General features: G+C 26.5%; 53 protein-coding genes and 1 riboswitch (1 of these 54 cut by a window edge). Of the genes, 47 read left to right on the top strand and 6 right to left on the bottom strand.

All coding sequences use genetic code 11. The features are described 5' to 3' along the window. The 4 genes from OM90_RS12770 to OM90_RS07400 all read left to right on the top strand — a co-directional run. The coding region (locus tag OM90_RS12770) for a hypothetical protein (RefSeq protein WP_160323645.1) at window positions 1–190 on the top strand (190 nt) is incomplete at its 5' end. 432 nt (window positions 191–622) lie between these two features. Further along, window positions 623–1,618 (top strand): glycoside hydrolase family 130 protein, encoded by a 996-nt coding sequence (locus tag OM90_RS07390; RefSeq protein ID WP_058486256.1) that lies wholly within the window; start codon window positions 623–625, stop codon window positions 1,616–1,618. Window positions 1,619–1,676: 58 nt separating this feature from the next. Further along, window positions 1,677–2,855 (top strand): glycosyltransferase family 4 protein, encoded by a 1,179-nt coding sequence (locus tag OM90_RS07395; RefSeq protein ID WP_058486257.1) that lies wholly within the window; start codon window positions 1,677–1,679, stop codon window positions 2,853–2,855. Beyond that, a complete protein-coding gene (locus OM90_RS07400) occupies window positions 2,855–3,865 on the top strand; it encodes a glycoside hydrolase family protein (protein WP_058486258.1) in 1,011 nt (336 codons plus the stop codon). The genes OM90_RS07395 and OM90_RS07400 overlap by 1 nt, the downstream gene beginning before the upstream one ends. 14 nt (window positions 3,866–3,879) lie before the next feature. Here the strand turns inward: OM90_RS07400 and OM90_RS07405 are convergent, their stop codons facing one another. Beyond that, window positions 3,880–5,790 carry an ABC-F family ATP-binding cassette domain-containing protein gene (locus OM90_RS07405; RefSeq protein ID WP_058486259.1) on the bottom strand — a complete coding sequence of 637 codons (1,911 nt, stop codon included), beginning with the start codon at window positions 5,788–5,790 and terminating at the stop codon, window positions 3,880–3,882. 118 nt (window positions 5,791–5,908) lie between these two features. On the opposite strand from OM90_RS07405, the gene OM90_RS07410 reads away from it, so the two are divergent. The 13 genes from OM90_RS07410 to OM90_RS07470 all read left to right on the top strand — a co-directional run bounded on the left by OM90_RS07410 (window position 5,909) and on the right by OM90_RS07470 (window position 17,317). After that, complete coding sequence (locus OM90_RS07410; protein WP_058486260.1) at window positions 5,909–6,619, top strand: redox-sensing transcriptional repressor Rex; 711 nt, start codon at window positions 5,909–5,911, stop codon at window positions 6,617–6,619. Window positions 6,620–6,621: 2 nt separating this feature from the next. Then, window positions 6,622–8,052: a DUF445 family protein gene (locus OM90_RS07415; RefSeq protein WP_058486261.1), complete on the top strand. Its 1,431-nt coding sequence runs from the start codon at window positions 6,622–6,624 to the stop codon at window positions 8,050–8,052. A 170-nt stretch (window positions 8,053–8,222) separates the two neighbouring features. Next, entirely contained in the window at window positions 8,223–9,914 is a 1,692-nt protein-coding gene (locus OM90_RS07420; RefSeq protein WP_058486262.1) for an S-layer homology domain-containing protein, read from the top strand. A 114-nt stretch (window positions 9,915–10,028) separates the two neighbouring features. Beyond that, window positions 10,029–10,655 (top strand): hypothetical protein, encoded by a 627-nt coding sequence (locus tag OM90_RS07425; protein ID WP_058486263.1) that lies wholly within the window; start codon window positions 10,029–10,031, stop codon window positions 10,653–10,655. Then, window positions 10,652–11,044, top strand: coding sequence for a holo-ACP synthase (gene acpS / locus OM90_RS07430; RefSeq protein ID WP_058486264.1), 393 nt, complete (start codon window positions 10,652–10,654; stop codon window positions 11,042–11,044). The genes OM90_RS07425 and acpS overlap by 4 nt, the downstream gene beginning before the upstream one ends. Next, complete coding sequence (locus OM90_RS07435; RefSeq protein ID WP_058486265.1) at window positions 11,031–12,590, top strand: bifunctional ADP-dependent NAD(P)H-hydrate dehydratase/NAD(P)H-hydrate epimerase; 1,560 nt, start codon at window positions 11,031–11,033, stop codon at window positions 12,588–12,590. The genes acpS and OM90_RS07435 overlap by 14 nt, the downstream gene beginning before the upstream one ends. A 12-nt stretch (window positions 12,591–12,602) precedes the next feature. Beyond that, window positions 12,603–13,049, top strand: a complete 447-nt coding sequence (locus OM90_RS07440) for a CBS domain-containing protein (RefSeq protein WP_058486266.1) — start codon at window positions 12,603–12,605, stop codon at window positions 13,047–13,049. Between the two features lie 10 nt (window positions 13,050–13,059). After that, window positions 13,060–13,695, top strand: coding sequence for an outer membrane lipoprotein carrier protein LolA (locus tag OM90_RS07445; protein WP_058486267.1), 636 nt, complete (start codon window positions 13,060–13,062; stop codon window positions 13,693–13,695). Between the two features lie 37 nt (window positions 13,696–13,732). Next, window positions 13,733–14,899, top strand: a complete 1,167-nt coding sequence (gene alr / locus OM90_RS07450) for an alanine racemase (protein ID WP_058486268.1) — start codon at window positions 13,733–13,735, stop codon at window positions 14,897–14,899. Between the two features lie 153 nt (window positions 14,900–15,052). Then, window positions 15,053–15,268, top strand: a complete 216-nt coding sequence (locus OM90_RS07455) for a hypothetical protein (protein ID WP_058486269.1) — start codon at window positions 15,053–15,055, stop codon at window positions 15,266–15,268. Between the two features lies 1 nt (window position 15,269). Then, a complete protein-coding gene (locus tag OM90_RS07460; RefSeq protein ID WP_058486270.1) occupies window positions 15,270–15,611 on the top strand; it encodes a type II toxin-antitoxin system PemK/MazF family toxin in 342 nt (113 codons plus the stop codon). Window positions 15,612–15,750: 139 nt separating this feature from the next. Beyond that, window positions 15,751–16,518: an ABC transporter ATP-binding protein gene (locus OM90_RS07465; RefSeq protein WP_058486271.1), complete on the top strand. Its 768-nt coding sequence runs from the start codon at window positions 15,751–15,753 to the stop codon at window positions 16,516–16,518. Further along, complete coding sequence (locus OM90_RS07470) at window positions 16,511–17,317, top strand: ABC transporter permease (protein ID WP_058486272.1); 807 nt, start codon at window positions 16,511–16,513, stop codon at window positions 17,315–17,317. The genes OM90_RS07465 and OM90_RS07470 overlap by 8 nt, the downstream gene beginning before the upstream one ends. A 5-nt stretch (window positions 17,318–17,322) precedes the next feature. Here OM90_RS07470 and OM90_RS07475 read toward each other — a convergent pair whose 3' ends face one another. Both OM90_RS07475 and OM90_RS07480 read right to left on the bottom strand, forming a co-directional pair. Beyond that, window positions 17,323–18,684, bottom strand: a complete 1,362-nt coding sequence (locus OM90_RS07475; RefSeq protein WP_058486273.1) for an MATE family efflux transporter — start codon at window positions 18,682–18,684, stop codon at window positions 17,323–17,325. 26 nt (window positions 18,685–18,710) lie between these two features. Then, window positions 18,711–19,634, bottom strand: a complete 924-nt coding sequence (locus tag OM90_RS07480) for an AEC family transporter (protein ID WP_058486274.1) — start codon at window positions 19,632–19,634, stop codon at window positions 18,711–18,713. 401 nt (window positions 19,635–20,035) lie between these two features. On the opposite strand from OM90_RS07480, the gene OM90_RS07485 reads away from it, so the two are divergent. The 10 genes from OM90_RS07485 to OM90_RS07530 all read left to right on the top strand — a co-directional run bounded on the left by OM90_RS07485 (window position 20,036) and on the right by OM90_RS07530 (window position 33,770). Continuing rightward, complete coding sequence (locus tag OM90_RS07485; RefSeq protein WP_058486275.1) at window positions 20,036–20,284, top strand: TM1266 family iron-only hydrogenase system putative regulator; 249 nt, start codon at window positions 20,036–20,038, stop codon at window positions 20,282–20,284. 3 nt (window positions 20,285–20,287) lie between these two features. Further along, window positions 20,288–21,346, top strand: coding sequence for a [FeFe] hydrogenase H-cluster radical SAM maturase HydE (gene hydE, locus OM90_RS07490; RefSeq protein WP_058486276.1), 1,059 nt, complete (start codon window positions 20,288–20,290; stop codon window positions 21,344–21,346). Beyond that, the gene (gene hydG / locus OM90_RS07495) at window positions 21,336–22,712 is read left to right on the top strand and encodes a [FeFe] hydrogenase H-cluster radical SAM maturase HydG (protein WP_058486277.1); all 1,377 of its coding nucleotides are present in this window, start codon (window positions 21,336–21,338) and stop codon (window positions 22,710–22,712) included. Before hydE ends, hydG begins: the two co-directional genes overlap by 11 nt. 11 nt (window positions 22,713–22,723) lie before the next feature. After that, window positions 22,724–23,914 (top strand): [FeFe] hydrogenase H-cluster maturation GTPase HydF, encoded by a 1,191-nt coding sequence (gene hydF / locus OM90_RS07500; protein ID WP_058486278.1) that lies wholly within the window; start codon window positions 22,724–22,726, stop codon window positions 23,912–23,914. A 140-nt stretch (window positions 23,915–24,054) separates the two neighbouring features. Beyond that, window positions 24,055–24,414, top strand: a complete 360-nt coding sequence (locus OM90_RS07505; protein ID WP_058486279.1) for a zinc ribbon domain-containing protein — start codon at window positions 24,055–24,057, stop codon at window positions 24,412–24,414. 14 nt (window positions 24,415–24,428) lie between these two features. Next, window positions 24,429–27,008 (top strand): zinc ribbon domain-containing protein, encoded by a 2,580-nt coding sequence (locus OM90_RS07510; RefSeq protein ID WP_058486280.1) that lies wholly within the window; start codon window positions 24,429–24,431, stop codon window positions 27,006–27,008. Then, a complete protein-coding gene (locus OM90_RS07515; RefSeq protein ID WP_058486281.1) occupies window positions 27,001–28,701 on the top strand; it encodes a hypothetical protein in 1,701 nt (566 codons plus the stop codon). Before OM90_RS07510 ends, OM90_RS07515 begins: the two co-directional genes overlap by 8 nt. A gap of 397 nt (window positions 28,702–29,098) precedes the next feature. After that, entirely contained in the window at window positions 29,099–29,461 is a 363-nt protein-coding gene (locus OM90_RS07520; RefSeq protein ID WP_058486282.1) for a zinc ribbon domain-containing protein, read from the top strand. Window positions 29,462–29,476: 15 nt separating this feature from the next. Then, on the top strand, window positions 29,477–32,074 hold the full coding sequence (locus OM90_RS07525) for a zinc ribbon domain-containing protein (protein WP_058486283.1): 2,598 nt from the start codon (window positions 29,477–29,479) through the stop codon (window positions 32,072–32,074). Beyond that, window positions 32,067–33,770, top strand: coding sequence for a hypothetical protein (locus tag OM90_RS07530; RefSeq protein ID WP_058486284.1), 1,704 nt, complete (start codon window positions 32,067–32,069; stop codon window positions 33,768–33,770). Before OM90_RS07525 ends, OM90_RS07530 begins: the two co-directional genes overlap by 8 nt. A gap of 49 nt (window positions 33,771–33,819) precedes the next feature. On the opposite strand, the gene OM90_RS07535 is transcribed toward OM90_RS07530, so the two are convergent. Then, entirely contained in the window at window positions 33,820–34,848 is a 1,029-nt protein-coding gene (locus OM90_RS07535; RefSeq protein ID WP_058486285.1) for a 3-deoxy-7-phosphoheptulonate synthase, read from the bottom strand. A 93-nt stretch (window positions 34,849–34,941) separates the two neighbouring features. Then, window positions 34,942–35,559: a TrkA C-terminal domain-containing protein gene (locus OM90_RS07540; RefSeq protein ID WP_058486286.1), complete on the bottom strand. Its 618-nt coding sequence runs from the start codon at window positions 35,557–35,559 to the stop codon at window positions 34,942–34,944. 522 nt (window positions 35,560–36,081) lie between these two features. On the opposite strand from OM90_RS07540, the gene OM90_RS07545 reads away from it, so the two are divergent. The 20 genes from OM90_RS07545 to OM90_RS07640 all read left to right on the top strand — a co-directional run bounded on the left by OM90_RS07545 (window position 36,082) and on the right by OM90_RS07640 (window position 57,004). Next, complete coding sequence (locus OM90_RS07545) at window positions 36,082–36,831, top strand: basic amino acid ABC transporter substrate-binding protein (protein WP_058486287.1); 750 nt, start codon at window positions 36,082–36,084, stop codon at window positions 36,829–36,831. 74 nt (window positions 36,832–36,905) lie between these two features. Next, entirely contained in the window at window positions 36,906–37,622 is a 717-nt protein-coding gene (locus tag OM90_RS07550) for an amino acid ABC transporter permease (RefSeq protein WP_058486288.1), read from the top strand. Next, the gene (locus OM90_RS07555) at window positions 37,609–38,331 is read left to right on the top strand and encodes an amino acid ABC transporter ATP-binding protein (RefSeq protein ID WP_058486289.1); all 723 of its coding nucleotides are present in this window, start codon (window positions 37,609–37,611) and stop codon (window positions 38,329–38,331) included. Before OM90_RS07550 ends, OM90_RS07555 begins: the two co-directional genes overlap by 14 nt. A gap of 123 nt (window positions 38,332–38,454) precedes the next feature. Next, window positions 38,455–38,991 carry a ribosome hibernation-promoting factor, HPF/YfiA family gene (hpf, locus tag OM90_RS07560; RefSeq protein WP_058486290.1) on the top strand — a complete coding sequence of 179 codons (537 nt, stop codon included), beginning with the start codon at window positions 38,455–38,457 and terminating at the stop codon, window positions 38,989–38,991. Between the two features lie 155 nt (window positions 38,992–39,146). Further along, window positions 39,147–41,723 carry a preprotein translocase subunit SecA gene (secA, locus tag OM90_RS07565; RefSeq protein ID WP_058486291.1) on the top strand — a complete coding sequence of 859 codons (2,577 nt, stop codon included), beginning with the start codon at window positions 39,147–39,149 and terminating at the stop codon, window positions 41,721–41,723. A 24-nt stretch (window positions 41,724–41,747) separates the two neighbouring features. Further along, window positions 41,748–42,861, top strand: a protein-coding gene (gene prfB / locus OM90_RS07570; RefSeq protein WP_144428561.1) for a peptide chain release factor 2 whose coding sequence is annotated in 2 segments (ribosomal slippage) — window positions 41,748–41,822 and window positions 41,824–42,861 — 1,113 coding nt in all. Because the reading frame shifts where the segments join, the coding sequence is not laid out codon by codon here. A 23-nt stretch (window positions 42,862–42,884) separates the two neighbouring features. Continuing rightward, window positions 42,885–43,349, top strand: coding sequence for a chemotaxis protein CheW (locus OM90_RS07575; protein WP_058486293.1), 465 nt, complete (start codon window positions 42,885–42,887; stop codon window positions 43,347–43,349). 154 nt (window positions 43,350–43,503) lie between these two features. Beyond that, window positions 43,504–43,947: an ACT domain-containing protein gene (locus OM90_RS07580; RefSeq protein WP_058486294.1), complete on the top strand. Its 444-nt coding sequence runs from the start codon at window positions 43,504–43,506 to the stop codon at window positions 43,945–43,947. Window positions 43,948–43,952: 5 nt separating this feature from the next. Beyond that, the gene (locus OM90_RS07585) at window positions 43,953–45,191 is read left to right on the top strand and encodes a homoserine dehydrogenase (protein ID WP_058486295.1); all 1,239 of its coding nucleotides are present in this window, start codon (window positions 43,953–43,955) and stop codon (window positions 45,189–45,191) included. A gap of 50 nt (window positions 45,192–45,241) precedes the next feature. Further along, window positions 45,242–46,450, top strand: coding sequence for a cofactor-independent phosphoglycerate mutase (locus tag OM90_RS07590; protein WP_058486296.1), 1,209 nt, complete (start codon window positions 45,242–45,244; stop codon window positions 46,448–46,450). A 16-nt stretch (window positions 46,451–46,466) separates the two neighbouring features. Continuing rightward, window positions 46,467–47,681, top strand: a complete 1,215-nt coding sequence (locus tag OM90_RS07595) for an aspartate kinase (protein WP_058486297.1) — start codon at window positions 46,467–46,469, stop codon at window positions 47,679–47,681. 228 nt (window positions 47,682–47,909) lie between these two features. After that, window positions 47,910–50,054, top strand: a complete 2,145-nt coding sequence (locus tag OM90_RS07600; protein ID WP_058486298.1) for a Tex family protein — start codon at window positions 47,910–47,912, stop codon at window positions 50,052–50,054. Between the two features lie 15 nt (window positions 50,055–50,069). Then, window positions 50,070–50,957, top strand: a complete 888-nt coding sequence (locus tag OM90_RS07605; protein ID WP_058486299.1) for a GNAT family N-acetyltransferase — start codon at window positions 50,070–50,072, stop codon at window positions 50,955–50,957. 114 nt (window positions 50,958–51,071) lie between these two features. Next, a riboswitch (FMN riboswitch) is annotated at window positions 51,072–51,188 on the top strand. A gap of 86 nt (window positions 51,189–51,274) precedes the next feature. Continuing rightward, window positions 51,275–51,889, top strand: a complete 615-nt coding sequence (locus OM90_RS07610) for an ECF transporter S component (protein ID WP_058486300.1) — start codon at window positions 51,275–51,277, stop codon at window positions 51,887–51,889. A 108-nt stretch (window positions 51,890–51,997) separates the two neighbouring features. Continuing rightward, window positions 51,998–52,429: a tRNA (adenosine(37)-N6)-threonylcarbamoyltransferase complex ATPase subunit type 1 TsaE gene (gene tsaE, locus OM90_RS07615; RefSeq protein ID WP_058486301.1), complete on the top strand. Its 432-nt coding sequence runs from the start codon at window positions 51,998–52,000 to the stop codon at window positions 52,427–52,429. 1 nt (window position 52,430) lies between these two features. Next, window positions 52,431–53,141 (top strand): tRNA (adenosine(37)-N6)-threonylcarbamoyltransferase complex dimerization subunit type 1 TsaB, encoded by a 711-nt coding sequence (gene tsaB / locus OM90_RS07620; protein ID WP_058486302.1) that lies wholly within the window; start codon window positions 52,431–52,433, stop codon window positions 53,139–53,141. A gap of 13 nt (window positions 53,142–53,154) precedes the next feature. Beyond that, entirely contained in the window at window positions 53,155–53,595 is a 441-nt protein-coding gene (rimI, locus tag OM90_RS07625) for a ribosomal protein S18-alanine N-acetyltransferase (protein ID WP_058486303.1), read from the top strand. 144 nt (window positions 53,596–53,739) lie between these two features. Beyond that, on the top strand, window positions 53,740–56,157 hold the full coding sequence (locus OM90_RS07630) for an ATP-binding protein (RefSeq protein ID WP_058486304.1): 2,418 nt from the start codon (window positions 53,740–53,742) through the stop codon (window positions 56,155–56,157). A 138-nt stretch (window positions 56,158–56,295) separates the two neighbouring features. Continuing rightward, window positions 56,296–56,523, top strand: coding sequence for a hypothetical protein (locus tag OM90_RS07635; RefSeq protein ID WP_058486305.1), 228 nt, complete (start codon window positions 56,296–56,298; stop codon window positions 56,521–56,523). Between the two features lie 37 nt (window positions 56,524–56,560). Beyond that, on the top strand, window positions 56,561–57,004 hold the full coding sequence (locus tag OM90_RS07640) for a Fur family transcriptional regulator (RefSeq protein ID WP_058486306.1): 444 nt from the start codon (window positions 56,561–56,563) through the stop codon (window positions 57,002–57,004). Here OM90_RS07640 and OM90_RS07645 read toward each other — a convergent pair. Continuing rightward, on the bottom strand, window positions 57,001–57,671 hold the 3' portion of the coding sequence (locus OM90_RS07645; protein ID WP_058486307.1) for a metal ABC transporter permease. Its footprint extends 142 nt past the window's final position; only the last 671 of its 813 coding nucleotides appear in the window; its start codon lies beyond the right edge, outside the window — the gene reads right to left on this strand; its stop codon occupies window positions 57,001–57,003. The genes OM90_RS07640 and OM90_RS07645 overlap by 4 nt on opposite strands.

A 57,671-nucleotide genomic window follows, 5' to 3' on the forward strand; every position in this document is an offset into this window, starting at 1 on the left:
ATATCATGAAGCTAAAATGGAAGAAATGCAAGAAGAAAGAGAAAGTATAAAGGATATGACAGAAGAAGAAAGAAAAGCTTATTTTGAAGAAATAAAAGAAGAAAGAGGTTCTATATTAGAAGAATTAGTAGAAGAAGGAATTATTAGTGAAGAAGAAGCAGAAAAAATTCAAGAGATATTAAAAAAGTAAAAAAATAAATAATTAAAATAAAAGAAAAGCTGTAAATTATCAGCTTTTCTTTTTGTTTTTTAAATAAATTTAAAAATAATTTAAATTTTAAATTATAAAATTAAAAATATTTAAAGCATAAAAGAAGTTTATTAAGCATAAATATTGCAGTAGGTTTTAATATTTAAAGAATAAAAAAATATATTATATTAATTAATAATAAAAGGAATAATTCTTAAAAAACAAGCTAATAATATTAAAGTAAAAAATGAGAAAAATCGTATTAAATAAGAGAAAATAAAAAATATATTTAAAGTTTCCTAATAAATTTAGGAAACTTTTAAATATATTCAAAAGAATGAATATTGACAAAAAAATATATACTTACTAAAATTATATTAAAGTTAACATAATCATGAATCTTTTAATTATCGATAAAAGGAGTGAATAAAATTGGGGAAACATTTTAAAACAAGATTGATAGGAGGGGATAAAAATTCATATAAAGAGTTGTTTAAAAGACATAAGAGTAATCCTATATTAACATCTAAAGATTGGCCTTATCCTGCTAATACAGTATTTAATCCAGCAGCAACAATGTATCAAGATAAAGTTTTACTTTTAGCTAGAGTAGAGGATAGAAGAGGTTTTTCACATTTTACTAAAGCTATAAGTGAGGATGGTATAAATAATTGGAAAATAGATGAATGTCCTACTTTAGAAGCTGATCCTGAGAATTATCCAGAAGAAGCATGGGGAATTGAAGATCCTAGAATTACATGGTTAGAAGAATTAGGGAAGTATGCTGTAGCATATACTGCATATTCAAAAGGAGGACCTTTAGTTTGCATGGCTTTAACTAAAGATTTTGTAGATTTCGAAAGATTAGGTCCGATTATGCCTCCAGAAGATAAAGATGCAGCTTTATTTCCAAGGACAATTAATGGAAAATGGCTACTTATACACAGACCTATTCCTGCTAATAATGATCCAGAAGCCCATATATGGGTATCATCCTCCGATGACCTTAAATATTGGGGACAACATCATACATTAATTAAAGCTAGAAAAGGAGGATGGTGGGATGCAAATAAAGTAGGCTTAAACGCTCCACCTCTTGAAACCCCTGAAGGATGGTTAATTTTATATCATGGAGTAAAACAAACAGCAGGAGGAGCAATTTATAGATTAGGGCTAGTACTTTTAGACCTTGAAGATCCATTTAAAGTGATAAGAAGGAGTGATGAATGGATATTTGGACCAGAAGAGTCTTATGAAAAAGAAGGTGATGTGGATGATGTGGTATTCCCATGTGGATGGGTATTGAATGAAAAAACTGGTGAAATAAAAATGTATTATGGAGGAGCAGATACTTGCATAGCTATGGCAACAGCAGATCTTAAAGAACTGTTGGAATATATAAAAAGATGTCCAGCTGAAGAAAAGTAGATTAAAAAAGTCTGTGATTCATATTTAGCAGACAACTTAGCAAAGGAGGTTTTATGTTATGATTTCTAATAAAAAAAATATTGCTTTTGTAAGCACCTATTTGCCACGGGAATGTGGAATTGCTACATTTACTAAGGACCTTATAGATGAATTAGATAAAGTAAATGTTTTTGATAATCCTAAAATAATAGCTATAAATGATAATAATAATTATAAATACGACAACAGGGTAATTATGGAAATTGATCAATATGATAGAGATAGTTATATTAAGACTGCAAAGGCAATAAACAAATCTGATATTAATCTTGTGGTAATAGAACATGAATATGGAATATTTGGAGGAGAAGCAGGAGAATATATATTAGATTTTGTTGAAAACTTAGAAATACCTTTCGTTATTACTTTGCATACAGTTCTTTCAAGGCCAACCAAAAAACAAAAAGAAGTATTAACTAAGCTCGGTGAAAAAAGTAAAAAAATTATTATTATGGCCAAGAATACAGTTCCTATTTTAGAAAAAGTTTATGGGGTAAATCCTTCTAAAACATATTTTATCCATCATGGAGTTCCTTATAGAATACTTGAACCTAGAGAAAAAATGAAAGAAAAGAAAGGATTTAAAGATAGATATATAATTAGTACTTTTGGGTTAATAAGTCCGGGAAAAGGTTTAGAATATGGAATAGAGGCTATTTCAAAAGTAGTAAAAGAATATGATAATATACTATATCTTATATTAGGTCAGACTCATCCATGTATAAAAAGAAAATCAGGAGAAATATATCGTGAAAAACTTATGAATTTAGTAGATAGACTGGGAATAAAAGAATATGTATGGTTTATTGATAAGTATCTTTCTAAAGATGAAATTATTAATTATCTTAATATATCAGATATATATATGACACCATATCTTGGTAAAGAGCAGGCAGTAAGTGGAACACTAGCTTATGCAATTGGATATGGACGGGTTACTATTTCTACTCCATATATGTATGCTAAAGAAATGTTATCAGATGGTAGAGGATTATTAGCAGAGTTCAAAGATTCTAATTCTCTTGCGAAAAATATAAAATATGTCTTAGATAATCCTGAAATTAAACGAGAAATGGAACGAAAAGCTTCTATTATTGGCAGAAGCATGACCTGGGAAAATGTTTCAAAACAATATACTAAAATTTTTATTGATATTATTGGAGCAACAAAAAATATAAATAATAGTATGGTGATATAATGAAAGATGATTATATATTTATACTGACTGATGATACAGGCATGCTTCAGCATTCAAAATGTGGTATACCTGATCCTACCTATGGATATACTACAGATGATAATGCTAGAGCTTTAATTATGGCAGTTATGCTTTATGAAAGATTTAAAGAAAAAAAATATCTAGATTTAATTTATAGATATTCATCTTTTATATTAAATGCTCAAACGAATTCAGGAAAATTTAGGAACTTTATGAGTTATAGTAGAAAGTGGTTAGAAGAAGAAGGGTCCGAAGATTGTTTTGGAAGATGTCTTTGGGCTTTAGGTTTTTCTTATTCTAATAAATCCACTCCTAAAGGAATCAAATTAAGCTTATCTTATATTCTAAAAAAAGCATTTCCAAATGTTACTTCCTTATGCTATTCTAGGGGAAAAGCTTATTCTATTTTAGGTCTTTCATATATTAATTCTCAAGAAGCAAAAAATATAATTTTTAAATTAGCAACAGATATATGTAATCAGTATGATAAATATAAAGACAATAAATGGAAATGGTTTGAAAATGATATTACATATAGTAATAGCGTACTACCTTGGGCTCTTTTTGTAGCATATAGAATTTTAGAAGAAAACAGATTTCTTCATGTAGCTGAAGAAAGTTTGAAATTTTTAGAAACTATTATTTTTAGATATGGTTTTTTTAAGCCCATAGGTTGTAAAGGTTGGCTTAAAAAAGGAGGAGAACCTGCAGAGTTTGATGAACAACCAGTAGAAGCATGTGAAATGACTTTAACATATCTAGAAGCATACTCAATTACAGGAAATAAAAGATATAAAGATATGGCACAAAAATGTTATGATTGGTATGAAGGAATGAATTCAAAAGGAATAAGACTTGTTGATAGTTTTACGGGAGGATGTTTTGATGGATTAACAGAAGAAGGGGTTAATTTAAATATTGGAGCTGAAAGTGTTATATCTTATTACATATCTTATTTATCAATGTTAAAAATAAATTCCCTAATTTAAATATAATAGGGAATTTATAAATAAGAATTTAATTTATCCCATTCTGCATATAATTTATCTAACTCTTCTTCTAAAGATAGTTTTATTTCGTATACTTCTTGAGATTTTTTAGGGTCACTATAAACTTCTTCTAAACAAAGTTTTTCATCAGCTTTTTTAATTTCATCTTCAATTTGTTGAATTTTATTTTCAATCTTTTCTATTTGAGATTTTATTTTCTTTTGTCTTGCCTGTTCTTCTTTTTTTCTTAGCCAATCTTCTTTTGAAGATTTAGATTTTTCTTTTTTATTTATATTTTGTTCTAAAGTATTAAGTTTTATTTGATTTCTTTTTTCAATATAATAATCATAGTTTCCCATATATTCAGTAATTCCATTAGAATTTAATTCAAGAATTTTATTAGCGGTTTTATTTATAAAATATCTATCATGAGAGATATACAAAACTGTTCCAGTATAATTATTTAAAGCATCTTCTAATACTTCTTTTGATATAATTTCTAGATGATTAGTTGGTTCATCTAAGAGCAAAAAGTTTCCTTCTGAAAGCATAATTTTGGCTAAGGAAACTCTTCCTTTTTCTCCTCCACTTAAAGTAGATATTTTTTTAAAAACATCATCTCCAGTAAATAAAAATGCAGCTAAAATATTTCTAATTTCTCCAAAAGATAGATTTGGATAAGCATCAGATATTTCATCAATAATAGATTTGTCATGAGATATATTTTGATGTTCTTGATCATAATATCCTATTTTTACATTAGTACCCAAAGAAAATGTACCGCTATCATGAGGTATTTGGTTTAATAAAATTTTAAAGAGGGTGGTTTTTCCTACTCCATTAGGCCCTATAAGGGCAACTTTATCTCCTTTTTTTAAGTCAAATGAGATATTTTCAAAAATTTTTTTATCACCAAAGGATTTTGAAATATTTTCCACATGCAAAACATCATAACCACTTTTTATTTTAGGCTCTAAAGTAAGCTTCATAGGAGAAGGTAAAGATTTAGGTTTTTCTATTTTTTCAATTTTTTCTAATGCTTTTTCACGACTTTTAGCTCTTTTTATAGATTTTTCACGGTTAAAAGAACGTAGAGTTTTAATAATTTCTTTTTGACGTTTTATTTCTTTTTCTTGAAGAAGATATTGCTTAATTTGTATTTCACGATTTATTTTTTTATGTTTTGCGTAAAAGGAGTAATTTCCATTATATACAAAAGCGGTATTATTTTCTATTTCTATAACTTTAGAAGAAATCTTATCTAGAAAATATCTATCGTGGGAAATTATCATAATAGTTCCAGAATAATTTTTAAGGAAGTCTTCTAACCATTCTATTGCACTTATATCTAAGTGGTTAGTAGGTTCATCTAAAAGTAAAATAGAAGGATTAGACAAAAGAAGTTTTGCTAATGAAACCCTGGTCTTTTGTCCTCCAGAAAGTTGATTGATAGGTTGATTAAATTGTTTTTGATTAAATCCTAAACCTTTTAAAACTCCATGAATTTGACTTTTAAATCCATATCCATTTTTTTCTTCAAATTCTTGTTGAAGTATAGAGTATTGCTGCATAAGTTTAGAAAGTTCTTTTCCTTTTAAGATACTCATTTGTTTTTCCATAGATCTAAGCTCATTTTCCATTTTTATAAGTGGAGAAAATACTGTAAGCATTTCTTCAAAAATAGTATTATTATTATTTATTTTAGTATCTTGAGATAGATATCCAATAGTGATCTCTTTAGGTTTGAATATTTCTCCACTATCACAAGAAAGTTTTCCTGCTAATATTTTAAAAAGTGTAGATTTTCCAGCACCATTAACTCCTACTACAGCTACTTTTTCCTTTTCTTCTATTTGAAAATTAATATTTTTAAGTATTGTATTAGCTCCAAAAGATTTATTTATATTATTACAAGCTAAAACCATATTACACCTCGTATATTAGTTTAAATTTGGTTTGAAATATACGCTTATGATATCAAAAATCTTAAATAAAATAAAGTATGATTGACATATTTTTTAGATAGATGTTATACTTTAAGCGATGAAATGTAGGGAAAGGAGAGGAGAAGGATTGGAGGAGAATAGAAGAATTTCTATTGCAGTAATAAAACGTTTACCAAGGTATTATAGATATTTAGGGGAGCTTTTAGAAAATGATATAGTTAGGATTTCTTCAAGAGAACTTAGTGAACGTATGGGAGTTACGGCATCACAAATTCGTCAAGATTTAAATAATTTTGGAGGATTTGGACAACAAGGATATGGATATAATGTAGAATATTTATATCAAGAAATAGGTAAAATATTAGGGTTAAATAATACTTATAAGTATATTATAGTAGGAGTTGGTAATTTAGGACAAGCCTTAGCAAATTATACTAAGTTCGAACAAAGAGGATTTATTTTAAAAGGTTTGTTTGATGTTAATCCAAGGTTAATTGGAATGACTATAAGGGGAATAGAAGTAAAAGATATAGATGAAATGGAACAATTTGTAAAAGAAAACAAAATAGATATAGCTTTTTTAACTATGCCGAAATCTAAAGTAAGAAAGGTAGCAGAAGATTTAGCTTCTTGGGGAATAAAGGGGTTGTGGAATTTTTCCCCAGTAGATCTAGATGTTTCTTCAGATGTAGTAGTAGAAGATGTTCATTTATCTGATAGTTTAATGACATTGTCGTACAAAATAAATAGAAAAATGCTTCAAAAAGAATCAGAAGCAAAACGAGGGAAAAAAAATGGATGTGAATAGGAATGAATACAATTCAGTTTTTTATTAGCCCTATTGCAGGAAGTGTAATAGGGTATTTTACTAATTGGCTTGCTATAAAAATGCTTTTTAGACCTTATACAGAAAAAAGAATTTTAGGGATGAAACTTCCATTTACTCCTGGACTAATCCCTAAAGAAAAGAATAAATTAGCTAAAAAAGTAGGAGAAACTATAGGGGCTCATCTTCTTTCAGAAGAAGTACTACTTAAAACTTTAAATGATAGAAAAATTATAAAAAATATAGAAAACATGTTAGATAATATATTTTCAAATTTAAGGAAGAATGATGAAAATCTTAATGATATTTTAACTAAAATATTAGGAAACAATAAAGAAAATCAAATAAATTGTTTAGAAGATAAGATATCAGAATTTATAATAAATAAGATTGATAATAAAGAAGTGTTAGAAGATATTTCTTTATTTGTAATTTCACAAATTAAAATGGCATTAGACAAAAAAATTGAAGATATAAATATAGAAAATATTTTAACTTCTGATTTTATTAAAGATAATTTGATAAAAAATTACCTTTCTAATATAAAAAAAGAAAATTATAATTTATCTCAAGTATTATCACCTAAATTAATTTATGAAATAAAAAAAATAATAAAGGACCAGTTTATAAACTATATTCCTATTATAATAGATTATTTAGAAAAGCCTTTTATAGAAGAAAAGATAAAGAAAATAGTATTAAATATTATAGAAGATAATGTAGGTAAGTTGGCTTTAATGTTTGTAAATGAAGATAAAATATATAAGAAAATTGTAAAATATATAAAAAATTATTTAGAAAATGAGAGACAAGAAATAATAAATTATATATATTATTTTATAGATGATATATTAAAAAAGCCTATAGTTGAATTAACTGATAGCATAGAAAAATTTACAGACAACATTATAACATCAGAAAATATAGAGAATATAAGAAATAAATTTATAGAATATATAAAAAATAAAGACCTAAAGATACTTAATATAATACAAAAATTTAGACCTAGTGCTTTTTATGATATACAAAAATATATAGAAGATTATCTTGAAAAATTAATTAAAAGTAAAGAAGTTTTTAATATTATAAAAAGGTTTATTTCAAAAGAAATAGATTTTCTATTATCTTTACCGATTTCTCAATTAATGAAAGAAGTAGATGTTTCTCTTGAAGAAAATTTAAAAAAAGAATTAATAAAATATTATAAAGATTTTATTGCTAAACAATCTTCAAATATAATAAAAGCGATAGATATTCCTGATATTGTAGAAAAAAGAATTAAAGAATTCGAAATGGACTATACTGAAAAAATAATTTTATCCGTTGTAGATAAAGAATTAAAGGCAATAACTTTATTAGGAGCTGTTTTAGGATTTATAATAGGGTTAGTACCAGTTATTTTTAATTTTCAATAAAAGGTGGTATTATGGTATAAATACTATAGATACCACTTTTTTATTATATTTTGATAGTTTATTTATATTAATTATGATAATTTTATATTTATTAAGAAAACTTAATCCAGATGTAATAATATTTAAATAATTATAAGTTATAATAATAACAAAAAGTACAGGGGGATAAAATGAAGAAAAATATATTAAGATTATTTATAAGTATATTTATATTTGTTTTACTTGGTAGTTATTCAAAAGCAAATCCTAGGGAAGGTTATGGAGAACCTTTAGGGATATATGAGGGAGAAATAGGAATTAAAATTATAAGTTTTTCTCAAAATTGGAGTTCTGAGGAGAAATTAAAAGAAATATACGATGAACTTTTAAGAAATTTTCATGGAGAAGAAATAAGTTATTTATCAACTATATATGTATATCCAGATTCTCCAGATGGAGTAGCAGCTAATTATTATGCAGATTTTGAAATTAATGAGGAAGGAAAATATATTTATAAAAAAGATAGATACATAGAAATTTTTAATGGAGATGAATATAAAGATATATCTGAATTAGCTAGAATTTTATCACATGAATATGGGCATCACTTTACTTTATATTATTTGTTAACGAAGGAAAATAAACATTTTAATCAATGGGAACAAACAAATTATGCAAAGGTAAGAGGATTATTAAATTATAAAGATGTTGAATATTATTCTATTAACGATACAGGATATATTCATAAGTGGGATATAGCAGAAATTGCAGCAGAAGATTATGTTCAACTTTTTGGATCGCCTAATGCTAAAAAGTCTGTGGATTATAAAGATGTAAAAGAAAGAGTTGAAGAAGGTATAAAAGATTATTATTATAATAATATTAGCTTCAATCTACTACCTCAAGAAAATTTATCAATTCCTTTAGCTGCAGATGTTCCAGGACTTTATTTATATTGGCTTGAATTAGCAGGATACACTAGTATCGAACCTAAATTACCTCTAAAACCTAGTATTAATATAAAAAAGACAAAAGAAATTATGCCAGGATATTATCAATATGAAATAACTTGGGATGAAATAGAAGACGGAAATAATTATGAATATACTTTGGTATCTTATCCTGTAGGAGATAATAATTTCCCAAGACCTATAAAAACAGTTGTTACAGGAGAAGAAATGAAAGCGTATATAGGAAGCGCTATTAGCACTAATGATGAAGGCAAAATTAATTTAATATTAGATGATCAATATAAAGGAGAGTATTATTTTAGACTTTTTATTAAAAATTCTAAAGGATTTATATTTTCAACGGATCCGATAAAATTTGAATTTAAAGAAGATAATAATAAGCCGCTTTATATAATGCAGGATGTTTCGCAGGACCATTGGGCAAGAGAGTTTATTACTACTATAATAGATAAGAAAATAGCTCAGGGTTATGAAGATGGGACATTTAGGCCAGAGAATAATATAACAAAAGCTGAATTTATGAAAATGCTTATTAAGTCAATAGATTATACATTAGAAATTAAAGATGATAGTAATTACTGGTTTGAAAGGGAAGGGTATCTAGAAGCTGCTAAAGATATAGGACTTATTATAGAAAATAATTATAATGCAGAATATGATGAACCTATAACAAGGGAAGAAGTAGCATTTATGATAGGAAATATGCTTAAGTATTTAGGTTTTGAAGAAGATGATAGTGAAAATATTAATTTTGAAGATGCTCAACAAATAAAGTATAAAAGTCAACTTAATATGGCTATAAAGTATTCTATTATAAATGGATATCCAGATAATACATATAAACCTTTTAAATATCTTACAAGGGCAGAGGCGACAAAAATTATTTATAAATTAATTAATATATTGGAGTAAACTCCGACTTAGTCGGAGTTTTTATAATTTTAGAATAGAATAAGTATATGGAAAAATTTTTATTTATACGATATAAAAAATAAAGGAATTATACATAAGAGGAGGAAATAATTTATGAGTTTTTCATGGAATAAAAAAAAAGTTTGTATAGATCTACAAATACTTAGGAAAAATAATGTTCCCATTTTAATATTAGATAATGTGTGGCATAATATTTTTCCTCCTGAGAAAAAAACAAAAAAAATATTAAAGTTAGAAGAACGTCTAAATGATTTACTTAAAGAACAAGGTAAATTAAATAATGATTTAAAAGGGTATATAAAGTTAAAAAAAAATTTAATGGATAGGATACTTGAACTTACAACAGAGGCTTTTACAAATGAAAATGAGATGGCTAAAAAAGAAATGGAAAGAAATCAAAAAAATATTTTAGAAATTAATAGAAAAACAGAGGAAATTCAAAAAAGATTAGAGATTATTCCACAAGAAATACAAGAAACAAATGGGACGCTACTGGAAGAAAGTGTTAAAATATGTTATAAAGATATGAAAGAACATCAAGAAATATTAAATGAATTAAATATATGGATAGAAAACACAAGAAATATTTTAAAGAAAAAAATAGCAGAAAAAACAGAGAGAGAAGAAAAAGTAACACAAATTTATTCATATCTTCATGATTTAGTTGGTCCAGATGTTCTTGAATATTTAGATAAAAATTATTGGAGAGAAAAGAAATGATTATAGGTATAGGTACTGATATTATTGAAATTAAAAGAATTGAAGAAGCTATTAAAAAAAATTCAAGATTTATAAAAAAGTGTTTTACTGAAAAAGAAAGAATTTTATTTAAAGAAAAAAAAAATAAAATACAAACTATAGCAGCTACATTTGCAGCTAAAGAGGCAGTTGCTAAAGCATTAGGTACAGGATTTAGAAATTTTGAATTTTATGATATAGAAATATTAAGGGATAAAAAAGGAAAACCATTAGTATTTTTATATAGAAATGCTAAAGAAATATTAAAAAAATTTAAAAGACCACAAGTGCTTGTAAGTATATCTCATTGTAAAGATTATGCTATTGCTTATGCAGTTATAGAAGGGGAGGAGATTCATGAAAGTATGTGATGGAAAAGAAATGAGAGAAATTGATAATATTTCTATTAATAAAATGGGAATACCAGGAATTGTATTAATGGAAAATGCAGTTTTGTCTATTGTAAAAGAAATTAAGGATTATTTAAAAAATATTAATAATCCAAAAGTAGCAATAGTTTGTGGGCAAGGGAATAATGGAGGAGATGGCTTAGGAGTAGCAAGACATCTACATAACTATGGAATAGATGTAGATATTGTTTTTATAGGAAATCCTGATTTATTAAAAAATGATGCAAAAATAAATTTTAAAATTACTGAAAATTTATCAATTAATAAAAGAATTTTAAATTTAAATTCTATTATAGATGATGATATCATAAATATAATAAGAAAAAGTGACTTGATTGTAGATGCTATTTTTGGTACAGGATTAACAAGAAAAATAGAAGGCATTTTAAGTGAATTAATTGACCTTATTAATTTTTATGGGAAATATATTATATCAATTGATATTCCTTCTGGAATTGATTCTAGAACAGGAGAAATTCTAGGAAATGCAATAAAAGCTAATAAAACAGTTACTTTAGCTCTCCCTAAGAGTGGACTTTATTTATATCCAGGAACAGAATTTGTAGGGGAATTAGTTATTGCAGACATAGGAATTCCTAAAGAAGTTATAAATAGTATGAAATTAAAAATGAACATATTAACTGAAAAAGAAGTAGAAGAGATAATACCTAAGCGATTTAAAAGAAGTAATAAAAGCACATATGGTAAAGTGCTAGTTCTTGCTGGAGCTAAAGGAATGACAGGAGCAGCAACTCTAACTTGTAAAGGAGCATTTAGAATAGGAGCAGGTTTAGTTAGTTTAGGAGTTCCTAGAAGCATTAATGATATTTTAGAGGAGAAGTTAACAGAAGTTATAACAATTCCTCTAGAAGAAGAAAAAGGTAAATTATGCGAAAAAAGCTTTGAAGATATAAAATCTCATTTGAAAAAATATAAAGTTATAGCTGTAGGACCTGGGATAGGACAAAGTAAAGAAATTACAAAATTTATAGATTTACTTGTTAAAAATGTAAAAACTCCTATAGTAGTTGATGCAGATGGAATTAATACTATTTCTAAAAAAATAGATATATTAAAAAATTTAAAAGTACCGCTTATATTGACACCTCATCCGGGAGAAATGGCAAGATTAACAGGAAAAACAATAGAAGAAATATTAGCTAATCCAATTAAGATAGTAAAAGAATTTTGTCATAAATGGAATGTAATATTGGTATTAAAAGATTCTAGAGCTATTATAGGGAATCCAGATGGAGAAATATATATTAATACCACAGGAAATCCTGGAATGTCTACAGCTGGCTCAGGAGATGTATTAACCGGTATAATAGCAGGGCTTATTGGTCAAAATGTAGACCCTTATAAAGCAGCTGTATTAGGAACATTTTTACATGGGAAAGCAGGAGATTTAGCAGCTATAAAATTAGGACAGCATGGCATGATGGCAGGAGATATTGTTAATCATATACCAAAAGCAATAAAATTATATTATAAAAATAAATATTAAGGAGGAATAGAAATGACAGCTAAAGATATTATGCAGAGAAATGTTTTATATATAAAAAAAGATATGTTAATAAAGGATATAGCAAAATTATTGTTTGAAAATAAGATAAGTGGAGTACCAGTAGTAGATGATGATAAAAAAGTAATTGGAATAGTTACAGAAAAAGATTTATTAACTAAAGATAAAAATCCTAGATTTCCGTCATATGTTGAATTTTTAGGTAGTATAATATTTTTAGAAGGAGTAAAACGTTATGATGAAGAGTTAAGAAAATTAGCAGCTACAAAAGCAGAAGAAATTATGACAAAGAAAGTTCATACTATAAAAGAAGATACTTCTATAGAAGAAATAGCTAGCATTATGGTAGAAGAGAGAGTAAATAGGGTACCAGTAGTTGATGAAGAAGGTAGATTAATAGGTATTGTAAGTAGAGCTGATATGTTAAAAACCATATTATAGGGGGGATTATGTGAAAAGGTGTTTAGGAGTGTTTCTTTTTTTTATTATTATTGTAATAACTTCATGTGGCAATAAAGATAATTTACAACCTCCGAAAGCACCAATAGAAAAAATTCAAGAAAAATTAACTTCCATGAAAACCTATGAATGCATTGCAGACTTGACATATATTTCTAACAAGGGCAAAAATACATATAAGACAAAGCAGTATTATAAAATAACAGGAGAATATAGAATAGAGATTATATCCCCTGAAAAAATGGCAGGTTTAGTCACTGTTTATGATGGAGAAAAAGTAAAGCAATATAATACTAGGATACTTGGAGAGATTATAAATGAAATTCCAGAATCTAAAAATAGAAATGAAATATTTTTGGGCTCATTTTTAAAAAATTATCTTCAATCAGAAGAAGTAACTTTAGAAGTTTTTAGTGCAGATAATGAAGAATATACAGTTTTAGAAGCAGTTATACCTGAGGGTGGAAAATATCTTTCTACAGAAAAATTATGGGTTTCAAATAAAACTTTAAATCCAGTGAAATTAGTAATATATGATACGGAAGGAAATGAAAGAATTATTGTAGAATATGAAGAATTTAAGTATAATATAGAATTAGAAGATAGTATTTTTCAAATAAGTAATTAATTTAATACGTAGTAATTGTTTTTGGGGAGGACAATAAATGACACAGGAAGACTACCGTGTAATTGCAGAAATTAATTTAGATGCTATTGCACATAATATAAATCAAATTAAAAAACAATTATCTCATAATACAGAAATCATGGCTATTATAAAAGCCGATGCTTATGGACATGGAGCTATAGAAGTATCAAAGGTACTAATAGAAAATGGGGTAGAACGATTAGGAGTAGCTATTTTAGATGAAGGAAAACAGCTGCGAAACAAAGGGATAAATGTACCTATATTGATTTTGGGATATACTTCTCCTAGTAAAGCTGATGAAATAGTATCATTTAATTTAACTCAAACAGTATTTACTTATGAAATGGCAAAAGCTCTTTCTGATTCAGCTAAGGCTCAAAATAAAAATGTAAACATCCACATTAAAATAGATACCGGCATGGGACGAATAGGATTTAAGCCTAATAATGAAAGTATTAATCTAATAAAAGAAATAAATAAATTGCCAAATCTTAATATTGAGGGAATTTTTACTCACTTTTCTTCTGCTGATGAAGCAGATTCTTCATTTACAGAATTACAATTTAATAGATTTACTTCTTTTATCAAAGAACTAGAAAAAGAAAAAATATATATTCCTATTAAACATTGCTCAAATAGTGCAGGATTTATAAGTTATAAAAAAACTCATATGAATTTAATTCGTCCAGGAATCATTTTGTATGGATTATATCCTTCAGATGAAGTGAAAAAAGATATTGTAGATTTAAAACCAGCAATGACATTAAAGGCAAAAGTTATATTTGTAAAAGAAGTAGAGAAAAATTCACCCATTAGTTATAATAGAAAGTTTATAACTAAGAGAAAAACTAAAGTAGCAACTATACCTGTAGGATATGCTGATGGATACTCAAGAAGATTGTCTTCTAAAGGAAGAGTTTTAATAAAGGGGCATTATGCCCCTATTATAGGGAATATATGTATGGATCAATTTATGGTTGATGTAACTCATATTCCTAATGTAAAAATAGGAGATGAAGTTATTTTAATGGGACAACAGGAAGATAAAATAATAACTGCAGAAGAAATTGCTAAAAAAATAGGTACAATAAATTATGAAATAATTTGCGTGGTAGGAAAAAGAATTCCTAGAGTATATAAGAAAAATAAGGAAATAATTAAAGAGATTAATTATATTAATTAAATAGAAATAATAAATGATGCTATTTGGTTGTAAATTTTGTATAAAAAATATTTTATTGGAAAAAATACAAATGATATAAATAAGTATGCAAATGAATTATCTTCCGATAAAATGAGTGAGAATGAAAACTCAGTAAAGAGGGAGTGATTTGCAGTGCCACAGAAAGGTAAAATAGTAGATATTAAAAAAGTTTCAAATATGGATGAACGGATGAAAAAATCAATTAAAAATCATAAAAAACAAATAAGAGATGATATGATTAAAGGATATCAAGAAATGGCAGAAATTAATCTAAAATTATCAGAATTCTGTTTTGAAGCAGAAAGAGAGGTTGAGCAGTTTTTTGAACAAATAGCGGAGTGTGAGTAATGTGGTTGTTAAACGTGGAGATGTATTCTATGCAGATTTAAGTCCTGTTGTCGGATCAGAGCAAGGAGGTGTACGGCCGGTACTTATTGTACAAAATGACATAGGAAACAAATATAGTCCTACAGTTATATGTGCTGCTATTACTTCCCAAATTAATAAAGCCAAGTTACCAACTCATATAGAAATAGACGCAAAGTCTTATGATTTGGTAAAAGATTCAGTAGTTCTATTAGAACAAATTAGGACTATAGATAAAAAAAGGTTGAAAGAGAAGATATGCCATTTAGACCAAGAGCTAATGAGCAAAGTAAACAAAGGTTTAATAATAAGTTTTGGATTATAGTACATAAGAACAAATAAAAATAACTTCCTAAAGTTCAAACTTTAGGAAGTTATTTTTATTTGCTCTCATATTTTGTCACATTAAATCAATTCATTCAATATACTGTTAATAAAATTACTTGCAGTGGGGAGGATAAAAGATGTTAAAAATTGTAGAACTAAATTCTGTAACAAAAAGTTATCATACTCCTTTAGGAGAAACTAAGGCTATAGATAATCTTACTCTTTCTATTAATAAAGGAGAATTTATAAGTATTATAGGCCCTAGTGGATGTGGAAAGTCTACGATTCTTTCTTTAATTGCAGGACTTATTAAGCCGTCTTCAGGAGAAATATTAGTTTTTGGAGAGAAAGTAAAAGGAACTTCTCAAAGAATAGGTTATATGCTTCAAAAAGATCATTTATTTGAATGGCGTACTATTTTAAGAAATGTTTATTTAGGACTTGAGATTCAAAATAAATTAACAAATGAAAATAAATCTTATGCTAAACATCTTTTAGATACTTATGGATTAGGAGAATTTAAAAATCATTTTCCCTCGGAATTATCAGGAGGTATGAGACAAAGAGCAGCCTTGATTAGAACTTTAGCTGTTAAACCAGATATTTTGCTTTTAGACGAACCATTTTCTGCTCTAGATTATCAAACAAGATTATCTGTATCTGATGAAATAGGAAGTATTATTAAAAAAGAAAATAAAACAGCAATATTAGTAAGCCATGACATAGCAGAAGCTATTAGTATGGCAGATAGAGTAGTTGTTTTAACACAGAGGCCGGCTAAAATTAAGTCAATACATCCTATTAATTTATCAATTGAAAATAGAACTCCTCTTAAATCTAGAGAAGCTCCTGAATTTAGAGAATATTTTAATACAATATGGAAGGAGTTGAAAGCTAATGAATAATAACAATATTTCAAAAGAACACTTGGAATATTTAAATAAAATGAAAATAACAAAAACCTATGTTAAAATAACTCAAATAGCTATATTAATAGGGATAATTTTGCTTTGGGAGATAGGGGCAAGATTTAGATGGATTGACCCTTTTATATTTAGTCAACCCACTAAAATTCTAAAAACAGCTTGGGAAATGATTTTAGATGGAAGTTTATTTATTCATACAGGAATTACTCTAGGAGAAACTGTAATAGGGTTTTTAGTTAGTACTATTTTAGGAACGGCAATAGCAGTTTTATTATGGTGGAATAATTTTATTTTAAAAGTAATAGATCCTTATTTAGTTATAATAAATAGCCTTCCTAAGACAGCTTTAGCTCCTATTTTAATTGTATGGATGGGGAATAATATAAAATCTATTCTTTTTACAGCTATATTAATGGCTATAGTAGTTACTACATTAACAGTTTTAAATGGATTTTTGGAAGTAGATAAGGATAAAATAAAATTAATTAAAACTTTTGGAGGAAATAAAAAAGATATATTAAAAAAAGTAATTTTACCTGCTAATGTTCCTACTATAATCAACGCTTTAAAAGTTAATGTGGGATTATCCCTTGTAGGAGTTATAGTAGGAGAGTTTTTAGTAGCTCAAGCTGGCTTAGGATATCTTATAGTATATGGCAGCCAAATATTTAAGTTAGATTGGGTAATGTTAAGTATAGTTATTTTGGGAATATTATCAGCTATTCTTTATAAAGGAGTAGTTATATTAAAAGAAAGATTTTTAAAATGGAGAGAATAGAGTATTTATTCTAAATGATTCACTAAATTGTGAATCCATTTTTTTGAGAATAAACGATATATTCCAAAGATAGCTTTAAAAAATTCCTCAGAAGATACTAAAGCAAATACCCAATAAATAGGCAAATCCCAAACTAATCCTCCAATAAATGCAAAAGGAACGCCTATTAACCATACTCCACCAGCGTCCATAGCTAAAGCATAAGTAGTATCTCCTCCACTTCTGAGAATTCCTACTACTGTAAAGAGATTTAATACTTTAAAGGGCATAATTAATGCAAAGATTATTATTATTTTTATACAAGAAGTATATACTTCTTGCGAAACATTAAATATAGATAAAATAAGAGGAGAGGCTAAAACGACTATTATTCCCATTATTAAAGAAAGGATAGGTCCTAAAATGACAAATTTTTTGGCATATGAAAAAGCTTTCTTATCGTTTCCAGCACCTATTTCATTTCCAAGCATAACGGCACAAGCACTACTCATTCCCATGAAAATTACCATTGAAATCTGTTCTATATTACTAGTTATACTAATTGATACTACTGCCTCTTTACCCATTCTACCATAAGCTATAGAATAGATAGTAGTTCCTAACGCCCATATAAATTCATTTAATATTACAAATATTGTAGTTTTATAAAATGTTTTTATAAATTTAAAAGAAATATTAGTTAATTCATCAAAAGAAGCAGCAAGAGCTGTTTTTTGTTTATATATGATAAATAAAAATAAGCTAACTTCAATGGTTCTTGCAATTATAGTGGCAAATGCCGCTCCTCTAACTCCCATGGGGGGAAAACCTAAATTTCCAAAAATAAAAATCCAATTTAAAAGAGTATTAATACCCAAAGAAATTATACTGATAAACATAGGAATTACAGCCTGTCCTGTACTTCTAATCAAAATAGAATAAGAAAATGTAATAGCAGTAAATATATAACTAAAAGCTACAATTTTAAGATATTCACTTCCTAAATTAATTACCTCCATATCTTTTGCAAATAAATACATTAAATTTTTTGGGAAAAATATAGCTCCAATAGAAAATATGACAGCTACTATACATCCAGATATAATGCATATTCCAAGAACTTTTCTAATTCCTTTTATATCTTTTTTACTCCAAAATTGAGCAGTAAAACTAGAACCACCACTATTAATACCAAAAAGAATGAGAGTAAATAAAAAAAATATTTTATTTGCTTGTGCAACAGCAGCAATTTGAGCTTCGCCTAATTTCCCTATCATAATAGTATCTACCATATTCAAAGAAGAAGAAATAAAGTTTTGCATTGCGATAGGGAGAGCTAAAGTAAACAGACGTTTATAAAAATATTTATCGATTTTTACAGATTTCATAGTATTTACCCTTTCTAAGTTAAGATTTAAGTAATGATTAAAGCTATAAATGGAATAGTTACAATAGAAATAAGTGTAGATATAAATATAGCTTGGGAAGCAATTTCACCATTAGCACCGTATTCTTCAGCTAAGATAGCAGTATTAGCTGCAGCAGGCATAGAAGCAATAATAACAGGAATTCCAAGTAATAAAGGGTGATTAATAAAAGGAGCTAAAATACTCCAAATAATTAAAGGCATAATAATTAATCTAATAAAACTAATAAAATATATTCTCCAATTTGAAAAGGTATCTTTTAATTTACTATGAGTTAGAAGACCTCCTACAACTATCATAGACAAAGGAGTTGTGGTAGAACCTAATAAATCAAGAGTTCCCTTTATTATATATGGAACAGGAATGGAAAAAACAAAAATTATAAATCCAATTATTACAGCAATAATTCCAGGATTGATAAATAATTTCCAATTAAAATTAATTTTAGAGTTAGAATCTTTTTTTAATAACCATATACCAATGGTGAATATTAAAACGTTAAAAGGCAAATTATAAATAGCTGCGTAAAAAAGAGAGTCTTCACCAAATACTGCATTTAATACAGGATATCCCATAAATCCTACATTAGAAAACATAATTATAAACGAAAAAACCCCAATTTCTTCTTTTTTTGAACGAATAATTTTAGGAATAATCAAAGCTATAAAAAAGGATACAAAATAAGTAATAAAAGATATAATTAAAATTTGAAAACTTTCCTTTAAAAGCGAGGGAGTAATTTCTCTAATAAGAGAGCTAATAACTAAAGCAGGTAAAGATAGATTAACTAAAATACTAGTCAATCCTTTTATGGTCTCATCATTAAAAACTTTTAATTTTTTAGCGCAATACCCTGAAATAAGCAATAAAAACAAAATTATAATTTGGCTAAATACATTTTGAAAATTCATAGTATTTCTCCTTTATATATTTAAAATATAACAAAGTCAATGTTATTTATTATATATTAAAAAAATAAAAATAAAAAGATGAAATATATAATAAATAATAAAAATAAAATATAATATATTTATATAATTAATCTAAAAAAAGTTGATCTTTTTTAAATACTTTGATAAAATAATAACAATTCAAATGATAAGAGAGTATTCTTTTATTATTTGAATGATCAGGATAATACCTAACGAAAAAGAGAACAAAAATCTCTGATTCGGAAGGAAATTAGACATAAAGTATAATAAGTCCTATGGACTTTATAAAATCATAATAAGTTCTATGGACTTTATTATAGATCTAACTTTCCTTCGGGAAAGTTTTTTATTTTGTAAAATTTTAAAAAAGGAGGAATTATATGAGAAGAATTGCTGTTATTAGTGCTATTTTAGAAGAACCAGAAAAATGTCAAAAAAAATTTAATGATGTAGTATCTAGTTTTAAGGGAATCATTAGAGGGAGGATGGGAATTCCTTTTGAGGAAGGAATAGGAGTTGTTTGTATTACTGTTATTGGAGAATTAAATGAAATTAATAGTTTAACAGGAAAGCTTGGGAATATTGAGCATGTTCAAGTAAAAACTTCAATATCTAAGAAGGAACTTTAAGCTATGAAAAAATTAATTGATAAGTTATATGAACTTAACAATTTAGATGATAAGGAATTACTTGAACTTCTTAAAGGCATGAATGAAGAAGATATAATTTATTTAAAATCAAAGGCTTTAGAAGTAAGAAAAAAATATTATGGGAATAAAGTATATCTAAGAGGCTTAATAGAGTTTACAAATTATTGTAGTAGGGATTGTATGTATTGTGGAATACAAAGAGGAAATTCTTTAGCTGATAGATATAGATTATCTCTAGAAGAAATTATGAGTGCTTGTAAAATGGGATATGAATTAGGATATAGAACTTTCGTCCTTCAAGGAGGAGAAGATGGATATTATACAGATGATAAAATAGTCAAAATAATTACTTCAATAAAAAATAAATATCCAGAATGTGCTATAACCCTTTCCATAGGGGAAAAACCATATAAATCTTATAAAGAATATTATAAAGCAGGTGCTGATAGATATCTTTTAAGACATGAAACAGCAGATAAAAAACTATATGAAAGTTTACATCCAACAGGGTCTTTTGAAAATAGAATTAAATGTTTGTGGAATTTAAAAGAAATAGGGTATCAAGTAGGAGCTGGATTTATGATAGGACTCCCTAATCAAACCTATGAGCATTATGTAAAAGACCTAAGATTTTTAAAAGAGCTAGAACCTCATATGGTAGGAATAGGGCCATTTATTCCTCATAAGGATACACTCCTTGCTAAGGAAAAGGGTGGAACAGTAGAGATGACTACTGTACTTTTAAGTATAATACGTCTTATGCTTCCTGAAGTATTACTCCCAGCAACCACAGCTTTAGGAACTTTACATCCTACTGGAAGAGAAAAAGGATTAAAAGCAGGAGCTAATGTAGTAATGCCTAATTTATCTCCTATTAGTGTTAGAGAAAAATATGCTTTATATGATGGCAAAATATGTACTGGAGATGAAGCAGCAGAATGTAGAATGTGTATTGAGCGAAGAATTAACAGTGCAGGTTTTAGTGTAGATTTATCAAGAGGAGATAATATTTTATGGAGGGATAGAAGATATGTTTATTGATAGAGAATATATTGAAAATTTATTAGAAGAAGCAAAAAATGCTTCTAAAGAAGAAATTAATAGAGTCCTTGATAAAGCAGAAGCAAGAGAAAAAATTTCTCATAGAGATGTTGCAGTCTTACTTCAAATTGAAGATGAAGACCAAGTTAAAAGAATGTTTAAAATAGCAGGAGAAATAAAAAAAGAAGTATATGGAAATAGAGTAGTTTTATTTGCTCCCTTATATGTTAGTAATTTTTGTGTGAACAATTGTGTATATTGTGGATATAGAAGGGATAATAAGTTTCCCAGAAAAAAATTAACTAGAGAAGAAATTCAAGAAGAAGTAAAAATTTTAGAAAAAATGGGACATAAAAGACTGGCTTTAGAAGCAGGTGAAGATCCTGTTAATTGTGATATAGATTACATATTAGATGCTATTGATACAATATATAAAACAGAAAACAAAAATGGAATAATTAGGAGAATAAATGTAAATATCGCAGCCACTACTGTAGAAAATTATAAAAAACTTAAAAAAGCTCAAATAGGAACTTATGTTTTATTTCAAGAAACTTATCATCAACCTACTTATGAAAAAGTTCATCCTAATAGTATAAAAGGAGATTATGAATATCATCTAACAGCTTTTGATAGAGCTATGGAAGCAGGAATAGATGATGTAGGAGGAGGAGTTTTATTTGGACTTGCTGACCCTAAATTTGAAGTAATGGGACTTATGATACACAATGAACATTTAGAAGAAAAATTTGGAGTAGGATTTCATACTATTTCTTTTCCGAGAATTAAAAAAGCAGAAGGAATTGATTTGAAAAAATTTCCATACTTAGTAGATGACGAAATGTTTAAAAAAATAGTAGCAATAGTTCGTATAGCAGTTCCTACTACTGGAATGATTATGTCTACAAGAGAAACTAAAGAAATGAGAAGAGAATTACTAAACTATGGGATATCACAAATTAGTGCAGGGTCTTCTACAGAAGTTGGAGGATATAAAGAAAAAGAAAAAGGAGAGGAAATTGATCAATTTGAATTATCAGACCATAGAACTCCTATAGAAGTTTTAAAAGACTTAATTGATGATGGTTATATACCAAGTTATTGTACAGCTTGTTATAGAAAAGGAAGAACAGGAGATAGATTTATGAGTCTTGTAAAATCAGGACAAATTCATAATATTTGTACACCTAATGCTCTTATGACTCTTATGGAATTTATATTAGATTATGGAGATAAAGAGCTTTATAAAAAGGGAGAATTATTAATTAAAAGAGAAATTAATAAAATTGAAAGAGAAGATATAAGAAATCTAGTTGCAAATAATATAGAAAGATTAAAAAAAGGAGAGAGAGATTTATATATTTAGGAGGATTGCATATGAATCAAACCCCAAGAGCTAATAGAAAGCATATCACACTATATGGCAACACAAATTCAGGAAAATCTTCATTATTTAATGCAATAATTGGACAAAAAGAATCCATTATATCTTCTATAAAAGGGACGACAACAGATCCAATCATAAGATCTATGGAATTAATCCCATTTGGGCCAGTAACTATTATTGATACAGCAGGATTAGATGATGAAGGAGAACTAGGAAATTTAAGAATTAAAAAAAGTTTAAAAATGCTTCAAAGAACAGATTTAGCTCTATACATAATGGATATTAATAATTTAGATGAAGACTCTTATAAAAAGACAATTAGAGAATTTAAAAAATATAAAGTTCCTCATATTTTAATTATAAATAAAATAGATACAGTTTCTAAAGATATTTTGAAAAATATTAAAGAAAAGTATCCAGAAGCTATTTATACTTCTATTAATGATAATAATAGCATTTTAAATTTAAAGGAAAAATTGATAAATGAATTATCAAAGGAAGATAAGGAAAAACCTATAGTAGGAGATTTAGTACCTTATAATGGAACAGTAATATTAGTTGTTCCTATTGACTCAGAAGCTCCTAAAGGAAGAATTATACTTCCTCAAGTTCAAGTAATTAGAGACTGTTTAGACCATGGAATTAAAAGTTATGTTGTAAGAGATACAGAACTTGAAAATGCTATTTCAGATTTAAAGCATATAGATTTAGTTATAACAGATTCACAAGCATTTAAAAGAGTTAATAAAATAGTTCCAAAAGAAATCAAATTAACTAGTTTTTCTATTTTATTTGCAAGATACAAAGGAGAACTAGACGTATTTTTAGATGGAATAAATATGATAGATAAGTTAAATGAAAATTCTAAGATATTAATAGCTGAAAGTTGTACTCATACTACTTCTCATGAAGATATAGGAAGAGTAAAGATACCTAATATGTTAAATAAATATACAGGTAAAAAACTGAATTTTGAATTTATATCAGGTCATGATTTTCCAGAAGATTTATCTAAATATGATCTAATAATTCACTGTGGAGCTTGTATGATGAATGAAAAAGAAATGAAAACAAGAATTCGACTTTGTAAAGAAAAAAAGGTAAGCATAATAAATTATGGTATAATTTTATCGTATTTAAATGGGATATTAGATAGAACTATGGAGATATTTATAAATTAATAAAATTATAAAAAAAGATAAAAAATTTTAGATGAAAAATTTTTTATCTTTTTTTTTGTAAAAATTAATAAAATTATTGAATTTTTCTGCTTTTATATATTATACTGTTGTTGTCGAAAAATAAAAAAAGGAGAGAAAAAATGTCGAATATATTATCATATGAAGAAAGATTATTGAAGTATTTAGTTTTATTAGGAGAAGAAACACATTATAAAATTCGTACAAAAGAGTTATCTGATCCTAAATTAGAAGAAATATCTAAACAAATATGTAAAATTCAAGGAGAGATAGCAGAAAAAAATAATAATGTTATTATGGAAAAGGGAAAAGGCATATGTCCAAAATGTAATCAGCCTTTAAATGAAGATACTAATTTTTGCAATAGCTGTGGGTTAAATATTAATAAATTCTATGAAGAAGAAGTAAAAAAGTGTCCTGTATGTGGGAAAATTATTGAAGTAAATTCTATATTTTGTAGTATTTGCGGAAGCAAACAATAATAAGGAGGTATATTGTGTATTGCCATAAATGTGGAAAGGAAAATATAGATAATAGTCAATACTGTATTAACTGTGGAAATAAACTTAAAACATATGATATTTCTAATTTAAATATTGAAAAAAATATTATTAATTTCTGTAATAAATGTGGGGCTAAAATTTCTAAGAATTATTGTTCACAATGTGGGAATAGAGGATATGAATATAAAGATATTAAAAAATATAATTCAATAGATATAGAAAAAATTAATAATTTATTTAGAAAAGATAAATTTTCTATAAAAGATATAAAGAAAATTTTTTTAATAGGTAAAAAAACTTTGAAAGATAGTCTTATTGGAGCTGGAGTTGCTTTTGTAGTTGGATTAATTTTATGTCTAATATTAAATTTAATTTTTATAAGAAAGACAGACATATTTTTTGATAACTATGAACAATTTGCTGAGTTAATAGGTAATAAGGATAATTTTTTTATAAATAGTATAAATTTATATTTATTTTCTATGCAAGTTCCTTTTAATTTAATATTTGAGCCAGAAATTGAAGGTATAGAATTTATAACAAAATTCTCTTTTAAAATTTCATATATTATATTACTTATTGTTCCTATAATTTCATTTTTAGTTGGTTCTTATAAAAAATACAAAGATAGTACATCTTCAAGAGAAAACCTAAAATATTACGGTGTTACTTCATTAATTTATAGTGTTTTATTAAATTTAGTTTCTTTAATAAATCATAGCCATACATTAATTGAAGATAACATAAATTTTAAACTGTCTTTTTCTTTTATTAAAGGGATAATAGTAATTTTTATATTATCTTTTATTATTCAATTGTGTTGGAGTATTTTTGTAAAAAAAGAAAGAATTTCAAAAATATTTCCTTATGATAGTATAATAGCTTTTATTACTATTGCAAAATATCAACTTATATATGGTGGATTATTAACTATTATAGTGTATATTTTTGGTGTTTTTGGTGTTTTGGGGAATAACATAGCTGAATCGATGAGAAATTTTAGAACATTATTATATCTTCCTAATATATGGTTGTATTTTACTTTAGGGATATTCGGTAATAATTTTAGAATAAATTTCGGGGATAATGATATAAAAATAGGGATTTTTAGATTAATGCAGGGGAATACAGATAGTTGGTACAGCTTGATAGGGATACAAATTTTAGTAATATTAGGAACAATAAGTATATTATATTTAGGATTCAGAAAGTATAAAAATAAAAAAAATTTAGGAGATTTAACTGTAACAATAATATTACTGTTAATTTGGAACTTTATTTTGTTATTTTTTTCACAAAATTATATATATTTCAAAGGAAATATAGAAGCATTAAATAGTATATTTTCAATAAGTAATATGGGAAAAACAAAAATAGGAATGGAATTAATATTAAAAGCAGGATATTCATCTTTATGGGTTTTAATAAATATAGTTATATGGTGTGCGGTATTTGTGATTTTAAAATATTTTATATTAGATAAAATTAATTTAAAAAGTTGGGAAGAAAAATTGAAAAAAAATCGTTATGTGTATGTAGGAGGATATACTATATTATTTTCTATAATGTTAGTATTAGGATTTAGGTTCAACTTAGTAAATGGAGATAGTGTAATTGTTAAAAATATTATTGCAAATCAAGATTTTATTTTATCTTCACATAATAAAAACAACAATATTTATATAGATATTGAAGAAATAGAAGAAATTTTATTAGGTGAAAAAAATACTTATTTTATTCAAACATATGATAGTATTTATCAATATGAGCCTAATAAAAATAAAATTTCTGAGATTTATGTTTCAGAGGGAGAAATTATTTATACTGATATTTCTGAAGATAATAAAAAACTTGCTATACAAGAAGTAACTTCTGATGGGAATAATGTAGTAATTATTAATGAAAAAGGAGAAGAACTTAATAGAAAAAAATTTAAAGATATGATAAATATTATATGGAATAAAAAAGGAGATAAGCTCTTAATAGAAGGAAAAACAAATCAAATTATGTTTTTAGAAAATGTCGATAATGAGTTTCTTGAAATAGAAGGTAAAAATTTATTGTGGAATAATGATGATACAATTACATTTCTTGATGGTAATAAAATATATATTTATAATTATAAAACTAAGACTAAAAAAGATACAGGGAAAGAAGCTGATATGTTATTAGATGGTCTATCTAAAGTAATAGCAGTATCTTCCAAAGAAAAAACAGAAATAGATGATGAATTTTCATATGAAATTAATAGTTTAGATGGAGAAATTTCAGATACAGTAGATGCTGATATATTTGCATATTTTATAGATGATAACGATAGAAAATGCATTATAAAATATAAATTAGAAACATATGAAAGTATTTTAGAAATTTATAACAAAGATGAGAAAATAAATATGGAAAATGAGTACATAAAAATTCATGATATGTCTAATGATGGATTAATTATATTAAGCAAGGGATATGAACATAATGTGTTGTTATATAACATTAATACAGGAGAATGGGAAGATATTACTATGAATTTAATATATACTCTAGATAGTATGAAAGAAGGTAATGAAAATGAATAAAATAAAAAATATTATTTTATTTATTATTTTGTTAGGAATTATTTTTATAATATCTGGCTGTGGAGCAAAGGTCGATTCTATTATCACTATAGATGAAAACGGTAAAGGAACAAGAGTTATTACAGCATTTATAGATGTCATGTATTTTGAATATATAGATGGAGGAATAGAAGCATTAGATGAAGTTTTAAGTTCTGCAAAACCAGATGTATTAGATATGGATAAATATATAGATGAAAGTGGAGTTTATTATATTTTTACATATAGTTTTAATAATATAGATGAATATAATAAAAAAACTGAACAAATTACAGGGAAACCTCACGATGCAGTTTATATTAATGAAGATAGTTTATTTGGAAAGGTATGTCGTTTTACAGAAACAAATCCTTCTTATGATATGACAAAATGGGCTACAGATGCTATAGATGCTTCAGGAATTGTTACGGAAGGAACAGGAACTGATTTATTTGAATTAAATAATATATATGTCAATCTTCCAGAATATGAAGATTATTTCTATGGTAATATTGAGTTCATTAATGTTGGATTTGAAGAAACTTATCCAGCAGATGCAATAGTAATAATCACTAAAATAGGTTTTAAGGATACATTAGATAGAGAAATAAATATATATTTTGATGCTTATACAGAAGAAACAATATCTAGAGAAAAGTTAATGAATTATTTTAGTGAATTTTGTAATGAAGTAGAAATAGAAGAAGACTATTTAGAAGTTAAGTATAAGCTATTATTTAATGAAAAAACTCCAGAACAATTACAAGATTATATGAAAAAATTTTCTAAAGACAATGAATTTACTTTAGTGGAAGATGAAAATTTTAATCCATTACATCCCATATATATATTAAATGAAAAAACTTCATTTAATGAATTATTACAAGAAACATTTCCTTTATATGGGATAGATTATATTATAAATTATCCTGAAGAAGTACAAGTATTAATGGAAGATTATAATAATTATTATGATATTACAGAAGCATGGGAAGAAGGTTTTGCTTTAGGAACAAGTTTTTATGATGAAAATGAGTTTTCAGTAAAAGGTAGACTTGAAAAACAATTTTCAATAAATTCTATTGATATTTCTTTAAATGTTTTGAATACAAAAGAGACTAAAAAGACTATAAAATATATATGGGATAAAGAAATAGTAGATAAAATAGGCTATGATGCTTTAGAGGAGTATTTTAGAAGAATAAATTCAGATATACAGATTATTAAAAGTGGTGAACAAGTAATATGTGAAGATACAACAAGTATTACTAAAAAAATAGATGAAAACAAAAAAAATCTTGATTATTTTTCTTACTTTAAAAAGACAGATGTTTCTAATATAAATAAAGATGTATATTTGTTATATGATGAAAATTTGTTTGATTCTATTTTAGGAAATATTGAAGTAAAAAATGATATTACATATAATGTGAATATACCTGATAAATGGGAAATAAAACGTGTTTATCATAATGAAGAAATTATAACACTGAACGAAGATGACAATACAATTGAATTAGATTTTAATGACAATGATAATATAATAAAAATATTGCTGGAAAAGCCTGCTTTTCCTACTGTTGAATTAATTATTATAAGTATTTTAATTAGTATAATAATAATTATTATTATTTATAAAAGGAGAAAAACAAAAAAAATTATTAATGATGTATAAATAATAAAAAAGTTATACGTAATTAATAATATGCGTATAACTTTTTATATTTTTTTACAATATAATACATTAATTTTTTAAAATATTCGTACTTAAAATCATAAAATTATAATGATAAAATGTATTTTTAGAGTAATAGAGGTTAGGTCAAAAGAATCAAAAATTTATTATTTAAATTCAATAATTTATTATATAAGTAAAGAATTTCTAAAAATTTTTATCAGGTGTATTATTTATAAATTTTAATTAAATAGTATAAAAAATTAATTATAAAGAATTATATGATAAAAAATTCTCATATATTTAATTTTTATAAAAATTAAATAAATATTATTGAAATTTTATGTTTTGATATATTATACTATTGTTGTAAAAAAATAAAAAAGGAGAGATAAAAATGTCGGCTAAATTATCATCTGAAGAACAAAAATTATTTCAATATTTAGTTTTATTAGGAGAAGAAGTACATTATAAAATTCGAACAAAAGAGTTATCTGACCCTAAATTAGAAGAAATATCTAAACAAATATGTAAAATTCAAGGAGAAATAGCAGAAAAAAATAATAATGTTATTATTGAAAAGGAAAAAGGAATATGTCCAAAATGTAAGCAGCCTTTAAATGAAGATACTAATTTTTGCAATAGCTGTGGGTTAAATATTAATAAATTTTATGAAGAAGAAGTAAAAAAGTGTCCTGTATGTGAAAAAATTATTGAAGCAAACGCTGCATTTTGTAATATTTGCGGGAGTAAACAATAATAAAGGAGGGGTATTGTGTATTGTAATAAATGTGGAAAGGAAAATTTAGATAGTAATCAATATTGTATTAATTGTGGTAATAAAATAAAAAAATATGATATTTCTAATTTAAGTATTGAAAAAAATACTATTAATTTCTGTAATAAATGTGGGGCTAAAATTTCTAATAATTATTGTTCACAATGTGGGAATAGAGGGAATGAATATAAAATTGTTGAAAAAGACAATTCAATGGACATAAAAGGTATAAAAACAGGAATTAATAATTTGTTTGACAAAGATAAATTTTCTTTTCAAAATATAAAAAAATTTTTTTTAGAAAATAAAAAAACTTGGAAAGAAGCCTTTATTGGAGCAGGATTAGCTTTTGTAATTGGCTTAATTTTATGCTTGATATCAAATGTAATTTTTTTGAAAAACATAGAATTATTTTCAAACAATAAAGAGTTTGCCGAATTATTAAATGATGACAAGAACAGAAATATTTTTATAGATATTTTGCAGATATATCAAATTTCTATGCAAATTCCGTTAAATATAATATATGAAAATAATGAAATAATAGAATTATTTATGAAAGCGTCTGTGAAAGTAGCTTATATTATATTATTTATTGTTCCTATAATTTCATTTTTAGTTGGTTCTTATAAAAAGTATAAAGAGAATACATCCACGAAAGAAAATTTAAAATATTATGCAGCCACTTCTTTTATTTTTAGTATACTATCAAATTTAATTTTTGTAATTAGTTATAAATTATATAGTTTAAAGTTTGATGATATTAAATATTCTAGTCCTCTTATTAAAGGAATAATAATAACTTTTCTAATAACTCTTAGTATTCAATTGTTTTTGAGTGTTTTTATCAAAAAAGAGAAGATTTTAGATATTTTCCCATATGATAGTGTAGAAGCTTTTATTACTATTGTAAAATATCAGATTATATATAGTGGCTTATTAACTGCTATAATTTATGTTTTTATTATTGGTGGAATTTTAACAAGTAGTGAATTTAAAGCAACACAACTTTTAAATATATTATATTTTATTCCAAATATGTGGTTATACTTTGCTTTAGGAATATTTGGAAATGAATTTGTAACAGTTTCAGAAGATGGTTTCCAAAAAATAGGTGTTTTCAATTTTGCAAAAGAAAATTTATCTAATCCGTATATCATAATTGGTTTAAAATTTTTAATAATATTAGGAACAATAATTGTGTTATATTTAGGGTTTAAAAAACATAGAAGTAAAAAAGATTTGAGAAATATAAGCATTACTGCAGTATTATTATTAGTTTGGAATTTTATTTTATCATTACTTACAAAAACATATATATATTTAAAGGGTGATATTGGAGGATTAGGTAATATATTCTCAATCGATGATATGGTAGAAGCATCAAGTGACATGAAAATGATGATAAAAATAGGTTACTCATACTTAGGAGTTTTAATAAATACATTTATATGGTGTGCTATATTTGCAATTGTTATATATTTTGTTATAGATAAAATTCATATAGAAAAATTGGAAGAAAGATTACAAAAACAACGTTATGTATATATAGGAGGATATATTATATTATTTTTTATAATGTTCTTATTAGGATTTGAAGATATAATAAAAGAAAAAAGTATAATTTTTGATAATACTACTACAAGTAGAAAGTCTACTGTATTTTTAGATTATGAGAATGATAAAGATTATAAAAGTAATAATATTTACATGAATATTGAAGAAATAGAAAGAGTTTTATTAGGTGGTAAAAACATCTATTTTATTCAAACATATGATACAGTTTATAAGTATGAACCTAGTAAAAATAAGATCTCAGATATTTATGTTTCCGATGGAGAAATTATGTATATTGCTATTTCTGAAGACAGTAAAAAACTTGCTATACAAGAAGAAACTTATGAAGGAAATAAAATAGTAATTATTAATGAAAATGGAGAAGAACTTAATGAAAAGAAATTTGAAGATATAATAAACTTTAGATGGAATAAAAATGGAGATAAACTTTTAGTAGAAGGTTCAACAAATCAAATAATGTTTCCAGAAAATATTGATAATGAGTTGCTAGAAATAGAAGGTAAAAATTTATTTTGGAATGATAATGATACCATCGCATTTCTTGATGATGAAAAAGTATATATTTACAACTACGAAACTAAGGATAAAAAAGATACAGGAAAAGAAGCTGATATGTTATTATATGGATTATCTAAGGTAATAGTAGCATCTAATACAGATGATGAAGATTCAGATAAAAACATATTAATTAATAGTTTAGATGGAGAAATCTCAGATGCAATAGCCGCTGATATATTTGCATATTTTGTAGATGATAACAATAACAAATGTATTATAAGATATAGGTTAGAAACAGATAACACCATTTTAGAAATTTATAGTAAAGATAAAAAAGTAAATATGAAAAATAATCATTTAAAAATTCATCATATATCTAATGATGGATTAGTTATATTAAGTAAAGAATATGACCATAATGTGTTATTATATAACATTAATACAGGTGAATGGGAAAATATTACTATGAATTTAAGATATACTTTAGACAACATGAAAGAAGGTGATGACAGTGAATAGAGTAAAAAATATTTTTTTACTTATTATTATATTAGGAACTATTTTTATAATATCCGGATGTGGAGCAGAGATTGATTCTACTATTACTATTGATGAAAATGGTAAAGGGACAAGAGTTATTACAGCATTTATAGATGAAATGTATTTTGAATATATAGAAGGCGGAATAGAAGCATTAGATGAAGTTTTAAATTCTGCAAAACCAGATGTATTAGAAATGAAAAAAAATGTTTTAGAATATGGTGGAGTAGAATATGTTTTTTCCTATAGTTTTGATAATATAGACGAATATAATGAAAAGACTGAACAAATTACAGGCAAGCCTCATGATGCAGTTTATATAAATGAAGATAGTGTATTCGGGAAAGTGTGTAGTTTTACAGAAACAAATCCTTCTTATGATATGGTTAAATGGGCTACAGATGCCATAGATTCAGCGGGAATTGTTGAAGAAGGAAGTGGAACGGATTTATTTCAGTTAGATAAGATATATATTACGCTTCCAGAATATGAAGATTATGTTTATGGAGATGTTGATACTGTTAATTTTAATTTTGAAGAAACATATCCAGTAGATAAAATCTCAGTAATAACAAAAATAAATTTTGAAGATACATTAGATAGAGAAATACATATACATTTTGATTATTATACCGAAGAAAAAATATCTAAAGATAAATTAATGGAATATTTCGGAGAATTTTGTGATGAAATAGAAAGGGAAGAAAATTCTTCAGAGGTTAAGTATAAACTCTTATTTAATGAAAAAACTTCAGAACAATTACAAGACTATATGAAAAGATTTTCTAGCAAAAATAAATTTACTTTAGTTGAAGATGAAGATTCTAATCCATTGCATCCGATATACATATTAAATGAAGAAACTTCATTTACTGAATTATTAAAAGGAATTTCTCCTATATATGGGATAGATTATTTTATATATTATCCTAAAGAAGTAGAGTTATTAATGGAAGATGATAATTACTATTATGATATTACGGAAACAAATCAAGGAGATTTGGAGTTAGGAACGACTTTTTATGATAATAGTTTTTCAGTAAAAGGCAGATTTGAAAAACAATTTCAAATAAATTCCATAGATATTTCTTTAAATGTGTTAAATACGAAAGAAACTAAAAAAACTATAAAATATATATGGAATAAAGAAATGGTAGAGAAAATAGGATATGATGTTTTAGATGAGTATTATAAAAAAATAAATCCTAATGTAAATATTATTAAAAGTGGAGAGCAAGTAATATATGAAGATACAATAAGTATTACTAAAAAGGTAGATGAAAACAAAGAAAATCTTGATTCATTTTCTTATTTTAAGAAAACAGATGTATCCGATAAAAACAAAGATGTATATTTGTTATATGATGAAAATTTATTTAATTCTATTTTGGGAAATCTTGAAATAGAAAATGATATCACATATAATATTAATGTTCCTAAGAAATGGAAAATAAAATATGTTTATAATAATGGAGAAAAGAAGACATTAGAAGAAAATAGTAATACAATAGAACTTAATTTTGAGGATAATAATAATATAATAGAAATATTATTAGAAAAACCAGCTTTACCTATTTTTGAAATAGCTATTGGATGCATTTTGATTATTAGTATAGTAACGATAATTATTATATACAAAAGAAAAAAAACAAGAAAAATTGCCAGTGATGTATAAATATATAAAAAGCTATACACAAATTAAAGAATATGTGTATAGCTTTTTTTTATACATTTTCTGCAATATAATATATTAGTTTTTCAGAATCTTCCCAGCCAAGGCAAGGGTCAGTTATAGATTTACCATATATATTTTCATTAGGCTTTTGATTTCCTTCTACTATATAACTTTCTATCATAAGTCCTCTAACCATGTCTTTTAATATAGAAGAATGTTTTCTGCTATATAAGATTTCCTTTACAATACGAGGTTGTTCATAAAATTTTTTCATGGAATTAGCATGATTAGTATCTACTATAATAGTAGGATTAGAAAGATTTCGTTCCATATATTCTTTAGCTATATTTATCATATCTTCATAATGATAATTGGGGATATTTGTTCCATATCTATCTACTGCTCCTCTTAAAACTGCATGAGATAAAGGGTTACCAGAAGTTTTAACTTCCCAACCTTGGTATAAGAAGGTATGTCCATGTTGAGCTGCATAAATAGAGTTTAGCATAACAGAAATATCTCCACTAGTGGGATTTTTCATTCCAACAGGAATGTCCATTCCACTAACAGTTAAACGATGTTGTTGATTTTCAACAGAACGAGCACCTATAGCTACATAACTTAAGACATCTTTAAGATATGTATAATTTTCAGGATAAAGCATTTCATCTGCCGGAGTTAAATGGGATTCAGTTATTGCACGAATATGCATTTGTCTTATAGATTTTAATCCTTCTAAAATATTGGGTTTTTCATTTGGGTTAGGTTGATGTAGCATTCCTTTATATCCTTCACCAGTAGTTCTTGGTTTGTTTGTATAAACCCTAGGAATAATAATAATTTTTTCCTTTACCTTTTCCTGTACTCTGGCAAGACGACTTGTATAATCGCATACAGCATCTTCATTATGGGCAGAACAAGGACCTATTATAACTATAAATTTATCATTTTTTCTTTCAATTGCGTCCTTTATTTCCTTATCTCTTATTTCTTTAATTTTAGCTAACTCCTTAGGTAATGGGAGTTCATTTATAATTTCCTCAGAAGAAGGAATTTTTCTTATATAATTGAAACTCATTATAGTAACTCCTTTCTGTTGTAAAAATAAAAAATAAATTTCAAATATTGTATACTGTTTTAACATCTATGTCAAATTTTATTAGGATAGAAATTATTTTGATAAAAATTGATTAGCTCTTTCCCAAATATATGGATCGCCAACTATAATAAGAATATCTCCTTTTTTAAATTCCGCATAAGGACCAGGAGATATTATTAATTCATTTTTACGTTTAATGCCTACAATGGTAGCTCCAGTATTTTGCCAAAAGTTTGTATCTAATATACTTTTACCAATAACATGTGAATTGGCAGGAATAGCAATTTCTATAGGAGTAATAAGATTACTATGTTTTAATTTGTCAGCATAATCAACTATAGTATTTATTTTATCCTCAATGATATCTTCGATTAATTTTTTTTGCTTTAATAAATTTTTGATATTATTTTTTAATTCATCTATACTTTCTTTTTGTTTAAATCTTTCCAAAAATAAATAAGCTTTTTCTTTAGATTTTACAAAAATACCACTTCCTTGAGTAACAGTTACTACTTCCATATCTTCAAGGAGTCTCATAGCTCTTCTTATAGTTTCAGGAGATACATTATATTCTCCAGCTAAAGTAGAACGTCCTCTTAATTTTTCAGATTCTTTAAACTCGCCTTGATAAATCCTACCAGCCATATCAACAGCGATTTTAACATATATTGGAACTTCAAGAGTTTGCATAATGTCACCTCTAATACCTAAACTATTTATAAAAATCACATTTATTGTATCATAGGATATTAATTTTTTACAGTGATATTTATATTATATACATTATTAAAAAAATTTAAATAATTTTTAATAAAGAAGGGAATTTTGAAGAGAAAAATTGATTCCAATTAATAATCATAATCATTAGTTAATGTATGTTAAATATTAATTTTATATAAAAGCAATAAATAACAATAAATGCACAAAGTTATCCACAAAAAAAAGGTACATTTTTTAACTTATTATAGTTATGAACAAAATTATCCACATTATCCACAGACTTTATGTGTGTAAAAAAAATATATTGTGTAAATTAGTAGATTTATCCACAAAATGAGAATAAGGTAATAATTGTTATCTAAATCATTTAAATTTTGCAGGATTAATTGCTTCAATGAGTTAAATAATAATATAAAAAATAAATAGTAAAAACTATTGACTAATTATACATATAAATGTATAATCATACAAAAACCTGAAAGGAGAATAAGAATGAAAAAAATAATTTATTTTATATTAATCATTATAATGGTATCTGGATTAACAGGTTGTGGTAAAAATGATGTTTTAAAAAGAGTTGAAAAAAATAAAGTTATAGTTATGGGAACAAATGCAGCTTTTCCACCTTTTGAATATCGAGAAGGAGAAGAGATACTAGGATTTGATGTTGAAATTGCTAATAAGATAGCAGAAAAATTAGGAGTTGAATTAAAGATAGAAGATATGCAGTTTAAAGGATTAATACCAGCTCTTCAAGCAGGAAAAATTGATTTTATTGCGGCGGGGATGAGTATAAATGAAGAAAGAGCGAAAAATGTTGATTTTTCCGATGGATACTATGAAGCTAGTCAGGTAATTATTACTATGAAAGATAATACAGAAATACAAGGACCAGAAGATTTGAAAAATAAAAAGATTGGGGTACAGTTAGGAACTACAGGAGATGAAGAAGCTTCAAAAATAGAAGGAGCTGAAATTATTAAATTTGATACAGGGTTTATGGCTATTAGAGATTTACAAAATGGAAAAATAGATGCAGTTATTTTAGATTCAGAACCTGCTAAAAAGTTTGTTGAAGGCAATGAAGATATACAAATTTTACCTAATGAATTAACAAAAGAATATTATGCAATAGCTGTTCCAAAAGAAAATGAAGAATTTCTTGAAATTGTAAATTCTGTTTTAGAAGAAATGAAAGAAAGCGGGGAATATGATAGGCTAATAGAAAAATATTTTGAATAATGGGTTGCAGTATATGCTGCTACCCATTTTTTATGGTACAATACAAAATAACGAATAAAATGTGAGGTGAAAAGATGTCAGTATGGGAAATATTTTTTGGAAATGATAGGTATAAGTATATTTTAGATGGACTTAAATTTTCTTTATTAGTAACTGCTTTAGCAGCAATTATTGGAATTCTTATTGGGATTATTGTTGCTTTATTTAGAATATCTCAATTTAAACCTTTTAAATTTTTAAAGGGGAGAAAAAATTTAAATAAATTATCAGATTTTAATCCTATTTCTTTTTTAGCTATGATATACATTGATGTTATAAGAGGAACTCCAGCTCTTGTTCAACTTTTGATTATGCATACAGTTATTTTTGGAAGAGTAGCTGCTCCTAAACTTTTAGTAGCTGGTTTAGCATTTGGTATTAATAGTGGAGCTTATGTAGCAGAAATTATAAGAGCAGGAATACAAGGGTTAGATAAAGGACAGATGGAAGCAGCAAGGTCCCTTGGTATGAGTTATGGTATGGCTATGTATTATATTATAATCCCACAAGCAATAAAAAATATATTACCAGCTTTAGTTAGCGAATTTATAATTTTGTTAAAAGAAACTTCTATTGTAGGATATATAGGAGGTATGGATTTACTTCGTTCTGCAGATATTATTACTAGTCAAACTTATAGAGGATTTGAACCTTTAATTGCCGTTGCGCTTATATATTTAACTTTAACAGGAATATTTACTAAGATTATGCGCATTGTAGAAAGGAGGATGAGACAAGGTGATAGAGATTAATAATTTATACAAAAGTTTTGGCAAATTAGAAGTATTAAAAGGTATAAATGAACATATAACTAAGGGAGAAGTAGTTGTTGTTATAGGACCTAGCGGTTCAGGTAAATCGACTTTTTTAAGATGTATAAATCTAATGGAAGAGCCTACTAAAGGGCAAATTAAGATTGAAGGAGTAGATATTACTTCTCCAAAAACTAATATAAATCTTATTCGACAAAAGGTAGGTATGGTATTTCAACATTTTAATTTATTTCCTCATATGAATGTTATGGAAAATTTAACCTTAGCTCCTATGAAATTAAAAGGATATACTAAAGAGGAAGCAGAAAAAATAGCTTATGATTTATTAGATAAAGTAGGGCTTAAAGATAAAGCTATAGAATATCCTAATAAATTATCAGGGGGACAAAAACAAAGAATAGCTATTGCGAGAGCTTTAGCTATGAATCCTAATATAATGCTTTTTGATGAACCTACTTCAGCTCTAGACCCTGAAATGGTAAAGGAAGTATTAGAAGTAATAAAAGAATTAGCAAATGAAGGGATGACTATGGTAATTGTAACTCATGAAATGGGTTTTGCAAAAGAGGTAGGGACAAGACTTCTTTTTATGGATGAAGGAAAAATTATTGAAAGTGGAGATCCTAAAGAAGTATTTTCTAATCCTAAAGAAGAAAGGACAAAAATATTTTTAAGTAAAGTGTTATAATTTTATATAATAATTAAGAAGTAATTTAAAATTTAGTTTATTACAATTTAAAAATTCCTTTATAAAAAATAAGAATTTTGGTATAATTTATATATAGACAAAAGAAAAAGGAGTTGATCCAGTATGCGTTATATAATTAGTGGGAAAAATATTGAAGTAACCAATGCACTTCAAGAAAAGATAATGGATAAATTAAGTAAATTAGAAAAATTCTTTGTATCAGATACAGAAGCTCAAGTTACCCTTAGTGTTGAAAAATTAAGACATATAATAGAAGTAACTATTCCATTTCAAGGAACTATTTTAAGAGCAGAAGTAGAAGATAAGGACATGTATGCTGCTATTGATGAAGTAGTAGATATTTTAGAAAGACAGCTTTTAAAGTTTAAAAATAGGCTAAAAGATAAACATAGAGAAAATAGTCCTTTTAAACAAGAATTTATTAAAAATATTGAAGAAGAAAAGGGAAAAGATGAAGAAATTATAATACAAAAAACTAAACGTTTTGCGATTAAACCTATGAATGTAGAAGAAGCAGCCATGCAGATGGATTTACTAGGACATAATTTCTTTGTATTTAGAAATGCTGAAACTGATGAAGTAAATGTGGTATATAAAAGAAAAAATGGAACATATGGATTAATTGAACCGGAATTTTAAAAATAACCTCCACATATTAGGTGGAGGTTATTTTTTGGCTATATATGGATTGGATTATATGGAGTATTGTAAATCATTATAATGTTTGATATACTATTTTGGGAAAGCATAAATAAAAGGTAATACTTAAATATTGAGATAAAGAAGGTGAATCTGTGAAAGGATTTTTTGAAAAAATATTTGGAAGTCATAGTGAAAGAGAAATAAAGAGAATAGAAGGAATAGTTAACCAAATTGAAGAGTTAGGACCAGAAATAGGAAAATTATCAGATGCAGATTTAAGAGCTAAAACTGATGAATTTAAAAGAAGATTAGAAGAAGGGCAAACATTAGATGATATATTACCAGAAGCTTTTGCAGTTGTAAGAGAAGCAGCTACAAGGGTTCTTGGAATGCGTCATTTTAGAGTTCAACTTATTGGTGGGATTATACTTCACCAAGGAAGAATTGCAGAAATGAAGACAGGAGAAGGAAAAACTTTAGTTTCTACTCTTCCAGCTTATTTAAATGCTCTTGAAGGAAAAGGAGTTCACATTGTAACAGTAAACGATTATCTTGCAAAACGTGATGCAGAGTGGATGGGAAAGGTTCATGAATTTTTAGGTCTTTCCGTAGGAGTTATTTTAAATGGAATGGATAATAAAGAAAGAAGGAAAGCCTATAATTGTGATATAACATATGGAACAAATAATGAGTATGGTTTTGATTATTTAAGGGATAACATGGTATTATATAAAGAAGAAATGGTACAAAGAGGATTGCATTATGCTATTATAGACGAGGTAGATTCTGTATTAATAGATGAAGCAAGAACTCCTCTTATTATATCTGGAAGCAGTTCTAAATCTACTCATTTGTATAAAGCAGCAGATGCTTTTGTACGACGTTTAAAAAAAGGTAGAGTAATAACAGAAGAAAATGCATTAAATAATTTAATGCGTCAGGAAATAAAAGAAGAAGGCGATTTTGTTGTTGATGAAAAAGCAAAGACAGTTACTTTAACTGAAGAAGGAATAAAAAAAGCAGAACAATATTTTGGATTATCTAATTTAGCTGATCCAGAAAACATGGAAATACAGCATCATATTAATATTGCTTTAAAAGCTCATAATTTAATGCATTTAGATAAAGATTATGTTATTAAAGATGGAGAAATTGTAATAGTAGATGAGTTTACAGGTAGACTTATGCCTGGAAGAAGATATTCTGATGGACTTCATCAAGCAATCGAAGCTAAAGAAAATGTAGTAGTTAATAGAGAAAGTAAAACCTTAGCTACTATAACATTCCAAAACTTTTTTAACAAATACACTAAAAAGTCAGGAATGACAGGAACAGCTTTAACAGAAGAAGAAGAATTTAGACAAATTTATGGAATGGATGTAATAGCTATTCCTACAAATAAGCCAGTTATTCGTATAGATCATCCTGATTTAGTATATAAAACTAAAGAAGCTAAGTTTAAAGCTGTTGTTAATGAAATAGAGGAATCTCATAAAAAAGGGCAGCCTGTATTAGTTGGTACTATTACTATTGAAACATCAGAAATGCTAAGTAAAATGCTAAAAAAACGAGGTATAAAACATGAAGTATTAAATGCTAAATATCATGAAAGAGAAGCAGAAATAATAGCTTTAGCAGGACAAAAAGGTGCTGTTACAATTGCAACTAATATGGCAGGTCGTGGTACAGATATTAAATTAGAAGAAGGAGTAAAAGAATTAGGTGGGCTAAAAATTATAGGAACAGAAAGACATGAATCAAGACGTATTGATAATCAATTAAGAGGACGTGCAGGACGTCAAGGAGACCCTGGAGAATCAAGATTTTATATATCCCTTGAAGATGATTTAATGCGACTTTTTGGTTCAGATAGAATTAAAAAGGTTGTAGAAGCCATGAAAATGCCTGAAGATGAACCAATAGAACATAAAATGCTTTCAAAAGCTATAGAAAACGCTCAAAAGAAAGTAGAAGGAAATAATTTCTCTATTCGTAAACATTTACTTGAATATGATAGAGTTATGAATGAACAAAGAGAAATTATATATGGAGAACGTCGTAAGGTATTAGAAGGAGATAATTTAAGAGATAATATAATAAATATGATAAAAGAAATTATAAATAGAGCAGTAGAAGCTCATACTGGAGAAACACCTCATCCAGATGATTGGGATATAGTAGGATTAAAGGAATATCTAACTAAAATAATTCCTATAGAAGAAATAGAAATTAGCAAAGAAGAAAGAGAAGAGATAACAAAAGAAGATTTAAAACAAAAGCTTATAGAACAAGCAATTAAGCTATATGAGAAAAAAGAACAGGAAATAGGCGAAGAACAAATAAGAGAGATAGAAAGAGTAATTCTTCTTAAAGTTATTGACCAAAAATGGATGGATCATATTGATAATATGGATCAAATGCGACAAGGAATAGGACTTAGAGCTTATGGACAAAGAGATCCATTAGTAGAATATCAATTTGCAGGATATGATATGTTTGAAGAAATGAGCGAAAATATTCAAGAAGAAACTATACGAGCTCTTTATCATGTTAGAATTGCATATAAGCCTGAAAGAGAAAGAGTAGCAGAGCCAACTTCTACTAATAGGGGAGAAGAAAATAAAGCAAGAACTCCTTATAGAAGGAAAACAGAAAAAATAGGAAGAAATGACCCTTGCCCTTGTGGAAGCGGGAAAAAATACAAACATTGTTGTGGAAGAAATGCTTAAAAAATATAAAAGGAGTTGATAAATTTGTTAGAATTAGAGCAATTAAAATTAGAACTTTTGCCGTATAAAGACAAATTAGAAGAAATGGGGGCTTCACTTTGACATTGCTGGAGCCAGAAAAAAATTAAAAGAATTAGAAGAATACTCTATGAATCCTGATTTTTGGAGTAATACAGAAGAAAGTCAGAAAGTTTTACAAAAAATAAAGTTATTAAAACAAAAAATAGAAAAATTTAATCAGCTAAATCAAGAATATGAAGATGTAGTAACTCTTATTGAGATGGGAATAGAAGAACAAGAAGAAAGTTTAATACCAGAAGCAAAACAAGGAATGAAAGAATTTATTAATAATTATGAAGATATGAGAATTTCTACTTTATTAGATGGTGAATATGATAAAAATAATGCTATTTTAACTCTTCATGCGGGGGCAGGAGGAACGGAAGCTTGTGATTGGGTTTCAATGTTGCTTAGAATGTTTACTAGATGGGCAGAAAATAAAGGTTATAAGATAGAAACTTTAGACTATTTACCTGGAGAAGAAGCGGGAATAAAATCAGTTACAATTCAAGTTAATGGAGAAAATGCTTATGGATATTTAAAATCAGAAAAAGGAGTTCATCGTCTTGTTAGAATTTCTCCTTTTGATGCATCAGGTAGAAGACATACTTCCTTTGCTTCGTGTGATGTACTTCCAGAAATAGATGAAGATGTAGATGTAGAAATTAATCCAGAAGACCTTAGAATAGATACTTATAGGTCTAGTGGTGCAGGAGGACAACATGTCAATACTACGGATTCGGCTGTAAGAATTACTCATTTACCAACTAATATCGTTGTTCAATGTCAAAATGAAAGATCACAACATAAAAATAAAGATAGAGCCATGAAAATGCTAAAGGCTAAATTATATGAAAAAAAGATGGAAGAACAAATGAAGAAAATTCAAGGTATTAGGGGAGAAGTAAAAGAAATTGGATGGGGAAGCCAAATAAGATCTTATGTTTTTCATCCATATAATATGGTTAAAGACCATCGTACTAATGAAGAAACAGGAAATGTTTCTGCAGTAATGGATGGAGATATAGATCGTTTTATTAATGCATATCTTAAATGGATTCATGAAAATAATAATTAAAGTTTTTGAGGGGAGGTATTAATATGGCAATAAAACAACAGGTAGTTTTTAAATTAGATAATGAAGAATATGGATTAGACATAATGAAAGTCCATGGAATTGAAAAATATCATAAAATTACTAAAGTGCCTAATACACCAGATTATATTGAAGGAATTATAAATTTAAGGGGAGAAGTTCATCCAATATATAATTTAAGAAAAAAATTTAAAATGCCCGAAAAAGCTATAGATGATGCAACTAAAATGATTATTGTAAATTCTTGTGATATGATGGTAGGATTTATTGTAGATGCTGTAACAGAAATAAGACATATAGATGAACAGGATATAAAACCAGCACCAAAGCTTATATCAGGTGTAGATAGACGATATATTAGTGGTGTAGCAAAGGCAGACGATAGAATGATTATTTTATTAGATGTAGATTTGATTTTAGAAGATGAAGAGAAAAAAGAAATATCTCAAGTATTAGAAAATAATGATTAATTTATATTTCACAAAAAACACAGTTTTTACTGTGTTTTTTTTATACTAATTTTTATATTTAATTCTCTTGCATATTTTAAAAAAATATGGTATATTCCTTGTAACAAAAACAAATGTATATCATATAAATACAGTAAGCACAAGGAGCCTTATTATGAAAGAAAAAACAGGTTATTTTATTGTAAATCAAAAGGTTCTTCCGGAAGTATTTATTAAAGTTGTAGAGGCTAAAAGGCTTTTAGAATTAAAAAAAGTACAAACGGTACAAGAAGCAGTAGACAAAGTTGGAATTAGTAGAAGTTCTTTTTATAAATATAAAGACTCAGTATTCCCTTTTTTTGAAAATTCTAGAGGGAGAACTATTACTATTTCAATTCAGTTAGAAGATAAAGCAGGATTATTATCCCATGTTCTAAATGTTATTGCATCTATTGGAGGTAACATATTAACTATTAACCAAACAATACCAGTTAATAAAATTGCTAATGTAACCATTACTATGGAAACAGATCCTATGAAAGATGAAATAAAAGAACTTATGGATAAAGTAGAATCAATTGAAGGAGTATTAAATTTAAAAATTTTAGCAAGGGAGTAGATGATATGATAAATATTGCTATATTAGGGTATGGAACAGTAGGTTCTGGAGTAGTAGAAGTAATAAAAACTAATAAAAATAGTATCGAAAAAAAAGCAGGAGAAAGCATAAATATTAAGTATGTCTTAGATATAAGAAAATTTCCAGGAGATCCAATAGAAGAAATTTTAACTGATAATATTGAAGATATTTTAAATGACGATGAAGTAAAAATTATTGTAGAAGTAATGGGAGGAGTTGAACCTGCTTACACCTTTGTTAAAAGAGCTTTGCTTAGTGGGAAAAGTGTGGTTACTTCAAATAAGGAATTAGTAGCAAAACATGGAGCAGAATTATTAGAAATTGCAAAGAGTAAAGATATTAACTTTTTATTTGAAGCTAGTGTAGGAGGAGGAATTCCTATTATTCGTCCTCTTAATCAATCCCTTACAGCAGATGAAATTTACGAAATAACAGGTATTTTAAATGGTACAACAAATTATATTCTTTCAAAAATGGCTGATGAAGGAAAAAGTTTTGAAGAAGTATTAAAAGTAGCTCAGGAAAAAGGTTATGCTGAAAGAGATCCAAAAGCTGATGTAGAAGGACATGATGCTTGTAGAAAAATTGCTATTTTATCATCTTTAGCTTTTGGTATGCATGCAGATTATGAGGATATATATACGGAAGGAATTACAAAAATAACAAAAAGAGATATGGATTATGCAAAAAAATTAGGATATACTATTAAATTATTAGCTACAAGTAAAAAAATAGATCATAGAATATTTGCTAGAGTATGTCCTGTTATGATAAGCAAGGAGCATCCATTAGCAAATGTAAATGGAGTATTTAATGCAATATTTATAAAAGGAAATGTAATTGGCGATGTAATGTTTTATGGAAAAGGAGCAGGAAAGCTTCCAACTGCTAGTGCAGTAGTAGCAGATATTGTAGATGCTATAAAACATCTAAATCGTAATATATTATCTTTCTGGAGTAAAGAAAAATTAGAATTAATGGATTTAAAAGACGTTAACACGAGATATTTTGTAACAATTAAATATGACAATTTTAAAACAGCAGTTGAAGAAGTAAGAAGTATATTTGGAGAAGTAGAAGTTATTCAATTAGATGATGTAGAAGGTGAATTTGCATTTATCACATTAGAAGAAACGGAAGGAATTATTAATGAAAAAATAAATGTATTAAAAGATAAGGAAGAAATAAAAGAAATAAGTAGTACAATTAGAGTTGAAAGATAAAGTAAAGGATATAGTATAGTAGAATATTTTTAATATAGGAGCGATTAATAATGAAATATGTTATAATTCTTGGAGATGGGATGGCAGATGAACCAATAGAAGAGTTAGGAAATAAAACCCCTCTCCAATATGCAAAAACAAATACTATAGATTATTTAGCTAAATATGGTGAAGTGGGAAAAGTTAATACAATCCCTAAAGGAATGAAGCCAGGTAGTGATACAGCTAATTTATCAGTATTAGGATATGACCCTAAATTATATTATACAGGGAGATCACCCTTAGAAGCAGTTAGTATGGGAGTTCCTCTTTTAGATAGTGATATAACTTTTAGATGTAATTTAGTAACTCTTTCTAAAGAAGGAGAATATGAAGAAAAAATTATATTAGACCATAGTGCTGATGAAATTTCTACAGAAGAAGCAAATGAGTTAATAAAAACAATAAATGAACATTTTAAATCTGATATAATAGAATTTCATTCCGGAATAAGTTATAGGCATTTAATGGTATGGCATGAAGGAAGTGATGAGTTTGATTTAACTCCTCCCCATGATATTTTAGGGAAAAGAATAAAAGATTATCTTCCAAAAGGAGATAAAAAAGATATAATCTATGATATGATGAAAAAAAGTTATAAAATTTTAAGTACTCATCCTATTAATTTAGAAAGGATAAAAAAAGGGTTAAAACCCGCAAATTCCATTTGGATTTGGGGAGAAGGCAGAAAACCTAGACTTCCTTTATTCAAAGAAAAATATGGATTAAAAGGTTCAGTTATATCAGCTGTTGATTTAATTAAAGGAATTGGAATTTGTGCTGGATTAAGGTCAATAGATGTAGAAGGAGCTACTGGAAATATTAATACTAATTTTATAGGGAAAGCTATGGCAGCTGTAAATGAATTAAAAAAAGGTCAGGATTTTGTATATGTTCATATAGAGGCTCCAGATGAATGTGGTCATAGAAATGAATTATATAATAAAATAAAATCAATAGAACTTATAGATGAAAAAGTTATAAAAGTTATAAAAGAACAATTAGATTTATTAGGGGAAGATTATAAAATTATGGTTTTGCCAGATCATCCAACCCCTATTAGACTTAGAACTCATACATCAGACCCAGTTCCTTATGTAATTTATCAAAAGAGTAAAGAAAAATTGCAAGAAAACCAAAAATATGATGAAATATATATAAGGGAAAATGAAAATTATTTTCCTAAAGGTCATGAATTAATGGACTACTTTTTAAAATAATAGGGAGGGAACTAACTTGTTAATTGTACAAAAATTTGGAGGTAGCTCTGTAGCAAATGTAGAAAGAGTATTCAACGTTGCGAAAAGAATAATTGAAACATATAAACAAGGAAACGATGTCGTAGTAATTTTATCTGCACAAGGAGATACTACAGATGAACTAATTGCTAAAGCTCATGAGATAGATCTTCATCCTTCACGAAGAGAGATGGATATGCTTATATCTACAGGAGAACAGCAATCAGTTGCTCTTATGGCTATGGCAATACAAAAATTAGGTTATCCAGCTATTTCACTGAATGCTTTTCAAGTAGGAATGTATACAAATAGAACCCATAGCAATGCAAGGTTAAAAAGAATTGATACAGAAAGAATTGAACTTGAGTTAGATAGAAAAAATATTGTATTAGTTACAGGATTTCAAGGAATAAATAGATTTGATGATATTACTACTTTAGGGAGAAGCGGATCTGATACTACTGCTGTTGCTATAGCTGCGGCATTAAAAGCAGATAAATGTGAAATTTATACAGATGTAGATGGAGTATATACTGCTGATCCTAGAATAGTAAAAAATGCAAGGAAATTAGATGAAATTACTTATGATGAAATGTTAGAATTGGCTTCTTTAGGAGCAAAAGTGCTTCATAATCGTTCTGTTGAAATAGCAAAAAAATATAATGTAGAATTAGTTGTAAGATCAAGTTTAACAAATGCAGAAGGAACAGTTGTTAGGGAGGTAAGTAATATGGAAAAAATGTTAGTAAGTGGAGTTGCGGCGGATAAAAATGTAGCTAGAGTTTCTGTGATTGGAATAGAGGATACTCCAGGAAAGGCATTTGAATTATTTTCATTATTAGCTAAAAATAAAATTAGTGTAGATATAATATTACAATCTATTGGTAGAGATGGAACAAAAGATATTTCCTTTACAGTAGCTAAGGATGATTTACATGATACCATTAACATACTAAAAAATAACCAAGAAAGATTAACAGCTAAAGATATAGTTTATAATGAAAAGGTAGCAAAAGTATCCATTGTTGGAGCAGGAATGGCTACTAATCCTGGAGTAGCAGCTTTAATGTTTGAAGCTATGTATGATGCAGGAATTAATATTAATATGATATCTACATCAGAAGTAAAAATTTCTGTTCTTATTGATGAAAAATATACAGAAGATGCTATGAATGCAATTCATGAACGTTTTAAATTAGGAAGAGAAGAATAAAATAAAAAAGCGGCTCCATGAGGTTAAAATATATGGAGTCGCTTTATATATAGCGGTTTTAACCGCTTATTTTTTTAAAATACTTTAATAATATAATATGATTGGTATGAGAAATTGTGTTATAAAATGTTAATAAAAACAAGTAGTGTTTTATTTTGTATTGTTACTATATTACAAATCGTATATAATATAATAAAGTATAAATTAGAAATAGAAATGGTGTGAAAAATGGATATCATAAAAAAGATAGAAAAAGAATTTAAGCTTAAACCTTTTCAAGTTAAAAATACTATTCAACTTATTGATGAAGGGAATACTATTCCTTTTATTGCCAGATATAGAAAAGAAGCTACAGGTTCTTTAGATGATGTTACTCTTAGAAATTTTTATGATAGATTAAATTATCTCCGTAATTTAGAGGAAAAAAAAGAACAGATTATTAGGTCAATTGAAGAACAAGGGAAATTAACAGATGAATTGATTAATAGTTTAGAAAAAGCTGAAACTATAACAGAATTAGAAGATATATATAGGCCTTATAGACCCAAAAGAAGAACTAGGGCAACTATAGCAAAAGAAAAGGGATTAGAGCCTTTAGCACAAATCATATGGGAACAAGATTCAAAGCTTTCTTTAGAAGAAATTGCTAAGGATTATATTAATCCAGAAAAAGAAGTTAATACAATAGAAGATGCTATATTAAAATCCATGGATATTATAGCAGAATGGATATCAGATAATGCAGATTATCGTAAATATATAAGAAAAGAAACTTTTAATAAAGGAGAAATAGTAACAAAAGCTAAAGATGAGAAAAAAGAATCAGTATATGAAATGTATTATGATTATAGGGAAAAAATAAAAAATATACCTGGACATAGGATATTAGCTATTAATAGAGGAGAAAAAGAAAAAATATTATCAGTAAAAATAGAAGCTCCAGTTGATAGGATTTTATTATTTTTAGAAAAACAAATAATAAAAAATAAAGATACTGCTTTTTCAAAAATATTAAAGGATTCTATTGAAGATAGTTATAAAAGACTAATTGCTCCAGCTATTGAAAGAGAAATAAGAAATGAGTTAACAGAAAAAGCGGAAACAGGAGCTTTAAATGTTTTTAAAAATAATCTTTCTCAATTATTAATGCAATCACCAATTAAAAATAAAGTTGTCCTTGGACTAGATCCAGCATTTCGTACAGGATGCAAAATTGCTGTTATAGATGAAACAGGAAAAGTATTAGATACTACAGTGATATATCCTACTCCTCCTCAAAATAAAATTGAAGAGTCAAAGGAAGTTTTAAAAGAATTAATAGATAAACATAAAGTAGATATTATTGCTATTGGAAATGGGACAGCTTCTAGGGAATCAGAAATGTTTATAGCAGAATTAATTAAAGAATTAAATAGACAAGTACATTATATAATAGTAAATGAAGCAGGAGCTTCAGTATATTCAGCTTCTCCTTTAGGAACAGAAGAATTTCCTGATTTTGATGTTGCTTTAAGAAGTGCAGTATCTATAGGCAGAAGACTTCAAGATCCCCTTGCAGAGTTGGTTAAAATAGATCCTAAATCCATAGGAGTAGGACAATATCAGCATGATATGAATCAAAAGAGATTAGAAGAAGCTCTTAAAGGAGTAGTAGAGGACTGCGTAAATAGAGTTGGAGTAGATTTAAATACTGCATCAGTTTCCCTATTACAATACGTAGCAGGAATTAAAAAATCTGTGGCAAAAAATATAGTAGAATACAGAGAAGCTAATGGAAAATTTAAGAATAGAAAAGAACTTTTAAAAGTAAAACAATTGGGGAAAAAAGTATTTGAACAATGTGCAGGATTTCTTAGAATTCCCGAATCAGATAACTTGTTTGATAGAACAGGAGTTCATCCTGAATCCTATGAAGTAGCTGAAAAATTATTAAATTATTTAGGATATACTAAAGAAGATATAAAAGAAACAAAGATAAAAAATATAAGAGAAAAAATAAAAGATATAAATATATTAGCTAAAGATTTAGGTATAGGAGTACCTACTTTAGAAGATATAATAAAAGAGTTGGGAAAACCAGGAAGAGACCCAAGAGAAGATATGCCAAAACCAATTCTTAGGAGTGATGTATTAGAATTAGAAGATTTAAAAGAAGGTATGGTTTTAATGGGAACAGTTCGTAATATTACTGATTTTGGGGCTTTTGTTGATATAGGAGTTCATCAAGATGGATTAGTACATATATCACAAATAACAGAGAAATTTATAAAACATCCTTTAGATGTATTAAGTGTAGGGGATATTATAAAAGTAGCTGTATTAAATGTAGATATAAATAAAAAAAGAATTGCTTTAACAATGAAGGGGATTTAAGGAAGGAGAAGGGAAATGGAAGTTAGTTCGTTTAATGATGATTATCATCAGGTAGGACAATTAGTAATAAATTTTCTTTATCCGCATTATAAGACTATAGAACAAATGAAAAGAGATTGGGAAAACAAAAATTTAATTTTACTCACTGCAATAGAAAATGGAGAAATTATAGGTTTTGGAGGACTTGACTTAGTTAGACAAGATGGAGAACCAAATGCAGATTTATATGGAATAGTAATTGACCCAAGATATAGAAGACAAGGGATAGGGACTAGATTAATGAAAAGTTTGATTAATAAAGCCAAAGAAGAAGGAATTCTTTCTATTTATACTAAAGTTGAAGAAAAAAGAAAGGATATTATAAACTTTTTAACAAACCAAGGATTTGAATATAAAAGAAGTTTATTTAAATTAGAAATGAATGAACCTATTATTCAAGATGTAGAATCCCCAGAAGGCATAAGAATTGAGAATACAAAAAGAATACAGAATAAAGAGGAATTTTTAAAAACCTACAAAGAAATATTTATAAATATTAAAAATAAAGAAAAACAAATAGAAAAATTTTTAAATCCAAATAATAATTATGAAATTTTTTTAATGTATAGAGTTAGTACAAGAACTAAAAAAGAAAAATTAATTGGATTTTGCAGTGTAGAAAATATAAAAGAAGAAAAAGGGATAAATCGTTCTATAGATTCTTTAGGAGTAATTGATAAATATGGAAGAAGAGGTATGGGGAAAATACTTTATATGACAGTTTTAAACTATTATTGGTCCCTTAAAGATACCAAAAAAATTAGTATTACTCTAAGAAGCTCTTCAGAAAATATAAAAAAATTCTATTTATCCTGTGGGATGGAAGAAAAACAAATTATAGAAGTATATAAATATAAAATATAAAGTATAAAAAATATACAATATTTACCTTTAAATACAAATGATACATTAAAAACAATTTATATGCAATTTGACAATAGTAATTGCATATAGTATAATGTATTAAAATTTAATAAGAAGATTCTTCAGGGCAGGGTGAAATTCCCGACCGGCGGTGACAGTCCGCGAGTGCGAAAGCACTGATTTGGTGAAATTCCAAAACCGACAGTATAGTCTGGATGGGAGAAGAATATATTTTTAGTATATTCAAGCAGTCTGAAGAATCTTCAGGCTGCTTTTATAATGCAGCCTATAAATTTTAATTTATAGGAGGAGATAAGATGCAAACAACGTTAAAACAAAAAAAAGGAGTTTTTACAACAATTAATTTAGTAAAAATGGGCTTATTATCAGCTCTAGCATTTATACTTATGTTACTTGATTTTCCTGTACCAGGATTTTTACCATTTTTACAAATGGACCTTAGTGATATTCCAGCAGTTATAGGTACATTATCTATAGGTCCAGCAGCGGGTGTTATCATTCAGCTTTTAAAAGTAATATTGCATACAGTATCCGGAAGTAGCACAGGAGGAATTGGACCTTTAGCTAACTTTATTGTAGGAGCAAGTTATGTTTATCCTTTAGGGTTAATTTATAAATATAAAACAAATTTAAAAGGATTTATTATAGGATGTTTTGCAGGGACAGCTTCTATGGCTATTATAGCAGCATTAGTAAATTATTTTATAATAATACCTTTTTATGCGATGTTATTTGGAATGAGTATTGATACTATTGTTGGAATGGGAACAAAAATAAATTCCAATATTAATAGTTTAGAAACACTAATATTATATTCTATTGTACCTTTTAATTTATTTAAAGCTAGTTGTATTTCTATTACAAGTTATATAGTATATAAAGCTCTAAAGCCTCTTTTTTATAAAAAATAAAAGAATGGTCTTTTACTTGACCGTTCTTTTTTCTTGCATATTTTTATAAAAGATAATACAATTAGATATAATATATATTAATTGATTTTCGAAGGGGAAGAAGTATTCATGATATATGAGACTTATTCAGAAGAAGAAACTAGACAAATAGGATTTAACATAGGGAAAAATGCTAAAAGAGGAGATATATACTGCCTTGTAGGAGATTTAGGTGTTGGTAAAACGGCTTTTTCTAAGGGATTAGCTAAGGGATTAGAGATACAAGAGGCAATAACAAGTCCTACATTTACAATAGTAAATGAATATAAGGGAAGACTTCCTTTATATCACTTTGATGTTTATAGAATTACAGATATAGATGAAATGTATGAAATAGGATATGAAGAATATTTTTTTGGAGAAGGGATATGCTTAGTTGAATGGGCAAATTTAATTGAAGAACTAATACCAGAAGATGCTATATGGATTAATATAAAAAAGGATTTTAATAAAGGAGAAAATTATAGAAAAATAAATATTTATAGTAAAAAGGATGATTAAAGTGAAGATATTAGCATTAGATTCATCAGGGAATGTAGCTTCTGCTGCAATTGTAGAAGATGATAAATTACTTATAGAATTTACTATGAATTATAAAAAAACTCATTCACAGACTCTTTTGCCTATCATTAGTGATATATGTAAAAAAGTAGAATTAGATTTAGAGTCTATAGATTATATCGCCACTGCTAGTGGACCTGGTTCCTTTACAGGACTTAGAATAGGAGTAGCTACTGCAAAGGGACTAGCTTATGGTTTAAATAAACCAATAATAGGAGTTCCGACTTTAGATGGATTGGCATATAATATTACATATACTAATTATTTAATATGCCCTATTATGGATGCTAGAAGAAATCAAGTATATACTGCATTTTATCTATGGGAAAAAGATAATTTAAAAAGAGAGTCGGATTACTTAGCAGTTTCAATAGATGAATGTATAGATTTAGCTAAAGGATATAATAGACCAGTGATTTTTTTAGGAGATGGAGTTTTAGTATATAAGGAAGTAATAAAAGAAAAAATGACTTCAGATGAAGTTTTTTTTGCTCCGCAATCTTGTAATATGCAAAGAGCGTCTTCTATAGGAAGTTTGGCTATGATTTTAGCTAAAGAAGGAAAATTTGAAGATAGTATGGAATTTTCCCCTTTTTATTTAAGAAAATCTCAAGCAGAAAGAGAATACGAGAATAAGAGAAACAAAAAATAGAAAGAGGAATCTTATGGTGAAAGTAATTCCCATGGAGAAAAAACATATAAATAAAGTTTATGAAATTGAAAAATTATGTTTTAGTATGCCTTGGTCTAAAGAATCTTTGAGAAAAGAAATAGAAGAAAATGATTTGGCGTACTATATTTTAGTTTTAGATGGAGATGATATAGCAGGATACGCTGGTATGTGGATTATTTTAGATGAAGGACACATAACAAATATAGCGGTACATCCAAAGTTTAGAGGAAAAGGTTTTGGAGAATTATTAGTAAATAGTTTAATAAAAGAATGTAAAAAAAGAAAATTAACATCTATCACCTTAGAAGTTAGAAAAAGTAATACAATTGCCATAAATTTATATACAAAGTTTGGTTTTAAAAACAAAGGAGTAAGAAAAAGATATTACGAAGATACTGGAGAAGATGCAATTATTATGTGGAAATATATTTAAAAACGTCTTCTAAATTTAGAAGGCGTTTTTTTATTTAGAAATTTAAATATTTCAAAATTTTTTAAAATATTTAAAGATATTTTAAAAAATTAGGAGAAGAAAAATTGGTTTTGAATATAATAATATAGAGAAAGGAGTGAAAATATGAAGAATTTTAGGGAATTAACGTATAAAGAATTAAAAAAATATATTGATCCTTCAAAACTTGAGTTTGATACTACAGATGAATTAGAACCCTTAGAAGGAGTTATAGGGCAAGAAAAAGCAGTAAAAGCAATTGAATTTGGTTTAGAGATAAACAGGAAGGGTTATAACATTTATATATCAGGACCAACAGGGTTAGGAAAAACTAGTTATGCTAAAACTTACACAGAAAAAATTGCAAAAAAATCTGATACTCCTGATGATTGGTGTTATGTATATAATTATGCCAATCCTAGTAGCCCTTTAGCTTTGAATTTTCCTAAAGGATTAGGAAAAGAATTTAAAGATGACATGGACGAACTAATAGAATTTCTACTAGTAAAAATACCAAAAGTTTTTAATGAAGAAGATTATGAAAAGGAAAAATCTCAAATACTAAAAGATTATCAGAGTTATAGGGATGAATTAATAAAGAAGATTAAAGATGCGGCTAAAGAAGTAGGATGTGAAATGAAAATAATGGATACAGGAATTTATTTTATTCCTGTTATTGATGGAGAACCTATAGATGATAATGAATATGAAAATTTAGATGAAGATAAAAAAAGTGAGATATTAGAAATTGCAGATGAAGCTAAGAAAAAGGTAGCACAAATTATAAAAGAATTAAAAAAATTAGAAGAAAACGTTCAAGAAAAAATAGAAAATTTAGAATATAACATTGGGTTAATTACAGTAGGTAAACGTATTGATTATTTAAAAGAAAAATATAAAAAATTTGATAAAGTTATTAAATATTTAGAATATGTTCAAGAAGATATTTTAGCAAATATAAAAGAGTTTTTAGATAATGAAGAAGATAGTCAAATATCTTCAGTATTACCTTTTGTAATTAAAAAGAATATTGAAGATTTGATTATAAAATATAGAGTAAATCTTTTTGTAGATAATAGTAATCTTGAAGGGGCTCCTGTTATTATAGATTTTCATCCAACATATAATAAACTAATAGGTAAAATAGAATATGAAAATGAGTTAGGTAATTTAGTAACGGATTTTACTAAAATTAAACCTGGTTTATTTCATCAAGCTAATGGAGGATATCTAATATTACAAGCTATTGATGTTTTAAAGAATGCTGAATCTTGGGAAGCATTAAAAAGAGTATTAAAAACTAAAGAAGTAAAAATAGAAAACTTAAGAGATCTTATAGGAATTTCCACTGTTTCCTCTTTAAAACCTGAACCTATACCAATAGAAGTAAAAGTAATTTTAATAGGAAGTAGAGAAATATATAATTATTTATATGAATATGATGATGATTTTAAAAAATTATTTAAAATTAGAGCAGATTTTGATATAGAGATGGCAAATAATTTAGAAAATATTAAGATGTTAGCTAGATTTATTCACGCTTTTTGTATTAAAGAAAATATGTATCCCTTTGATAAGGAAGCTGTTATTAAATTAATAGAATATTCTTCTAGAATGGTAGAAAATCAAGAAAAATTGACAACTAATTTCAATAATATTGTAGAAATATTATATGAAGCTAATACTTGGGCTAAAATTGATGGGAAAGATATTGTGACAGCTGAATATATTAAAAAAGCTATAATAGAAAAAGAGAAGCGTTGTAATTTATCACAAGAAAAAATAGAAGAAATGATAAAAGAAAATATAATAATGATAGACTGTCATGGAGAAAAAATAGGACAAATAAATGGTCTTGCAGTAATAGATACAGGAGATTATAAATTTGCAAAACCATCTAAAATTACAGCTACTACCTATATAGGACAGTCAGGAATTATAAATATTGAAAAAGAATCTGAAATGAGTGGGAAAATTCATGATAAAGGAGTTCATGTATTAGCAGGATATTTAGGAGAAACTTATGCACAAGATTTTCCTCTTACTCTTTCTTGTAGAATTTGTTTTGAACAAAATTACTATGGTATAGATGGAGATAGTGCTTCTAGTGCAGAACTATATGCTATATTATCAAGCCTTAGTGGAATTCCTATTAATCAAGGGATAGCAGTAACAGGGTCTATTAATCAAAAAGGAGAGATTCAGCCTATTGGTGGAGTATCATATAAAATAGAAGGATTTTTTAAATTTTGTAAATCTAAAGGGTTAACAGGAGAACAAGGGGTTATTATACCTTATCAAAATATAAAAGATTTAGTTTTAAATGATGAAGTAATTGAAGCAGTAAAACAGGGAAAATTTCATATTTATCCTATATCTCATGTTAATGAAGGAATGGAAATATTAATGGGTGTTGCAGCAGGGAATAAAAATGAAAAAGGTAAATTTTCTAAAGAAAGTATTCATGGGAAGGTATATGATAAATTAAAAAGATTTTATAAAATAAGTTTAAATAGAAATAAAAATAATATTACAATGAAGTAAAAATATATAAATATGTTTACAAAAACCTCAAATCAAATCAAATATTACCTCTATACATGAGAGAATCTAAGGGGTATAATATTATTATATAATAACCAAGTTTTGCATAGTAGGAAAAAGATTTGGTGGAGGGTAAACATGAGAAAATATAAAAAAATATCCGTGGAGAAAGAAATACTAGAAGAAGTTTATTGTAATATATGTGGACAAAAGATAAAAAAAGATAATCATGAGCATTTTGAAGACTATCTTCATGTAGAAAAAGTTTGGGGGTATAATTCAAATAAAGATGGAAAAAAAGACGATTTTGATATTTGTCAACACTGTTATGAAAAATGGATTAAAACATTTAAGATTTCCATATAAAGAGTTATGTAGTTCATGGTCATAGGAGTGACAAAAGATGAATTTAAATGAAATAAAAAAGAATTTAAAAAGTAAGGGATACAAACTAACAAATCAAAGAAAAGCAATATTAGATGTTTTAATAGACTATAAAGGACATATTCTATCAGCAGAGCAAATATATGAAAAAACTAAAAAAATATATTCAAAGACTAATTTTTCAACAATATATAGAAATTTAGAGATACTTGAAAGAACTCAAATAATTCATAAAATAAATATTAGTGGTGAAGCTTCTAAATATAAATTAGTTTGTCACAAAGGGCATCATCATCATTTTATTTGTAAAAGCTGTGGTAAATCAGAAATTATTGATTTTTGTCCTTTAGAAAATTTGGAACTTGAATTAAAAAATAAGGATTTTGTTTTAACAGACCATAATTTTGAATTATATGGCTACTGTAAAGAATGTATAAAAGCCAAAAAAGAGGGAAAAGATTAAATTTTCACCTCTTTTTTGGCTTTTATTAATAGGACAAGTATGAGAATTAATACAGATATTAAAACAATCGTTCCTCCAGAAGCTAGTTCAAAATAATATGAAATAATAATACCTAATATAACTGATATTTCAGCAAATAATATAGAAAGAAAAGTAGCTTGTTTAAAGCTATTAGCAATTTGTAGACTTGCAGCTACAGGAAGAATCATAAGAGAAGATACTAATAATATTCCAACAATACGCATGGATAAAGTAATAGTAATAGCAATTAATATTATAAAAAATAAATTAATCGCCTTAATAGGAACTCCTGATAATCTAGCAGCTTCTTCATCAAAAGCTAAGTAAAAAAGTTCCTTATATAAAAGAAAGATAGAGATAACAACAAAAATTCCTAAACCTAAAATTATCCATAAATCAGAGGGGAGAACTGTTGTAATATTCCCAAATAAATACCCAAATAAATCAAAGTTTATAGATTTAGCTAAGCTAACTAAAATAACAGCTAAACCTATTCCACAAGACATTATTATTGAGATAGAAAGTTCTGCATATTTATTGTAGGTTTTTCTTAATTTTTCAATAGCAAGAGCAGCAGTAATAGAAAAAATAAGAGTAGTAGCTAAAGGAGATACATTTAAAATCATTCCAGTTGCAACTCCAGAAA

The sequence above is a fragment of the Defluviitalea phaphyphila genome (assembly GCF_001466305.1).
Lineage (GTDB): Bacteria > Bacillota > Clostridia > Lachnospirales > Defluviitaleaceae > Defluviitalea_A > Defluviitalea_A phaphyphila.

Bases quoted from the DNA above. Each gene is read 5' to 3' on its own strand.
- alr (WP_058486268.1), top strand. From the start codon at position 13,733: ATGACACAGGAAGACTACCGTGTAATTGCAGAAATTAATTTAGATGCT.
- OM90_RS07580 (WP_058486294.1), top strand. From the start codon at position 43,504: ATGAAAGAAAAAACAGGTTATTTTATTGTAAATCAAAAGGTTCTTCCG.
- OM90_RS07440 (WP_058486266.1), top strand. From the start codon at position 12,603: ATGACAGCTAAAGATATTATGCAGAGAAATGTTTTATATATAAAAAAA.
- OM90_RS07420 (WP_058486262.1), top strand. From the start codon at position 8,223: ATGAAGAAAAATATATTAAGATTATTTATAAGTATATTTATATTTGTT.
- OM90_RS07535 (WP_058486285.1), bottom strand. From the start codon at position 34,848: ATGAGTTTCAATTATATAAGAAAAATTCCTTCTTCTGAGGAAATTATA.
- OM90_RS07590 (WP_058486296.1), top strand. From the start codon at position 45,242: ATGAAATATGTTATAATTCTTGGAGATGGGATGGCAGATGAACCAATA.
- OM90_RS07400 (WP_058486258.1), top strand. From the start codon at position 2,855: ATGAAAGATGATTATATATTTATACTGACTGATGATACAGGCATGCTT.
- OM90_RS07410 (WP_058486260.1), top strand. From the start codon at position 5,909: ATGAAATGTAGGGAAAGGAGAGGAGAAGGATTGGAGGAGAATAGAAGA.
- hydG (WP_058486277.1), top strand. From the start codon at position 21,336: ATGTTTATTGATAGAGAATATATTGAAAATTTATTAGAAGAAGCAAAA.
- OM90_RS07515 (WP_058486281.1), top strand. From the start codon at position 27,001: ATGAATAAAATAAAAAATATTATTTTATTTATTATTTTGTTAGGAATT.
- rimI (WP_058486303.1), top strand. From the start codon at position 53,155: ATGGTGAAAGTAATTCCCATGGAGAAAAAACATATAAATAAAGTTTAT.
- OM90_RS07395 (WP_058486257.1), top strand. From the start codon at position 1,677: ATGATTTCTAATAAAAAAAATATTGCTTTTGTAAGCACCTATTTGCCA.
- hydE (WP_058486276.1), top strand. From the start codon at position 20,288: ATGAAAAAATTAATTGATAAGTTATATGAACTTAACAATTTAGATGAT.
- OM90_RS07550 (WP_058486288.1), top strand. From the start codon at position 36,906: ATGTCAGTATGGGAAATATTTTTTGGAAATGATAGGTATAAGTATATT.
- OM90_RS07600 (WP_058486298.1), top strand. From the start codon at position 47,910: ATGGATATCATAAAAAAGATAGAAAAAGAATTTAAGCTTAAACCTTTT.
- hydF (WP_058486278.1), top strand. From the start codon at position 22,724: ATGAATCAAACCCCAAGAGCTAATAGAAAGCATATCACACTATATGGC.
- OM90_RS07435 (WP_058486265.1), top strand. From the start codon at position 11,031: ATGAAAGTATGTGATGGAAAAGAAATGAGAGAAATTGATAATATTTCT.
- OM90_RS07465 (WP_058486271.1), top strand. From the start codon at position 15,751: ATGTTAAAAATTGTAGAACTAAATTCTGTAACAAAAAGTTATCATACT.
- OM90_RS07605 (WP_058486299.1), top strand. From the start codon at position 50,070: ATGGAAGTTAGTTCGTTTAATGATGATTATCATCAGGTAGGACAATTA.
- OM90_RS07505 (WP_058486279.1), top strand. From the start codon at position 24,055: ATGTCGAATATATTATCATATGAAGAAAGATTATTGAAGTATTTAGTT.
- OM90_RS07540 (WP_058486286.1), bottom strand. From the start codon at position 35,559: ATGCAAACTCTTGAAGTTCCAATATATGTTAAAATCGCTGTTGATATG.
- acpS (WP_058486264.1), top strand. From the start codon at position 10,652: ATGATTATAGGTATAGGTACTGATATTATTGAAATTAAAAGAATTGAA.
- OM90_RS07470 (WP_058486272.1), top strand. From the start codon at position 16,511: ATGAATAATAACAATATTTCAAAAGAACACTTGGAATATTTAAATAAA.
- OM90_RS07475 (WP_058486273.1), bottom strand. From the start codon at position 18,684: ATGAAATCTGTAAAAATCGATAAATATTTTTATAAACGTCTGTTTACT.
- OM90_RS07610 (WP_058486300.1), top strand. From the start codon at position 51,275: ATGCAAACAACGTTAAAACAAAAAAAAGGAGTTTTTACAACAATTAAT.
- OM90_RS07405 (WP_058486259.1), bottom strand. From the start codon at position 5,790: ATGGTTTTAGCTTGTAATAATATAAATAAATCTTTTGGAGCTAATACA.
- OM90_RS07415 (WP_058486261.1), top strand. From the start codon at position 6,622: ATGAATACAATTCAGTTTTTTATTAGCCCTATTGCAGGAAGTGTAATA.
- hpf (WP_058486290.1), top strand. From the start codon at position 38,455: ATGCGTTATATAATTAGTGGGAAAAATATTGAAGTAACCAATGCACTT.
- OM90_RS07640 (WP_058486306.1), top strand. From the start codon at position 56,561: ATGAATTTAAATGAAATAAAAAAGAATTTAAAAAGTAAGGGATACAAA.
- OM90_RS07545 (WP_058486287.1), top strand. From the start codon at position 36,082: ATGAAAAAAATAATTTATTTTATATTAATCATTATAATGGTATCTGGA.
- OM90_RS07630 (WP_058486304.1), top strand. From the start codon at position 53,740: ATGAAGAATTTTAGGGAATTAACGTATAAAGAATTAAAAAAATATATT.
- OM90_RS07485 (WP_058486275.1), top strand. From the start codon at position 20,036: ATGAGAAGAATTGCTGTTATTAGTGCTATTTTAGAAGAACCAGAAAAA.
- tsaE (WP_058486301.1), top strand. From the start codon at position 51,998: ATGATATATGAGACTTATTCAGAAGAAGAAACTAGACAAATAGGATTT.
- OM90_RS07585 (WP_058486295.1), top strand. From the start codon at position 43,953: ATGATAAATATTGCTATATTAGGGTATGGAACAGTAGGTTCTGGAGTA.
- OM90_RS07480 (WP_058486274.1), bottom strand. From the start codon at position 19,634: ATGAATTTTCAAAATGTATTTAGCCAAATTATAATTTTGTTTTTATTG.
- OM90_RS07425 (WP_058486263.1), top strand. From the start codon at position 10,029: ATGAGTTTTTCATGGAATAAAAAAAAAGTTTGTATAGATCTACAAATA.
- OM90_RS07635 (WP_058486305.1), top strand. From the start codon at position 56,296: ATGAGAAAATATAAAAAAATATCCGTGGAGAAAGAAATACTAGAAGAA.
- OM90_RS07520 (WP_058486282.1), top strand. From the start codon at position 29,099: ATGTCGGCTAAATTATCATCTGAAGAACAAAAATTATTTCAATATTTA.
- OM90_RS07575 (WP_058486293.1), top strand. From the start codon at position 42,885: ATGGCAATAAAACAACAGGTAGTTTTTAAATTAGATAATGAAGAATAT.